Below are 57445 nucleotides of genomic sequence, written 5' to 3' on the forward strand. Positions count from 1 at the left end.
CTACCGACTCCGCATGCTCCTCATCGGCGGAGGACTCACCCCATGACCCACGCTCAACTCCGAAGAGCCGGGAATCCCCACGCACACCTCAGCCCGCGCAGACGCCTCCACCGTGCCCTCCTCAGCGATCTCGAAGCGGCTCCACAGCGCAGGGTCCTCCCGGGGGTGCAGACCCACACGGACCGCCCTGCCGGAATCGGCCAGGGCACCGGCCACCCCCATCAACAACTCGGCCCCGGGGGCCGCCTCACCGGTCTCGTCGGGGTGGGTGACCGAGGTGGCGACGACAACGCTGCCGGGTTCCGACCTGTGAGCAGGAAGGTCGTCCAGCGCCGGGTTGCCGACGACCGCGACGTGGGAACGGGGAACCCCGAAATGGGCAGCAAAGACGCCGGCCTCATCCCCGGAACCTGCGGTCATGGCGACAAGGCGCGGACGCAGCTCGGCAGCTCCCGGTGCCTCCTCCGGAGTCAGGTAGGCGAGCGATGCAGCCACGACGGGGACATCGGACAGAGCACGGGCAACCCGTACAGGCCATTCCAAGGCCGAGTTGACCACCAACACGTCAGCACCCCAAGCAGCTGCCTCCGCGACAGTGACCACAGGGGTGGCGTCATCTTCCTCGAGGTGGCTGCGGTCCGGGACGACCATCGCGATCGTCCGACCGGCAACGGACGCCTCATCCAGAAGGTGCTCGATGTGGTAGGTCCCCCAGGGTTCAGAGGTGGCCACCAGGACGCGGACCGGGCGAGCGGCAGCCGCTGCGGCAACAGGCTGGATGGCGGCCCCGAGAGCGGCGCCACCGGTTGCGAGGAGGAAGTGTCGTCGGTGCATGCCGGCAACGTACGGAGCCAGCGTGAACACCCGGTTGCCCACGGACGAACCTCCGATGCGCTCGCCCCCCCCGATCACTCGTCCGCTTTGCCGCACCCACCACGACGCACGCATGGCCCGCCCCCTACCCTGCCCCCATGGAGACCCTCACCAAGACCGCCAACTCCCTGCTCCGCGGCACCGAGGACGTCGCCCTGTCCCCCATCAAGGGCATCTGGGTGGGCGGCAAGATCACTGCCGACGCCTCCGGTGTCTCGTTCGCCCCCAACGGCGTGAACAAGGCGATCCACCCGGTCGACACCACCTGGCACCTGGACTACGACCAGATCCGCGCCGTGCGCGTGCGGTTCGGCGTGGTCACCAAGATCGTGGAGCTGCACGCCGACGACGTGGTGGCCTCCTTCCGCTCCTACGGCGCGCGGAAGCTGGGCCAGGAGATCGCCGCCCGCGCCGGGGTCCCGCTGGAGGGCTGAGCCGGACCGCCCGGCCCGCCTACCCCTCGGTCGGCGCGCCCGCCGCGCCGCCCAGCCACCGCTCCAGCAGCGCCTCCCCGAGCCCGTCCGGCACCGGCCCCCACGCACCGAACACCTGGGCACTGACCAGGCCCACCAAGCCGGCCCACCACGTCATCGCTGCGGCCACCTCGTCCGCCGAGGCGTCGACCCCCAGCTCCGCCACGGCTTCCCGCGCGAACGGCACCAGGACATCGTCCCTACCGGTGGGCACGTCGCCCAGCCCGCCGGCAGCCACCAACTCGAGTACCCGCGCCATCACGCGCGTCCCGGGCCCGCCAGTGCGATCCGGCGACGCCGCGAAGCCCGGCACCGGCGTGCCGTAGAGCAGTCCCCACTCGGCCGGGTGCGCCACACCCCACGCCCGCACGGACCGGGCCAGGGTCCCCAACCGCGCCGCCGCGCCCGCCACCCCGGGACCGTCACCCGGCACCTCGGACAGCGCGTCGTCCACGGCATCGGCCAGGCCGTCGAACGCGTCCACCAGCAGCCGCGTGAGCAGCTCGTCGCGGCTGTCCACGTAGCGGTACACCGCCGAGCTCACCACCCCCACCTCGCGCGCCACCTCCCGCAGCGAGAGCGCCGCCGCGCCCCGCTCACGCAGCTGGGTGCGCCCGGCGGCCAGGATCGCCGCCTCCATTTGGGCCCGGGTGCGTCTGGTCATACGCGCAGTCTGGCAGCCGCTTTAGAGAGCAGTGCTCTTGCGCGCGCACCCCACCCGCCTCTACGCTGCGAGAGCAGTGCTCTCTACCGTCCACCCACGCCCCGGAGCCCCCCCGTGCACGTCCTACTCACCGGTGCCGGCCAGATCGGCCAAGCCCTCGTCCCCCACCTGCTCGCCCGAGGCGACCCCGTCACCGTCCTGCGCGCCAGCGGCCCCGACCTGCCCGGCACCACCACGGTGCGCGGCGACGCGGGCGACCGCGCCCTGCTGGCACGGCTCACCGCATCGACCCCGCCCGATGCGGTGGTGCACACGGTGCACGCGGCCTACGACCACCGCGTCTGGCGCGCCGAGCTGCCACCCCGCGAGCAGGCGGTGATGGATGTGGCCGCGGGCCTGGGCATCCCGGTGGTGTTCCCCGAGTCCGTCTACGCCTGGGGCGATGCCGCCCGCGACCTCACCGAGGGCACTCCCCTCGCGCCGACCACACCCCTGGGCCAGGTGCGCGCCGAGCTGCTCGCCGCTCGCGCGGCGCACCCGGCGCGGACGCTCAGCATCGTGGCCGCCGACCTCATCGGCCCCACCGCCACCACCAGCGGCTCGGTGGCCACGGCTCTGGTGGTGCGCCCGGCGGCGGCCGGCCGGCGCGTGTGGTTCCCCGGCGACCCCGACGCACCTCACGCGCTGACCCACCTGCCGGACCTGGCCCGCGCCCTGCGCCACGCCGCCGCCCACGCCGAACACCTCGCCCCCGGCGGCGATGCCGTGATCCACGCCCCCACCCCGCCCTCGCGCAGCATGGCCGCCCTGGCCGATGCGGCGGCAACGGCCACCGGCGCCGGCCGGGCCCGGGTGACGCGGCTGCCCACGTGGCCGCTGGCCGTGGCGGGCCTGGCCGACGCGACCATGCGCGAGCTGCACCGCATGCGCTACCTCTGGACGCAGCCGTCCCACCTGCGGCCCGGGACGCTCACTACAGAGGAAGGACTGGCGGCGAGCGCGTGGGAGGACGTGGTGGCGGGGGGCGGTGACGCCCGGCCGGGGTAGCCACTGATGCCTCTGCGCCTGGACGGCCGCCCCGCTTGCCACCCCACCCCGCCGGCCACGCTGGAACCCATGAGCCAGCACCCCCCAGAGCCCGCTCCGGCGGCGGCATGTTCCCGTTCCCCCACCGCTCGTGGCAGACCAAGGGCGGCTCCCGCGTGGTGGTCGGCGGCTGCTGCCTGCCCATCCCGCCCGGCTTCTGCGCCCTCGTGGCCGCCGGCGGCGCGATGTCCCACCACGTCATCACCAGCGGTACCGGCCCGGCCTGACGCGCCACGAGGGAGGTTGTCGGCCCCGTCGCCTACGGTGGCCGGTAAGACCGCCACCGCCGTCAGGAGAACCGGGCATGACCAGCCAGCACGGCGTGACCGACGCCGCCGTCATCGAGTACTTCGCACGGGTCCTGCAGCGAGGCCAACTCGATGAGGTGACCTTCGGCGACGACAGGTTCGTGGCCGTTCCCCGAGCCGACCTGCGTTTGGGCTGCCTGCCGCAGGAAAAGACCGACAAGCTGTTCTCCCGCAAGAAGACCAAGGCCCCGATCCCCGTGGTCGTCTCGCTCCTGTCGCTGCAGATCGGAGGCGGCAAGCACTCCGGCCTCGTGCTCCTGGCCGCCTCCCTCCGCCCCGACGGCACCCTCGACCCCGTGGTGGAGACGGGTAGCTCACCGTGGATCCCCGCCGAACGGCTGAACTCACCCCAGGTGACGGGCCGCGAGGTGATGCTGGGGGACCAGGAGGCCTTCTGGTCGGCCTTCCACGGGCCGTTGAGTGCCGAGGTCTCGCAGGTGGAGACCTTTGGCGATGCCGTGGACCTCGCCGATGCGTTGACCAAGGAGGTCACGGGCCTCGCGCCCCAGGAGTTCGCCACCCGCCGCTCCACCAGCCGGACGATGCTGGAGGCAGACACCTGCTACGTCATGGAGTTCGAGCGCATCAACGCCGCCCGTTCCCTGTTGGAGCTCTACGACCACATGCAGCGCACCGGGGAGCGCGGCCTGGCCTCCCGCCTCGTCCTGGGCGCCCCGGACAAGCACCACGAACGCGACATCCACGTGGGGGACGGCCTCCTCACGCGCGCACTCGCGGCCTGCGGATCCATGAGTGACGGGTTCCCCCTCACCCCCTCGCAACGACGCGCCGTCCACGGCTTTCTCACCGACGGCGACGGCGACGTCACAGCCGTCAGCGGACCACCCGGCACGGGCAAGACCACCATGCTGCAGGCCGTGGTGGCCTCGACCCTCACCCAACGAGCAATCGACGGGGAGCCGCCGCCCCTCATCGTGGGCACGTCCACCAACAACCAGGCCGTCACCAACATCATCGACGCCTTCGCCTCGGTGACCAAGGAGGAGCCCGGCCCGCTCGACCACCGGTGGCTGCCCCAGGCCCAGGACGGTGCAGCCGGTGACACCCCGATGACGTCACTGGCCGTCTACTGTCCGTCCAAGGCCAAGTGGAACGAGGCAGCCCGCAAGTACCTGGTAGAGGACGACCGCCGCGCCGGTGTCTACGCCGACCACAGCGATGAGGCGTACCTCGAGGCTGCACGCGATCGATTCGTGACCAAGGCGTTCGCGTACTTCGGCAGCGCCTCCGACGTTGCCGGGCTGCGGACGCTCCTCCACGAGGCGCTCTGCGAGGTGGACGAGACGCGCCGGCGGCTCCTGGCCACCATAGCCACCGAGGGCCCCGGCACCCGTTACGCCGACCTCTGCCAACGCGTCCTGACGAACCCGCTGCTGTCCGGCCTCGAGCACCTCACCGAGCTACCCATGTGCCGGGACCTGGAGTCCCTCGACGCGGAACTCGATCGAACCCTGCGGTACGCCGCCTTCTGGCTGGCCGTGCACTACTACGAGGCGTACTGGTTGGAGGCGGAGTTCCTGTCCTCGGACGAGCGGTGGAAGAACACCCGGCGCACCATGGACACCTACTGGTCCCAGGCACCGGCGCTCACCCCGTGCTTCGTGATGACGGCCTACCAGGTGCCCAAGTACTTCGCGCTCTATGCCAAGACGGGTGAACCGCGACCGTTCGACATCGGGCGCATCGACCTGCTGATCGTGGACGAGGCCGGGCAGGTGGACACCCCCGTGGGCCTCCCACCCTTCGCACTGGCCAAGCGCGCCCTGGTGGTGGGTGACACCAAGCAGTTGGCACCCGTGTGGTCCCTGGACGACGTGACCGACCAAGAGGTGGCCGGCAGCACCGGCGTCTCGGCCGAGGACTGGGACCGCCTGCTGAAGCCACGTGGCCTGACCTGTTCCCAACCATCCAGCCTCATGGCAGCCGCGAGCAACGCCTCACGGTGGGTGTACGGCGAGGTCTCCGCACCGCAGCCGGGCCTGTTCCTCGCCGAGCACTTCCGGTGCCACCCACGGATCATCGGGTTGTGCAACGAGCTGCTCTACGACGGGTTGCTCAACCCACGGCGCAAGGAGGAGCAGTCGCCCTTGCACGGGGTGGCCGAGCCCTTCCAGTTCCGGGAGGTGCCTGACTCAAGCGACAAGCGGGAGGGGACGAGCCGCAAGAACGTGGCCGAGGCTGGAGCCATCGCTCGCTGGGTGGTGGACAACTTCGACGCCTTGCACGAGGTCTACATCGACCGCCAGGAGGACCCCAACAAGCGGCCCAAGCCGGAGGAGATCATCGGCGTGGTGACGCCGTTCAGCGCCCAGGCGCGCGCCGTGAGAACTGCTCTGCGCCAGGCGACACAGTCGCTGCCGGTCGGATCACACATCCCGTCCGGCCTGCCAGAGGCTCTGACCGTGGGCACGGCCCACCGGCTGCAGGGGGCCGAGCGGCCGGTGATCCTCTTCTCTGCGGTCTACGGGCAGAGCGAGGGGACGGCCAGCTTCATCGACGGCAACCCTGAGCTGCTCAACGTCGCCGTGTCCCGCGCCAAGGACCTGCTGGTCGTCTTCGGCGCCGAACGGCGGTGGAACAACGGTCCGGCCTTCAGCCTGATCTCCCAGTACGCCACGCGGACCACGCTCGACATCGGGGAAGAGCCCGAGCCCCCGGCGGAGCCGCAGCCGCTGGTTCCCACCCCGGCACCGACGCCGACCTACACCGTGGCCCAGCCTGCCGACCTGCCGATCCGCGAAAAGGTCTCTGAGCCGGTGACCACCTCCACGGGCGGCTCCACCCGGATGACCTTTGCCACCCTGCGGGAGGCCAACCCCGCGCCAGAGCCCGGTTCAACGTCCCCGACAGCACCTGGGGGCGAGGCCGAGGACCGGGGCGAGGCGCTTCCCGTGTCAGGCCTGCTCAAGCAGTGGGCGTCCTCCGGCCACCTCCTTCCGGAAGACAGCGGCCTCACAGCGGCAGCCTTCAACCTGCGGCTGCACACGGCGGGCATCCTCGCCGGCGAGCCGGGGGCCTGGACCGTCACGGCGGCCGGGGAGATGGTCGGTGTCACCACCGAGCCGCGGACCGGGAGAGACGGCTCGCCCTACGACGTCATCCTGTACGGACCCCAAGCCCAGGAGGGGCTGCTGCGGCTGTACCGGGCAGGACGGATCTGACGACCGCTGGCGCAAAGTGCAGACCTGCACATCCCAGCCTGGGGCTGCTACTTTTTGCGCAGGAAAAGTAGCACGCCTGAGTCGAGGTCGCTCCCATGACACTTTTCAACCCCACACCCGCCGAGAAGGCCGTGACCCAGGCGATCGCAGAGCTCCGGGCTGGGCGTCCGGCCTCGGAGAGCCGCCACCTTGATCTGAAGTCGGCCACCACCCGTCACGGCGCCCCCGTGCCCGACCCAGCGCGTGATCCTGCGCTGGTACGCCAGCTGGCCCCAGAGGTCGCCTGCATGGCCAACACACCCGGCGGAGGGGCCCTGGTCCTCGGAGTCGGGGACGACAACACCCTTGAGGGCACGACGGCCCACGCCGAGTGGCTCCGCCGCGAGATCTACACCCAGCTGCAGAGTCGAGTCACCTGTGACGTGCGCGAGGTCTTCGTCCACGAGCACCGTCTCCTGGTGCTCCTGGTCCCGGAGGCGGTGGAACCCGTCAAAGTCAAGGGACGAATCCAGTGGCGCATCGACGACGGGTGCCACGAGGTGGACGCCAGCACATGGCGTGCGCGCATGGACCACGCGCGACGAGTGGACTGGTCCGCGCGATCGAGCCAGCTGCCCACGTCTCGTGTTCGCCCCAGCGGAATGGCAGCGGTTCGCACCTTCCTGGAGGACACGCGCGAGACCGCCGCCAGAGACCTGGCTCAGCTGCCCGACGAGGACCTCCTCCGCCGCCTCAACGCCGTGGACGTGGACGGATTCCTCACGAACGCCGCAGCCCTCCTGTTCGTGGGCTGGGGCCCGGAGCACAACATGCTCGACTACATCCGCCGGGACCACGCGGGTGGAGACAGCCGCGAGCGCCTCCACCGCACGGGCCTGTCCCTCGCGGAAGAGCTCCAGGAGGTCCTCCGCACCTGCCGCTCGTTCAATCCCCTGAGGCACACGGGTGACGGCCCCGCTGTCGGCCAGGTGCGCGAGATCCCCGAGCGGCCCCTCCGTGAGGCCATCATCAACGGTGTCGCCCATCGCGACTGGGCCATCCAGCAACCCACCACGATCGAGCACGTCGGAGCCACGCTCCAGGTGACCAGTCCGGGTGGATTCATGCCCGGCATCACACCCGACAACGTCATCCACCAGCCGTCGACCTCCCGCAACACAGCACTCACCGAACTTCTGGCCGCCATCCGAGTGGCAGAGAGGGAGGGCATCGGCATCGACCGCATGTACCAGGACATGCTGTCCCACGGCCACCCCGAACCCAGCCTCCAGGAGCTCGCCACGGGCGCGGTGCGCACGCGGCTTGTCGCGAACGTCAGTGACCAGGGGTGGTTGGAGTGGCTCCACCTGATGGACCAGTCATGGGCGGTCCTGGATCTCGACACCCTGATGACCCTCCGGCAACTCGTGACGCGAGGGTGGACTGATCACCTGCGACTCGCCCCCTACGTGCAACGGCCTCCAGGGGAGACGATCCCGCTGTTGCAGCGCGTCGCCGAGCTCACCATGGGCGGCGATGCCGTGACCACGATGCTGAGCAGCACCCCCGCGGGTGGGACGCCGGCAATGACGCTGAGCAAGGGGGCACTCCGCGCCTTGGCGCACGCGGACAGCCGAAGTGCCTACCCCGTCGAACGATCGACGCGCCCCACGCTGGCACTCGACTTCGCCCGGAGCCGTGGCCGGATCAGCAGCTCCGAGTTGGGCGAGATGACCGGGATCGCCAGCCAGACTGCTGGGCGGGTCCTCCGTGACCTCGAGGAACAGGGTGAACTCCTGCCGAGCCGGGCCAACCGCCGAGGTGCGGGCTTCCACTACCTGCCCGCTCCACCTCGCGAGGACTCCCACGCCTGACTCCGCCACCTACCATGCCCCCCCATGGAGACCCTCACCAAGACCGCCAACTCCCTGCTCCGCGGCACCGAGGACGTCGCCCTGTCCCCCATCAAGGGCATCTGGGTGGGCGGCAAGATCACCGCCGACGCCTCCGGTGTCTCGTTCGCCCCCAACGGCGTGAACAAGGCGATCCACCCGGTCGACACCACCTGGCACCTGGACTACGACCAGATCCGCGCCGTGCGCGTGCGGTTCGGCGTGGTCACCAAGATCGTGGAGCTGCACGCCGACGACGTGGTGGCCTCCTTCCGCTCCTACGGCGCGCGGAAGCTGGGCCAGGAGATCGCCGCCCGCGCCGGGGTGCCGCTGGAGGGCTGACTCAGCCGCGCCCCTCCCGTTGTCCACAGGGTGCGCCGGCACGCCAGCGGGGCTCCTGCCACCCCTGCCACGCTGCCGGGCATGAACCGCACCGTCGCGCTCACCGTCATCGCCGCCACCACGGCCCTGCTCTCCGCGGGCTGCTCCGCCGCGGACTCCGCTGAGCCGTCCGCGCCGGCGGAGGAGTCCACCAGCCAGAGTCCCTCGCCCCAGGAAGCCCGCCCCATGGAGGGCGAGGTCGTCTGGGCGTCCCCGGAGCTGGTGGTCACCCGGGTCGCAGGACCGAAGGACGCCGAGCTGACCGGTTACTCCCCGGACGGGGAACGCCTGTGGAGCCGCAGCCGGTTCGAGCGCATCGGCAGCGGCGTGTGGTTCTGGGAGGCCGATGGGGTGCTCGCCGTCCGTGACGCCTACCTGGACGACGGGACCCGCACCACCCTCGCCCTGCTGGACCCCCGCACCGGCGAGGTGGTGGCCGCCGACAGCGCGGAGGGAGACACCGGTGACCTGCCGAGCGCCGAGGAGCGCCTGACGAAGCGCACCCGGGACTGGGCCACCACCCAGGACGCCGTCAGGGCAGCCCACGGCGGGCCCCGCGTGTTCGTGGACGCCGACACGCTCTCGCACCCCGTGGCCGTGGTCCACGCGCTCGACTGGGTGAAGGCCACCAACATGCAGACCGGCGAGGAGACCGCCATCGCGTGCGAGGACGGCTCCACCGTGCTGCCCACTGCGGTCACCTGGCTCCGGGCGGACGGCGCCTACGCGCAGCTGGACGAGCGCATCGTGCTGGACACGCGGTCCATGGAGGTCTCCTGCTTCGGCGCAGAGGAGGACGAGGACCTCCTGGTGGAGGACGTCTCTGCCGAGGGGCACGTGCTCCAGCGCGACGACGTGGACGTGCTCCAGCGGGGCGGGAAGCTCTCCGTGGTGACCCTGCAGGGCGGTGTCGTGTGGACCGCCCCCGAGGCCCTCGGCACGGTCATCGGGGCCAGGTTCGTGGACGAGGACACCCTCGCGGTGAGCGAGCGCGAGGGACAGAACGTGACCACGCACGTGGTGGAGCTGGAGGGCTGACCTACCCCCGCGGCACGGCCACGGCCACCCACACCGCCGCCCCCACGGCCAGCGCCACCACCACGCCCACGAGACCGCCCCACCCGGCGCCGCCCCAGGCGAACCCGCCAGCGTACCCCACCACGGAGCTGCCCGCGTAGTACGCAAGCGTGTACAGCGACGTGCTCTGCGCCCGCCCCTGCGTGGCCAGCACGCCGGTCCACCCCGAGGCCACCGAGTGCGCGGCGAAGAACCCGGTGGTGAACACCACCAGGCCGGCCACCACCAGCGGCAGCCACGGGGTCAACGTCACCAGCGCGCCGGCCACCGTCAGCCCCACCGAGCCCAGCAGCACCGGCAGCCGGCCGTGGCGCCCCGCCATCGAGCCGGCGACGGGCGCCGAGAAGGTGCCCGAGAGGTAGGCCAGGAACAGCAGGCTCACCGCCCCCACCGAGAGGTGCCACGGCGGTCCCTCCAGCCGGAAACCCAGGTAGTTGTACATGGCCACGAAGCCGCCCATGAGCAGGAAGGCCGTCGCGTAGAGGGCCAGCAGCGCGGGGCGGCGCAGGTGGGCGGCGCAGGTGCGCGCCACCGATGCCGGGGACGACGTCTGCCGTTGGAAACCCCGCGGCGCCGGCGGCAGCAGGAACGACGCGGTGGTGGCCACGGCGGCCAGCACTGCCACGGCACCGATGCCGGCGCGCCACCCCATCGCGTCACCCACCGGTGCGGCCACCAGGCGTCCCAGCAGCCCACCGATGCTCGTGCCCGCCACGTACGTGCCGGCGGCCACGGCCGTGACACGGGCGTCCACCTCCTCGCCCAGATAGGCCACGGCCAGCGCCGCCACCCCGCCCAGCGCGGCCCCCTCGGCCACGCGGAGGGCCAGCATCAGCTCGAACCAGGGGCACCACGGCACCGCCAGGCCCAGCACGGTGCCGGCCACCAGCGCGATGCGGATGGCGCGCAGACGGCCGATGCGGTCGGCCACGAGCGACCACGGCAGCACCGCGAGCGCCAGGCCGAGCGTGGCCGCGGAGACGGTGAGCGCGGCCTGCGAGGCGGGCACGCCCAGGTCGGCAGCCAGCAGCGGGAGCACGCCCTGGGGCGAGTACAGCTGCGCGAAGCACGCGATGCCCGCGGCGAACAGGGCGGCCTGGATGCGGCGGTAGCCCGGGGTCCCCTTGGCGTGGCCCGACCAGCGGTCGGCGGCGGAGGCGGTGGGGGTGGGCACGGCATCGAGGGTAGGCGGGGCGGGTGGCAGGCCGAGGGGGCGCCCCGGGCACCGTCTTCGACCACTTCTCGCCGTCGTACTTCGTGTACTGGGCCAGGAAGAGCGACTCCTCGCCCTGGGTGGGCACGTCGCGGGCCGTGGTCTGCAGCTCCAGGGTCAGTGCGGCATCGGTCACGGTGACCCCCTGACCGGTGGGCTCGTGCGACCAGTACTCGCGCGCGTCGATGGTGCCGATGCGCACGGCCAGCTGGTGGCCCTTCGCGAGCGTCCACTCGACGTCCCGCAGGTCCACGGCGTGCCGGCCACCGTCCGCGGCCAGGCCACGGCCACGGCCTGGGCGAGGCGGGTGGGTGTTCATCCACATGTTCTACATAGGGGTTGTCTTTGTTGAGATGTGTGTACTAGTATTGCTGGTGACGGAGGGGACGACCGACGACACCGGGAGGGGGTGCGAGATGGCCGCCGTCACGCACGATGCAGCGCCACCGGCACCACCGCCCCCGGCGGGTCCGGTCAGCACCGGCCCGCCGGATGGCGCAACTCCGGGGAGCGGGGCACTGGGCCGGGCCCACGACGCGGTAGCACGCGCTCACGAGGCGGCGGACGCGCTGATCCGGGCCGTGGCCTCGCTCGGCGAGGCGGCCTCCACGCTCGGCCCCCAAGAGCTCGAGTGGCTGGTGGAGCAGACGCAGGCCCTGGCCAACCGGCACGACCGCGTGCGCTCCCGCGCGCTCGACGTGGTGCGACGGACCCGGGAGGCGGGTCGCGCCGGCCACGACGACGACGCGCAGTTCACCGCCGGACGCACCCGCACGGACCGACGGTCGGCCTCCGAGGACGAGCGACTCGCCCGCGCCCTGGGCAACCACGCGCCCGCCGAGCCCGAGGACGTCGACACGGGTGAGCCGAACGGGCCGGGCAGCGCGGGCAGCGGCGACCGTGGCGAAGGGGCCGGACGGCGCCAGTCCCCCACTGCCGACGCCTGGGACGCGGGCCGCATCACGCGCCAGCAGGCGCGCATCATCACCAGCGCGCTGGAGGACCTGCCCGAGGACGTGACGCCCGAGGAGCGGCTCCGGATCGAGACGAGGCTGGTGCGCAAGGCGCAACGGATGTCACCGGGCCAACTGCGGCGTGAGGCCCGGCGCTGCCTGCAGGAGCTGGACCGAACCGCTGCCGAGGTGGACGCCCACCACGACGCGGTGGTGCGCTCGGAGGAGGAGGCCGCCTGGGAGGCCGCGAGCTTCTGGATGGTCGACCGCGGGGACGGCACGAGCTACGGCCAGTTCGTGCTGCCCACGCTGCAGGCGCGCATGCTCGGCAAGGCCCTGCAGGCCGCCACCGCGCCGCGACGACTGGCCCACCAGCAGCGCCAGCAGTCAGCGACCCGGGGCGCGGCGGACGACGCGGGCACGGGGCCGCTCGAGGGCGAGCCCGGACTCCCCGAGCCGGCCGGCGACGAGCTCACGGGCACAGCCTGGAGGGACCAGCAGATCGACTGGTCCCACGAGCGGGGCAAGGCGTTCGCCGAGCTGATCGACCACCTGCCGACCGACCACCTGGGGTCGAAGATCAACGCGATCCTGCTGGTGACCACCGACCTCGAGACCCTGCGAGGCGAGACCGACCGGACCGGCATCACCGACACCGGAGACGACGTCTCGGCCGGGCAGGTGCGGCGGCTCGCGAGCAATGCCGGGATCATCCCGGTGGTCATGGGCGGCGAGTCGCTGCCTCTCGACCTGGGGCGCCAGTCGCGCTCCTTCACCGACGGCCAGCGGGCAGCGTTGGCCACGCGGTACCGCGAGTGCGCCGCGGAGGACTGCGATCGACCGTTCTCCTGGTGCGAGATCCATCATGACCAGCCGTGGGCACCAGTGCGGGGGCCGGGCGGCGAGGTACTCGACCCCGGCGGCGGGGCGACCGACCTGACCAACGGGATCCCGCTGTGCGGGCGACACCACCGACGACTCAGTGACCCGACCGTGCGCCACGTGGTGCACCGGGCACCCGACGGCACTGCCGTGGTGGGGTTCCGACCATGAGGGCTCCCATTCGCCCGCACCACACGCCCACTGGGGCCGTGGGGCCGTGGGGCCGTGGGGCCGTGGGGCCGTGGGGCCGTGGGGCCGTGGGGCCGTGGGCACAGCCTGCCCGACCGGCCCCGCTGCGTACTCTGGGCCGATGATCGAGCCGCCGGAGTTCCAGGGCGATGCGCCTCGCCAGACGCCCGCCCAGCGCCGCCAGAAGCGGGTGGCTGGCGCCAGCATCGCGGGGCTGGTGGTGTTCCTGCTCGCATTCTGGGTGCTGGGGCACACCTGGCCGTCCCCCACCAGCCCGGAGGGATGGGGGTCCTTCCTCGTGTGCGTCGGCCTGGGGGCCATGGCCTTTGGCGCCGGACTCGCCCTGCGGGACCCCGACGAGGTGCGCCGCGAGGACGACGACCCGGAGCGCGGCATCGTCTGACCTGCCCACGGCCCGACCTGTCCGCACGTCATCGCGGCGGCTGGCCCTGTCGCTGCTGGTGCACCGCGGCGCCGCGGCGGCCACGCTGCCCGGCATCATGGCCGCCCTGGCCGACGCCGGGGTCACCGTGCACGGCGACGAGGCGGTGCGCGGCTACGCCGAGGCGGCCGGCGCCACGTGAGTGCCGGTCACCGACGACCGGGCCGCGGCACGGCGCTTCACCGCCGAGGTGGACGCGGCCGCCGTGCTGGTGAACGCCTCCACCCGGTTCACCGACGGCGGCGAGTTCGGGTTCGGGGCGGAGATCGGCATCTCCACGCAGAAGCTGCACGCACGCGGGCCGATGGCGCTGCCGGAGCTGACCACCACCAAGTGGGTCGTGGAGGGCGACGGCCAGGTGCGCTGAGCCGGCGCGCCCCGGGTCGGCGCACACGCCATCGGGCCGGGCGCGTTCCCGTCCGCCGCGTCGCGTCGCGGTCTTCGGGAACGCACCCGGCCCGTGGTGCCGGTGCCGGCCTCAGGCCAGCGAGGCCCGCGGGGCGCCGATGCCCGGGTCGATCTTCGGCACGTCCCCGGCGCCGGGCCGGATGTCGATGTCGAAGATCTCCGTGGGCAGGTAGACCGTGGCGCACGCGTTGGGGATGTCCACCACGCCCGAGAAGCGGCCCTCGATCGGCGCGGCACCCAGCAGCAGGTAGGCCTGCTCCTTGGACCAGCCGAAGGTGCTCAGGTAGTCGATGGCGTGCAGGCAGGCCCGCTGGTAGGCCAGGTGCGAGTCGAGGTACCGCTGCTCGCCGTCCAGCGTCACCGAGGTGCCCGAGAAGCTGAGCCACTGGCTGTAGCGCGGCTCCACGTTGCCCGGCATGAAGATCGCGTTCTCGGTGACCCCGTACTTCTCCATGCCGCCGGGGATGACGTCCACGTGGAAGTCGATGAAGCCACCCATCTCGATGCCGCCGCAGAAGGTGATCTCGCCGTCGCCCTGGCTGAAGTGCAGGTCGCCCACGGAGAAGTTCGCGCCGTCCACGAACACCGGGTAGAACACGCGCGTGCCCTTGGACAGGTTCTTGATGTCCTGGTTTCCGCCGTTCTCACGCGGCGGGGCGGTGCGGGCGGCCTCGCCGGCCACGCGGTCGTAGTCTCCCTGCGGAACACCACCGAGGATGGCGTCCTTCGGCTGCGGCGGCAGGGCCAGCGGCGGCACGCGCTCGGGGTCGGTGGCGATCAGCGCGGCCTCGCGGGTGTTCCACTTCCCCAGCAGCTCCGCGGAGGGCGCGGTGCCCATGAGACCCGGGTGGATGATGCCGGTGAAGCTCACGCCCGGCACGTGGCGGGACGTGGCGGTCTGGCCGGTGAAGTCCCACACGGCCTTGTACGCGTCCGGGAACTCGTCGGTAAGGAAGGAGCCACCGTTCTTCTTGGCGAAGATGCCGGTGTAGCCCCAGCCCTGGCCGGCCAGCGGGCCCTCCTCCTGCGGGATCGGGCCCACGTCGAGGATGTCGACCACCAGCAGGTCACCGGGCTTGGCGCCCTCCACCCGGAACGGGCCGGAGAGGGTGTGCACCTTGTCCAGCGGCGCGTCGCGGATGTCCTCGGCGGAGTCGTCGTTCTTCATGAACCCGTCGAACCACTCGCGGCAGTCCACGCGGAACGTGTCGCCCGGCTTGACGGTGGCCACCGGCGGGATCTCGGGGTGCCACCGGTTGTGGCCCAGCTTCTCCTGCTCGGTGAAGGACTTGGCGGAGTCCAGCGGGAAGATGTTCTTCGGCATCACGTGCTCCTTCCGGGGGCCGCCCCGGACCTCCCGGAGCGGTGGCGTGGGGGTGCTCAGGGGCGAGGCAGCTTGGCGTGCCGCGGGTCGCGGCTCACCGGGGTGGCGCGGCGGTTTCCCGCGCCGGGCACGGCATCGACCACCTGGGGGGCGTGCGCGGTGGCCTCGGTGGACTCGATGAGGCGCGCCCGCGGGTCGTTGCCGCGGCCGATGCGGGGCGAGGAGATGAGCCGGCGCGCGGCGGCCCCGCAGGTGGGGCAGGCGATGGGCTCGTCGGCGCGGGCGAGCGGCACCTGCACCTCGCCCTCGTGGGCGGCCTCGCAACGGACGGCGTACAACGGCACCTCGGCCTCCTGACGATGGGGCGTGGCTCGGTCGGGCGGGACCCGGGGCCGCCGGGTGGACGGCCGTGCCCCGAACCTATGCGCCCCGACGCATCCCAGCAAGGGGTGGGGCGAGGTCGGTCCGGGTGAGGGCGTGCGGGCCCGGCGTGGCAGCACCGGGACGCGGTTCCGGGTCAGGACCCCGCCCCAGGTCAGGACCCCCGCCAACCCGGCCAGCCCCCCCCGCGCGGCGGCTCAGTCCACGCGGGGGTAGCTGCCCACCAGGTGGAAGAACACCGCGTCGTCCCGCAGGTCGGCGAGCGCCGCGGCCACCGGCTCCTCATCCGAGTGCCCGTCCACCTCCAGGTAGAACACGTACTGCCACAGCGCACCCCGCATCGGGCGCGACTCCAGCCGCGTCATCGACACCCCGTGCCGGGCCAGCGGCTCCAGCATCGCCATGAGGGCACCGTCCCGGTCGGTGCGCGGCGGGGCCACCACCAGGCTCGTGCGGTCCCGGCCGCTCGGCGGCGGCGAGCTGTGCCCCAGCACCAGGAAGCGCGTCGTGTTCTCCGGGTCGTCCTCCACCCCGGAGCGCAGCACGTCGAGCCCGTACAGCTCCGCCGCCCCCTCGGGCCCCAGCGCCGCCACGCCGGTGACGCCCTGCGCGGCCAGCTCGGCCACCAGGCGCGCCGCCTCGGCGTTGCTGCTCACCGGCATCCGCTCCACGCCGGGCAGGTGGCGGGTCAGGTACTCCTGGCACTGCGCGAGCGCCTGGGCGTGCGCGTACACCCGGCGCACCCCCTCCACCGGGCCGCGGCCCATCAGGTGGTGCACGATCCGCAGGCTCACCTCCCCCACGGCCTGCAGCGGGCTGCGCGAGAGCAGGTCCAGCGCCCGCCCCACGGCACCCTCGGTGGAGTTCTCCACCGGCACCACGGCGTAGTCGGCCTGCCGTGCCTCCACCTCGCGCAGCACCTCCTCGAGGCTGGCCGCCGCCACCGTGTGCGCCGCACCGCCGAAGTGCCGCACCGCCGCCTGCTCGGTGAACGTGCCCGCCGGCCCCAGGTAGGCCACGGTCAGCGGCCGCTCCAGCGCCAGGCACTCGCTCATCACCTCGCGGAACACGCGGCGCACCGCGTCGTCCGGCAGCGGGCCGGGATTGCGCTCCACCAGGCGGCGCAGCACCTGGGCCTCCCGCTCGGGCCGGTAGGCCGCGCCGGTGCCCTTGAGCGTGCCGATGGCGCGGGCCTGCGCCGCCCGCTCGTTCACCAGGCGCAGCACCTCGCGGTCGATGCGGTCGATCTCGGCCCGGTGCGGGGCCAGGCGGGCGGCCAGCTCGTCGTCGTCGGCGGCCGGGCCGGTGGGCTCGTCGGGCCCGCCGGCGCGCAGGCTCTTGGCAGCCTGCAGCAGCTCGCGGCTCTCGGCCAGGAACGCCTCGGAGTGGCCCGCGAAGTACTCACGGACGGCCTCGAACTCGGCCAGGAAGCCCTCCCGGTCGCCGGCGCGGAGGCGTTCCACCACCTCGCCGAGGGTGGTGTGGAAGTGCTGCAGCAGCTCGAGGTTCGCCTCGCTGGCGGTGATGATGTCGTGGTACAGCCCGGCGTCCTGGGCGAAGAGGCGCGCCACCATCATCAGCTCGGTGCGGTAGATGGGGCTGCTCAGGGCCAGCAGCGTCTCCAGGTCGGCCCCCTCGCGGCGCAGGTCCGCGCCGTACGCGAAGGTCACGGTGTGCCGCAGCGCCTGGATGACGCCCATGAGCCGGTCGTGCTCGGCGGCGTCCACGGTCTCCACGCGGCACCCCCAGCCGGCGATGCGGTCCAGCAGCCAGGCCACGTCGCCGCGGCCCGGGGAGTGCACCACCACCTCGCCGGCGGGTGAGGCGACGTCCGGCCCGAACATGGGGTGCAGGCCCGCCACCGGCCCGGGGTGGGTGTCCAGCATCGCGGCCACGGCGGGGGCCTTCACGGACGTGAGGTCGGCCAGCACCGCGTCGGGGCGCAGCGGGGGCAGCGCCGCGACGACCTCCGGGGTGACCCGGATGGGCACCGCCACGAGCACGAGGTCGGCGGCGGCCAGCGCGGCGGCGTCCGCGGCGGGGTCACCGGTGTGGGAGGCCGCGGGCAGGCCGTCGGACCCGGGGCGGGAGGGCGCCGCGGGGTCGATGACGTGCACCAGGTCGCCCTCGCCGCGGAACCACTCCACGAAGCGGGAGCCCAGCGCACCGGCCCCTCCCACGACGACGATGCGACGGACGGTCTGCGACGGCTCCATGCGCCAGAAGTCTAGGAGGGACGCGGCGTCACCCCCTCGCGCGCATGGGGCGCCCCGCCTCAGGGCGACTCACGTGGGGCCGCCCCGCCTCAGGCCGGCTCGTCCTCCAGCGCCACGTCCAGCCACCGGGCGGAATGGGTCAGCGCCCCGGAGCTCAGCACGTCCGCGCCGGCCTCGGCGAGCGCCCGCGCCGCACCACCGGGCGCCACGCCGCCGGAGACCTCCACCACCGGCCGCAGCCCGGCACCGCGGAGCAGCGCCACGGCATCGCGCACCCGGGCGGGGCCCATGTTGTCCAGGAGCACCACGTCCACCACGGGGCGCCGCCCGGCCTCGGCGCGGGCCCGGTCGAACGCGGCCAGTTCCCCGAGCTGCTCGAGGGTGTCCACCTCCACCTCGACGCGCACCATGTGGCCCGGCGCCTCCGGACCCTCGGCGAGCCGCTCCAGCACCGCCGTCACACCGCCGGCCAGGGCGACGTGGTTGTCCTTCACCATCACCGCATCGTGCAGGCCGAGACGGTGGTTGGCCCCACCGCCGTGGCGCACCGCACGCTTCTGGGCGGCGCGCAGGCCGGGCACGGTCTTGCGTGTGTCCACCACCCGGGCGCCGGTGCCGGCCACCTCGTCCACGAGGCGGGCGGTGGCCGTGGCCACCCCGCTGAGCAGGCCGAGGAAGTTCAGCGCCACGCGCTCCCCGGTGACGATGCCGCGCGTGGGCCCGGTGACACGCGCCAGTGGGGTGCCGGCGGGCACACGGTCGCCGTCGGCGGCCAGCGGCTCGACCACGAGGCGGGGATCGACCTGCTCGAAGGCGGCGGCCACGAAGTCCAGCCCGGAGACGACGCCGGCCTCGCGGGCCACCACGACCGCCGCGCCGGTGGCGTCGTCCGGGACGGTGGCGCGGGCGGTGACGTCTCCGCCGGTGCCGAGGTCCTCGGCGAGGGCGGCGGCCACGAGGGCGTCGACGTCGGCCGGGCGCGGGGCGCGAACGGTCACAGCGGGTGTCGAGAGTGTGGACGATGGCGTGGCGTGCGTGGTCATGCGACGGCTCCTGCGCGGTGGGTGGGCTGGCTGGACCCGGTGGGCTGGTCTGTGCTGGCGGGCTGGACCGTGCGGGTGGGCCGGCCCTGCTCCTCGACCCACCGGTGGCCGCCCACCGACCGCTCGCGCCGCAGGGCGGAACGCAGCACGAGGCGGGCCACCAGGGCATCGGGCCCGGGGCGGCCCTCGAGCGCGGTCAGGGCGCGGTGCACCTCGTCGCGACGGCGGGCCACGCCGGCGGCGGTGGAGAGCAGCTCGCCCACCAGCGGGTCGCGGGCGGGACCGTCCCCGAGGAGACGCTCGGTCGCCAGGGCGGCCTCTGCCGCATCGGCGGTGATGGTGCGCTCGGCCCCCACGGGCGAGCGCCACCCATCGTGCCAGGTGCCAGCCAGATCAGCCGACTGCGCGGCGCTCTCAGCCGGCTCCCCCGCGGCCGAGAGCACGTCCGCTGCGGCCGCGCGTGCGGTCACCACCCCCTCGAGCAGCGAGTTGGAGGCCAACCGATTGGCGCCGTGCAGCCCGGTGCAGGCCACCTCGCCGACGGCCCAGAGCCCCGGCACGGTCGTGCGGCCGCGGGCGTCGCTGAGCACCCCGCCCACCGTGTAGTGGGCGGCCGGGCAGACCGGCAGCGGGTCCCGACGCGGGTCCAGGCCGACCGCGGCGGCGGTGGCGGCCAGGGCGGTGAACTCCTCCAGCCCGCGCACACCGCGGCAGTCCAGCTCCACCCGCCGGCCGGCCAGGCGCTGCGCGTGCACGGCGGCGGCCACGACGTCGCGCGGGGCCACCTCGCCCACGAAGCGCTGGCCGTCGGCCCGCAGCACGGCGCCGTCGCCGCGCAGGGCCTCGGTGAGCAGCGGCAGGCGCCCGGCCGGGGGGCGGCCCGCGGCGGTTTCGGACCGGCCCACCGGGGTGTCAGTCAGGTCGAGCGCGGTGGGGTGGAACTGCACGAACTCCAGGTCGCCCAGCACGGCCCCGGCGCGGGCGGCCAGCACGATGCCGGCGCCGGCGTTGGTGGCGGGGTTGGTGCTGTCACGGAAGAGCCCGGCGAACCCGCCGGTGGCCAGCACGACGGCGGCCGCGGCCAGGTCGCGCTCGCCGGTGGCCGTGCGCACGCGCACGTCGGTGACGCGGTCCTCGCCGGTCAGCAGCCCGGTGGCCTCGCCGGCCAGGTGCGTGACGTGCCCGGCGGCAGCCACCGCATCGGCCAGGGCGGCGGCGATGACGGCGCCCGACCGGTCGCCCGCGTGCACCACCCGGTGCCGGCCGTGCCCGCCCTCGCGGCCCAGCGCCCACGGCGCGGGGTCGGCGGCGGGCTCACGACCCTCAACCTCCTCGCCCGCGGCACGGTCCCAGGCCACGCCGAGGTCGGCCAGCAGCGCCACCACCTCGGGCCCGGCGCCCACGATGCGGTCCACGGTCGCCGCGTCGCACAGCCCGGCCCCGGCGGCCAGGGTGTCCGCAGCGTGGTCGGCCGGCCGGTCGCCCGCTCCCACGGCCGCGGCGAGCCCGCCCTGCGCCAGCTCGGTGGAACCGCCCCGCCCGGGCGCCTCCGGACTCACCAGCACGCACGGCCACGGCGCGACGGACAGCGCGGCCACCATCCCGGCCACGCCGGCGCCGAGCACCACCACGGGGCGCGCGTCCCCCATCGGGCCCGGGTCCCCGGAGGCGGCCCCCGTCGCGCCCGCGCCCCTCGCGTGCGTCACGAGAGCTCCAGCATCCGCTCGACCGCCCGGCGCGCCGCCGCGGCCGTGGACTCCTCGAGCACCACCTCGGGCCCGCCGGTCTCCAGCGCGGCCCGGATGCCCGCGAGCGTGGAGCGCCGCATGTGCGGGCACAGGTTGCACGGCTGCACGTACTCGGTCTCCGGCTGGGCGGCGCGGATGTTGTCCGCCATCGAGCACTCGGTGATGAGCGCCACCTGGGCGGGCCGCTGCGTGCGCACGTAGTCGAGCATGTGCGCGGTGGACCCCGCCACGTCGGCGGCGGCGACCACGTCCGGGTGGCACTCCGGGTGCGCCACCACGGTGATGCCGGGGCGCTCGGCGCGGATCTGCTCCACGTCGGCCACGGAGAACCGCTCGTGCACCTCGCAGCGCGCCGGGTGGGTGATGACCTCCACCCCGGTGGCCTCGGCGACGTTGCGGGCCAGGTACTCGTCGGGCACGCAGATGATCTTCTCGGCCCCCAGGTGGCGCACGATCCGCTCCACGTTGCCGCTGGTGCAGCACACGTCGCTCACGGCCTTCACCGCCGCGGAGGAGTTGACGTAGGTGACCACGGGCACGCCGGGGTGGGCGGCGCGCAGGGCCAGCACGTCCTCGGGGGTGATGCCGTCGGCCAGCGAGCAGCCGGCCCCCGCATCGGGCACGAGCACGGTCTTGCCGGGGTTGAGCAGCTTGGCGGTCTCGGCCATGAACGGCACGCCCGCCAGCACGATGGTGGAGGCCTCCACCTCCTGCGCCATGCGGGCCAGCGCCAGGGAGTCGCCCACCAGGTCGGCGACGCCGTGGAAGATCTCGGGGGTCTGGTAGTTGTGCGCCAGCACCACGGCGTCGCGGGTGCGCTTGAGCTCCTTGATGGCCACCACGTCCTGCGCGAAGGTCGCCCACTCGGCCTCGGGCACCACGTGGCGCACGCGGTCGTACTCCTCGCGCGTGGCCTCGATGGCGGCCGCGACGTCGAGCAGCTCGGCCTCCGTGGCGCGGTGGCGCACCCGCGGGGTGGCCAGGTGGGTGGTGGTGGCGGTCATGTCGGCCCCTTGTGTTCAGAGTGAGTACATTCTCAGAGCGAGCACAAGGGTAGGTCATGCGGAGGGGTGCTCGTGACCCGCGCCACAGGGTGGTGCCGGCGGGGGCCGCACGCGCACCCGGCGCACGCGACACCTCACACAGCGCGCCCCGGTGCACGCGAAACCTCACGCGGCGCGCGAAACGTGCCCGCCGCTCGGGAAACGCCGCGTGCGGGCAGCACCTTTCCCGTGCGTGGTGAGGTGTCGCGTGCGCAGAGCCCCCACCTCACGCGAGGGGAGGCCACCCGACGCTCCGCGCCGTGACGCCCACTGCCCGCCGGGCGCCGGCCGCTCAGCGCACCTTCGGCCGCGGCAGCTTGGTGCCCCCGTGGCGACGCTCGGCGTGCACGGACCGCCGGAACCGGTACAGCTGCGCCGGGCGACCCCCGGTGTCGCGGCTGGTGCGCCCCGTCGGCTCCACCAGCTCGGCCTGCTGCAGCACCAGCCGGCGGAAGTTCGGCTTGTGCACCTCCTGCCCGGCCAGCGCCTCCACCGTGGCCTGCAGCTGCCCCAGGGTGAACTCCTCGGCCATCAGCTCGAAGATCAGCGGCCGGTACTGCAGCGTGGAGCGCAGCCGCGCCAACCCCGTGGCCAGGATGCGCCGGTGGTCGTGCACCATCACCGCCCCGGTGGCCGCCACGGCATCGTCACGCGGGCCCGCCCCGGCACCCGCCGACTCGCGCACCAGCCCGGCCTCCCACAGCAGCTCGTAGCGCTGCAACGCCAGCTCCGGCGCCCACGGCTGCCCGTCCAGCCCGAAGGTGTGCGCCACCCGCGCCACGGCGTCCTCGTCCCCCTCGGCCCAGGTGCGCAGTGCCCGCTCCACCGCCGGCGCCAGCCCCGCGACACCGCGCCGGTCCTCCCAGGGCAGCAGGTCGTACACCTCCAGCCACCGCGGTGAGGGGGTGCTCCGCGTCAGGCCGAGGTAGCTGATCGCCACCGTGCGCCCCTGCCCCGCCGGCTCCCGGTCGGCAAAGGTGTACAGCTGCTCCACGTAGCCCAGCTCCACCCCGCCCTGCTCGGCCACCCACGCGCGCACCCCCGCCTGCAGCGAGCGGTGTGCCGGCTCCAGCGGCCCGTGGGGCAGGGCGTCGGGCTCGGTGGCCCCCAGCACCACGGGCGTGTCGTCACGCACCCCGATGACGACGGCGACGAGCTCGGCGGCGACGAGGGAGGACACGCCGCCATTCCAGCACGCGGCCCCGCCGGGCAGGCGCCGCGCCCCCCGCCACCACCCGGGCGGGCAGCGCCTCCCTGCGTACCCTCGACCCCGTGAGCACAGACACCACCCCCGCACGCACCGCCACCCCGGAGCGCCGCCCCGGCACCGGCGTCGGCCACGGCCCCGTCCCCGCCCTCGTGGGCCTGGCCGCCCTCGTCGTCCTGGGCGTCGGCATCCGCTCCCAGGCCAGCCTGCTCGGGCCCATGTTCCTGGCCCTCACGCTGGTCATCACGGCCTACCCGATGGTGACCTGGCTGCGCCGCCACAAGGTGCCCGGGTGGCTGGCCACCCTGGCCTCGCTGGTGACCATCTACGCGGTGCTCGTGGCCATCGCGTGGTCGATGGTGTGGTCGGTGCTGCGCCTGGTGGAGGTCATGCCGGAGTACCTCGAGCAGGGGCAGGACCTCTACCGCCAGACCATCCAGCAGCTCGCCACCTTCGGGGTGGACGAGGCGCAGCTCAAGGAGATGACCTCCAAGATCGAGCCGGGCCAGGTGGCCGGCGTGGTGCAGGGCGTGGCCGGGCAGCTCTCCAGTGGGCTCTCGCTGCTGACGTTGCTCGCCATCGGCCTGATCTTCCTCGTGCTCGACACCGGCTCCATGCCCGACCGCATGCGCGTCATCGCCCGCGAGCGCCCCGAGGCGGCCGAGGCCCTGGGGGACTTCGCCCGGCGGGTGCGCTCCTACTGGGTGGTGACCACGGTGTTCGGTCTTCTCGTGGCCCTGGTGGACGTGGGCTTCCTGTGGCTGATGGGCATCCCGCTGGCCATCACCTGGGGCGTGTTCAGCTTCGTCACCAACTACATCCCCAACGTGGGCTTCGTGCTGGGCCTCATCCCGCCCGCGCTCATCGCCCTGCTGGAGAAGGGCCCGATGGCCGCAGTGATCGTGGCCGTGGGCTACTGGGTCATCAACTTCGTGTTCCAGACCATCATCCAGCCGCGCGTCACCGGCGACATGGTGGGCCTCAACGCCACGGTCATCTTCGTCTCGCTGATCCTGTGGGCCTACCTGCTGGGCCCGCTGGGAGCGCTGGTGGCGGTGCCGGCCACCATCCTGGTCAAGGCCGCGCTCATCGACCACGTGCCGGGCAACCGGTGGATGGCGGCACTGGTGGGCGAGAACCCGCGCCCGGAGGAGCAGGACGAGGACACCCCGGACTCCCGCGACACCGACCACCTGCACGACCACGAGGGCGAGCCCGTCACCTCCACGCAGGGCCGGTCGGGGCTCGAGGGGGAGCGCACGCCCGAGGGGGCCGCGGCGGGCTCCGCGCGCAGTGCTGCTCCGGCCGCGGACGGGGCGCACCGCGTCGAGGACGAGCGCGGCTGAGGCCACACCCGCGCGAGCCACGCACGAGGCGGGCCGCACAGCACGGGCCGCACACAACGCAAGGGGCCGGAGTTCCGAAGAACTCCGGCCCCTTGCCGGCTCGTCAGACGCCCTCTGCGTGTCCCATCAAATTCGCCGTCAGAGCTGTCTGCCACGGGGAGATCCCGGCCCCTGTGGCATGTCACCCATCCTGAGGGGCGATCCGCCGGATCTCCCAGCCCTGCCGAACTTCTGGGGAAAACCTTTACCCGGCACGTCGTGCGCGGGCACTCGGCGGGGCCGGCTGGGCCGCCGGTCGCGTGCTCGGAACCTCTCGCCGCGCGGGAACTCCCGAGCACGCGAGCGCCGCCCCCGCACCGTCGGCCCCACCACGCAGGCGCACCCGTCGGCCCCACCACCTTGCCTACGCTGGCCGCATGAGCGACACGCCCGCCGCCTCGCCCACCGCGCACCTCGTCACGCTGCCGCCCGGCATCGCCCTGGAGCCCAGCGGATCGGGAGCCGGCGAGCTCGTGGCCCGCACCGCCGCCTGCACCCTACGCCTCGACCTCCAGGGCGCCCACCTGCTCTCGTTCACCCCCGCCGGCGGCCGCGACCTGCTGTGGACCAGCCCCGACGCCGTCCGCGCACCCGGCCAGGCGATCCGCGGCGGGGTGCCGGTCTGCGCACCATGGTTCGCCACGGGCCCCGACGGCCACCACACCCCCAAGCACGGCCCGGCCCGCACCCAGCCGTGGCAGCCCACCTCGGTCGACGTGGCCCCCGACGGCACCGTCCGCCTGGGCCTGACCACCACCGCCGATGGCGTGGACCTGCACCTGGACGTCACGGCCGGGGCCGCCCTGCGGATGGCACTCACCCTCGCCCTGCCCGACGGCGCCGCACCGCGCACCGTGGAGGCCGCGCTGCACACCTACCTGGCCGTGAGCGCCGTGGCCGACTGCACGCTCGCCGGTCTGGACGGCGCCGGCGTGGTGGACACGCTCACCGGCGGGGTCACCACGCAGTCCGGCGACCTGCGCACCGAGGGCGCCATCGACCGCATCCACCGCACCGCCGGGCCGGTGCACCTCACCGACGCCCACCGCACCGTGGCCGTCACCACGCAGGGCGCCCGCGACACGGTGGTGTGGAGCCCCGGCGCGGAGGGGGCCCGCACCATGACCGACGTGCCGGACGCCGGATGGGACGGGTTCCTCTGCGTGGAGGCGGCGTGCATCGGCGATCGCGGCGACGGCACCGACCACGCGGTGCACCTGCAGCCCGGGGCCTCGCACGTGCTGACAGCCACCTACGCGGTGGAGCCACGCGACGGCGCGGACGGTGTCGGCGCGGCCACCCACGAGACCGGCCACGGGGCCGCCCGATGACGGGGCGTCGCCTCACGCGGGTGCCGCTGCGCGCCCCGGACGCCGACGTCGTGGTGGTGGGCTCCGGCGTGGCGGGGCTGGCCGCCGCGGCCCGGTTGACCACAGCGGGCCGCCTGGTGCGGGTGCTGGAGGCGGGCCCGGTGGCCGGGGGCCGGGTGGGTTCGGCGCTGCACGACGGCTTCGCGGTGGACGAGGGCCTGCACCTGCTCGACGCCGCGGCGGCGTGGCCGACCGACCTGGTGGACCCGGCCGCGCTCGACCTGCGCCCGCTCGACCCCACCGAGGGCCTCGTGGACGGGCAGGACGCCCCGGTGCGCCTGGGCGATGACGCGGTGCCCGCCACCGGCCCGCTCGCCGCCGGGATCTCCCGCCCCGCGGCCCCGGCCCTGCCCGCGCACGGCCTGGTGGCCCTCACGGTGCAGCTCACGGCGCACCTGGACTCCCCCGTGGTGACCGGCGCCCACGTGGAGGTGGTGCGGTGGCACGGCGGGTCCTGGCAGGTGGTCGGCGACCACGGCACGTGGACCACCGGTCAGGTCGTGCTCGCGGTGCCGCCCGAGGAGGCCACGCACCTGCTGCACGGCACCCGCATCGAGCACGAGCTGGCGCACCCGGAGTGGCTCGGGACGACCACGTGGTGGCTGGCGCCCGAGGCCGCGCCGAGCCCCTCGCGCTCCCTGCGGGTGGACGCCCGTCGCGCGCCCGGCCCGGTGGCGGCCACCGTGGTGGTGACCAACGTGGCGCCGGGGTACTCCGAGGACGGGCGCGCCCTGGTGGCGGCGACGGTGCCGCACCGCGGGGGACGCCCCGTGGCCGGCGAGGCGGCCGTGCGCGCGCACCTCTCGGAGCTGTGGGGGACGGCGGCGTTCGACTGGCCCGTGGTCGCCCGCCAGGACCACCCGCGCGCCGTGCCCGTGCCCGTGCCCACGCCCGATGCGGCCGGCCCCCTCGCGCTCGAGCTCGCCCCCGGCCTCGTGCTGGCCGGCGACCACCTCGCCCCGGGAGTCACCGGCGCCCTGGCCTCTGGGGACGCGGCGGCGCGGGTCCTGCTGGCGTGACCCCCGTCGCGTGACCGGCGTCGCGTGACCGGCGTCACGCCGACCCGGCCCGTGTAGCACCATGGGCGCGTCCCGCCGCCCCGCCCCACGAGCACCAGGAGCGCCCATGACCCAGCTCGAGCCCGCCTACCTCTACGACGCCGTGCGCACGCCCTTCGCCAAGCTCGGCGGCGCCCTGGCCACGGTGCGCCCGGACGACCTGGCCGCCACCGTGGTCCGCGCGATGGTGGAGCGCTCCCCGCAGCTGGACCCGGCCCGCATCGACGAGGTGGTCTTCGGCGCCGCCAACCAGGCCGGGGAGGACAACCGCAACGTGGCGCGCATGGCCACCCTGCTGGCCGGGCTGCCGGTGAGCGTGCCGGGCTCCACCGTCAACCGCCTGTGCGGCTCCTCCCTGGACGCCGCGATGGTGGCCAGCCGCACCGTCGAGACCGGGGACGCCGACCTGGTGCTGGTGGGCGGCGTGGAGTCCATGAGCCGAGCCCCGTGGGTGGTGGCCAAGCCGGAGCGCGCATTCCCCGCCGGCAACGCCGAGATGGCCTCCACCACCCTGGGCTGGCGCCTGGTGAACCCCGCCATGCCGGCCGAGTGGACCGCCAGCCTGGGCGAGTGCAACGAGCAGGTGGCCGACGAGCTGGGCACCACCCGTGAGCAGATGGACGCCTTTGCCGCCCGCTCCCACCAGCTGGCCGCCGCGGCGTGGGAGGACGGCTTCTACGCCGACTGGACGTGCGCGGTGCCCGGCGTCGACGCGGCGGACCTGCCCCGCGACGAGACGGTGCGCCCGGGCTCGTCGGTGGAGTCGCTGGCCGGGCTCAAGCCGTCCTTCCGCCGCGACGGGCGCATCACCGCCGGCAACGCCTCCCCGCTCACCGACGGGGCGGCCGCGGTGCTGCTCGGCTCGGCCGGGGCGGCCGAGGGGCTGGGCCGCGAGCCGATGGCGCGCATCGCCGGGCGCGGGGCGCACGCGCTGGAGCCGCAGCGCTTCGGCCTGGCACCGGTGGAGGCGGCGAACAAGGCCCTGGCGAGGGCCGGCATCGGCTGGGGCGAGGTGGGGCTGGTGGAGCTCAACGAGGCCTTCGCCGTGCAGTCGCTGGCGTGCGTGGACGCGTGGGGCATCGACCCCGGCATCGTCAACACGCGCGGTGGTGCCATCGCCATCGGGCACCCGCTGGGAGCCTCGGGGGCGCGCATCCTGGGCACCCTGGCCGCCGCGATGCGGGCCGACGGCGTGCGCTGGGGCGTGGCCGCCATCTGCATCGGAGTGGGCCAGGCGCTGGCGGTGGTGCTGGAGAACGAGGGCGCCTGAGCCGCCGGGCGGGGTGCGCACCGGGCCGGCGGGGTGCGCACCGGGCGGGCCACACCCGAAACCCTCCCCCGCACGCGAAAGGTGTCGCCCGCACGGGACGTTTCCCGTGCGGGCGACACCCTTTCCGCGCGCCAGACGGTTTCCCGTGCGCCGAGCGCCAGGCGGTTTCCCGTGCGCCGAGCGCCGGGCCGCCTCGTGCGAACGCCCCCGGCCAGGGCGGCGTGCGCAGGCCCTCAGGCGCCGGCGCCAGCCACCTTCCCCGCGGCGCTCCCCCGCAGGGCCCTCTTCCGCAGCGCGCTCTTCCGCGCAGCCTTCTTCCGCGAGCCGCCGAGCAGCTGCCGCACGGCCCACTGCGCGCCGGTGGCCACCGAGCCCACCGGGTCGCGGCGCAGCTGCCCCCACGCCCCGTTGGGCAGCGCGTAGCGGAAGATCTTGCCCCACGCGCTGGCCAGCTGCACCGGCAGCGGCCCGGAGACGTAGGCGAACCCGTACCGGTCGAACACGTCGCGCATCTCCACCGAGATCTCGGCGTACCGGTTGCTCGGCAGGTCCGGGAAGCAGTGGTGCTCGATCTGGTGGCTGAGGTTGCCGGTCATGATGTGCATGAGCGGCGAACCCGAGATGTTGGCCGAACCCAGCATCTGGCGCAGGTACCACTCGCCGCGGGTCTCCCCCACGGTGGACGCGCGGCTGAAGGTCTGCACGCCCTCGGGGAAGTGACCGCACAGGATCACCGCGTTGCTCCACAGGTTGCGGGTGAGGTTGGCGGTCCACGTGGCGGCCAGCGTCGACTTCCAGTTCGGTCCGCTCAGCGCCGGGGTGACCACGTAGTCCTTGGCCACCTGCTGGGCCACCTTCTTGCCCACGCCCAGCAGGCCGGGCACGGCGGGCTTCCAGGCCGCGAGCGGCTTGCCGGCATAGCGGCCGAGCTCCAGGTCGTACAGCGCGATGGAGTACTCGAAGGTCACCGCGTTGACCGCGTTGAACAGCGGCTGCCACACCATCCACGGCTTCCACGGCTGGTCGGGGTCCACGCGGGCGATGCCGAAGCCCAGGTCGTTGTCGCGCCCGATGACGTTGGTGTACGTGTGGTGCAGGTCGTTGTGGGAGTGCTTCCAGCCCTCGGCGGTGGAGGGGTGGTCCCACTCCCAGGTGCTGGAGTGGATCCGCGGGTCGCGCATCCAGTCCCACTGCCCGTGGAGGATGTTGTGGCCGATCTCCATGTTCTCCAGGATCTTGGCCACGGCCAGGGCGCCGGTGCCCAGCACGAAGCCCACCTTGGTGCGGCTGCCCACCATGAGCACGAGACGACCGCCCATGTCGAGCGCGCGCTGGGTGGCGATGACGCGGCGGATGTACGCGGCGTCGGCCGACCCGCGGGAGTCCATGACCCGCTGGCGGATGGCGTCCAGCTCGCGCCCCATCTCCTCGATCTGCTCGATCGTGAGGTGCGCGGCCGGGTCGTCGCCGCCGGAGCGCTTGGGCTTCCAGTGGCGCTCGGGGGACTCGGTGGCGGTGATGCGGTTGACCCCGCGGCGGGTGTCGCGGCGGGCCCGGGCGAACGCCTTGTTGACGCGCATGGAGTCGCTGAACGCGGCGGGCGCCAGGCGGGATCCCCCCAGGCCGGGGCGGGCGGATGCGGGGCGGGTGCGTCGTGCGGGGGTGGTCGTCATGCCGGTACCTCCAGGTGGCAGTCGCCTGCGGCGGTCGTGACGCAGGTCTGGACGAGTGCGGGGTCCTCGGGGGTGGCGAGGGTGAGCGAGCCGTCGCGCAGGTCGCGCACGGCCCCCTCGGTGAGGTTCAGGACGCAGGAGTGGCAGATGCCCATGCGGCAACCGCTGGGCAGCAACAGGCCGGCCTCCTCGCCCGCATCGAGCAGGGTGGTGGAGCCGTCGGTCTCCACCTCGGTCTTGGAGCCACCCGTGGCGAAGGTGGCCAGGCCGCCCTCGCCGGGGGTGATCTCCACGGTGCGGAAGCGCTCGGTGAGCAGCTGGTGGCGCAGGCCGGCGTCCTCCCAGAACTGCTCGCAGTCGTCGAGCATCCCGGCCGGGCCGCAGGCCCACACGGTGCGCTCGCGCCAGTCGGGCACCTCGGTGTCCAGCTCGTCCAGGCCGAAGCGCCCCTCGGTGGCCGTGTGGCGGGTGATGAGGCGCAGCCCGAAGCGGTCGGCGATGGCGGGCAGCTCCTCGGCGAACAGCCGCTCGGCAGGCGTGCGGGCGGACTGCACCACCACCACGTCCGGCGCGTCGGGACCGTGCCACTTGTGCCCGCGCAGCAGCCCCATGATCGGCGTGATGCCGGAGCCCGCTCCCAGGAAGAGGATCTTGCCGGGGCGCGGGTCGTCGAGCGTGAACTCGCCGTCGGCGGCATCGAGGTGGAGCAGGTCGCCGACCTTCGTGTTGCGCACCAGGTGGGTGCTCACGAGGCCGTCGGGCACCTGGGTGACCGTGATCTGCAGCAGCCCGGCGTCACCGGGGGTGCCGGCAGGTGCCGGCTTGCTGGTGAGGCTGTAGGTGCGCCAGTGCCGCACGCCGTCCACGTCCACGCCGATGCGGACGTACTGGCCGGGGCGGTGGGCCTTCCACAGCACGCCGGGGCGCAGCCAGAGGCTCACGGTGCGCGCGGTGTCGTGGTGGACGCGCTCCACGCGGGCCACCAAGGAGACGCGGGACTGCAGCGGGGCCACCATGTCGACGTAGTCGTGCGGCACCACCGGGGTGGTCACCACAGCGGCGGCCTCGATGAGGCGGTCCACCCAGGCAGGGCGGGGGGTGACCCGACGGGTCGAGGAACTCATGCCGTCCATCCTGTCTGGCACCGGTGAACGATTCACCCCCGCTCGGCGTGGAGAACCACGCCCGGATTTGTCCCTCGTGAACAAAGCGCGCACGATGTCCCCGTGGACGCCTCCCCCGAGCCCCTCACCGCGGGCACCGCCGCATCCTTCTGGACCCCCGAGCTGGTGGCCGCCCTGCGCGATGCTGTGGAGGTCGCCTCCCAGCAGAGCGTCACCGCCATCGTGCAGGACGTCCCGGCGTACCGCGACGAGTTCCGGCACGGACGCTCCGCGGTGCTCAAGGAGGCGGTGTCCATGGCGCTGCACGGCTTCCTGGACCTCATCGAGACGCCGGGACCGGGCGACGCGGCCCCCACCGGACCCACCTCGGCCACCGTCCTGGGCGCCCGTTCGCTGGGCCGCCGGGAGGCCCGCGCCGGGCGCACCGTGGAGGCGGTGCTGGCCGCCTACCGCGTGGGGGCGCGCGTGTGCTGGGTGACCTTCAGCGACGTGGCCCTGGAGCACGGCCTGGCCGCCCGGGAGCTGCAGACCTTCGCGGCCCTGACCTTCACCTACATCGACGACCTCTCCGCGGCCACGGTGGCCGGGCACACCCAGGAGCGGGCGCGCTCCGACCAGCGGCGCAGCCAGGCCCGCACCAACCTGGGGCTGCTCGTGGTGCGCGGGGCCCGCACGGCCGAGGTGGACGCCGCGGCCCGCGCGGCCGGCCTCACCTCGCCGCGGACGGTGAGCCTCATGGTGTGCCGCAGCGAGGACACCGGCGCGCTGACCTCCCGGCTGCCGCTGCGCACGCTGGTGCTCGACCAGGTGGGGCTGGGCCCGGAGGGCTCCGGCTGGAGCACGCTGCTGCTGCCCGACCCCACCGACGACGAGCTGGACCGCGCCCGCCGCACCCTGCGCCGGGCCGGGGTGCACTGCCTGGTGACACCCCCGGTGGGCCGGGCCGCCGCCCCGGAGACCTGGCGCCTGGCCAGCCGGTGGGTGTCCGTGCCGCCGGACCCGATGGGGGTGCCCGAGGGGCCGCTGGACCTGCAGGACGTGCTGCCGCACATGGTGGTGCACGGCGACGCGGCGGCCGCCCGCGAGCTGGCCGCGGCCGCCCTGGAGCCGCTGGCCGACCTGCCGGAGTCCACCCGGGAGCGCCTCGTGGAGACCCTGCGGCTGTGGATGCTGCTGCGCGGCCAGCGGGCGCTGGTGGCCGAGCGCCTGGGCGTGCACCCGCAGACGGTGCGCTACCGCATGAACCAGCTGCGCGACCTGTTCGGCAGCACCCTGGACGACCCGCGCGGCGCCGAGCAGGTGCTGCTGGCCACGCTCGTGGCCCCGGGGCTCACCGCATCGGACTGACGCGCCGCGCTCAGATGCGGTCCACGTGCGGGCGCAGACGCTCCACGTCCACGGTGGTCACGGCAGGTCGCTTCGGCCTCCGCCCGTCCCCGGAGGAGCGGCCGGTGAGGCGCCGCTGGATCCACGGGCGCAGGTGCAGGCCCGCCCACTCGCGGTTGGCCTGGAGCGTCTCCCACCGGGTCAGCGGCTCCAGCGGCGGCAGCGGCTCGTCCCAGGCGCGCTCGGCGGCGCCCTCCACCTCGAGCCCCAGCGTCCACGCAGCCTGCTGCGCCACCCGGCGATGCCCCTCGGTGGAGAGGTGGATGCGGTCCGGCGCCCACATGCGCGCGTCGCGCAGGGAGCGCAGGGTCCAGATGTCGGCCACGAAGCAGTCGTACCGCTGCGCGATGCCCCACACGTTGGCCGTGAACTCGGCGAAGCGCGGGGACGCCCGGCGCAGCACGGGGGTACGGCTGATGTCCGGCGCGGTGACCAGCAGCACGTCGGCCCCCGTCTCCCGGATGCGGGCCACGGCATCCTCCAGCTGGTCCACCACGGCGTCGCGGTCCACGCGGGGGCGCAGGTAGTCGTTGCCGCCGGCGTTGAGGCTCACCAGGTCCGGGGTCAGCGTCAGGCCCTCGTCGAGCTGCTCGCCGGTGACCTGCCCGATGAGGCGCCCCCGGATGGCCAGGTTGGCGTACCCGAAGGGTGCCGGCGCGGGCTTGCCCTCGGCGTCGGTGAGGGCGGCATTGCGCAGCGCGAGGCGGGCGGCCAGCCGGTCCGCCCAGCCATGGTGGGCCTCCGGGTCGTCGTCGGTGGGGTCCACCAGGCCCTCGGTGAACGAGTCACCCAGCGCGACGTAACGCTGCCAGATGCGGCCCTCGAGCGGTGCTGCGGTGGTCATGCGTTCCCTCCGTGGTGGTCCGGGTCAGCCTGCACCGTAACGTTTCTGGGCACGCGCCCGGGCCTTGGCTGCCTCCTCCTCGCGGTCCTTCGGCGGCGCCGAGGTGGTCAGTCCGTCCAGCAGGCGCTGGGTGGCTGCCGTGATCTCCTCCACCGCCTGGTCGAAGGCCTCGGTGTTGGCCTGCGACGGGGTGCGCGTGCCAGCGATCTTGCGGACGTACTGCAGGGCGGCGGCCTCGACCTCCTCGGCGGTGGCCGGGGGCTCGAAGTTGTGCAGGGTCCGGATGTTGCGGCACATGCCCCCATCCTCCCACCCGCGCAGCCACTACCGAGGCGAGAGTGACCGCTTGCCCAGATGGCCACTCGGACCGCCCGGGTCTGCATCCAGATCTCATCCGGCCAGTGCGCGCCGACTGCGGGCAGCCCCTACCCCCAACCCGATAATCACTCCACCCCAATAGGTTTCGACTTAACACCCTTAATGGGGACGCCCCAGTGGACACCGAGGACCACGCGAGGTAGCGTGACCCTTCTCACACTCAAACCAAGGGGGATCATGGACCGCATTGAACTGGACATCTTCTCGGGGCTGCCAAACCCAGTCTGGGATCTCAATACCACAGAGACGGCCAGCCTCATCCGCCAGATCAAGAACGACCAGACGGAAGTGCGCCCACTCAGCGAGTCTTCAGATCGACTCGGATACAAGGGCTTCATCATCCACATGGACTCCCAAGAGTCTTATCGTAGCGGCCTGGGGCCAACCCAGTTGCGTTCCGCCTGGGCGAGGGCCACGCCAACCCCGACACCCTGCAAGAGCTGCTTCTCCGCGGAGCCCAAGGAGCAGAGATCAACGCACTGGCTGTGGATGCCGCAGCACTTGCCATCGAAGGGAGTGCTGAGCCCGCAACGAGCACCACCGACCCCGACACCCCGGACGCCGGCAGTGAGACTTTGGCGGGCTGCGGGTACCACCTCACAAGCTCTGTCGACTTCAAGTTCTGGGGAGGAGTCCACACCTCGAAGAACAACTGCTACAACTATGCCGCGAACTGGCGAACAGGAACGTTTGCCCACCCTGGGCGAGCTTCGGGGAAGCACTTCCGGTTCACAGATTTCTGGGGAAGAACCCGAACCCTTTCCCAACAGAAGCAGGCACTGCGCGAGTCCATGATGGCTGATGGATGGAAGACCACATGCAGTTCCCGATCGCTCTATGTCGCCGCAGCCATCTGGCCCGGAGTTGACTACCATTTCTGGCGCCGCACTGCCCCTCATAAGTGGATCAGCGTCAGCAAACCCTGGTCACACAAGCGCGGAGGATACTACCCCCAGAACACCGACTCCGGGGGGAATCACATCAGCTCCCCGTACCACTCCAAACGATGGGACTACACCCTCTGGTGCGGAACCATGTACTCCCCCACGACCGTCTTCGTCAAGTGAACCAAGGAGATTCCATGCCCTCGGCCACCATGAGTCGTAGACTCTTCCTCCTTGGCCTCGCGCCGGGATTGGCTCTTGCGTCGCACACTGCGCATGCCACCAGCACCCCCATCGCAAAGCTCGCCACAAGCAGTGGATCCACGCCCGCCACGCTGGACGATTTCCTGCTAGATCTTGCACTCCGCGCCGATGACCGGTCGCCTCTCCCCAAGGAGGGCCCCCAGTGACCCGTATACAGCGTCTCGTTCCGATGTCTGCCGCCCTGCTCCTGACCCTGGCCGGGTGCGGAGAGGAACCGCAGACGGGTGCCACGACCTCCCCCTTCCGAGCGACGGCCGACGTGTTCTCCGGCCGGCCGAACCCCGAGTGGGACGCCTCCGACGAGGCCCGCCGCGCCGCCGCCACGTGCCTGGACCAGCTCGCGCAGGCCGATGAGGCCGCCGCCGCACCGCCCAGCCCGGGCGGGCTCGGCTTTGGCGGCGTCACCTTCGAGCCGGCCCCCGCATCGGGCGGCACCGCGCTGACCCGCATCGTGGACCACACCGCCTTCGGAACCCGGGACGGGCGGCCGGTCACCGCGGAGTGCACCGACCTGGGCGAGGCCACCTGGGAGCAGTTCGCGGAACTCGAGCCGGTAGCCGTCAAGGACCTCCGGAGCAACGCCAACGCGTCCTAACCCTGCCCCCACAGACACGCCGCGCGCCCGTCAGCAGGTGCTGGCGGGCGGCGCGTGAGCAGCGTGGGTGGGCGCGTGGCCCTACCGCGGTATCGGGTCAGAGGGCCTTGCGCAGGTCCTTGTTCAGCTGGCTGATGACGTCCAGCGGGATGCCCTTGGGGCAGACCGCCGCGCACTCACCGATGTTGGTGCAGCCGCCGAAGCCCTCCTCGTCGTGCTGGTTCACCATGTTGACCACGCGCGAGTCACGCTCCGGCTGACCCTGCGGCAGCAGGCCCAGGTGGGTCACCTTGGCGCCCAGGAAGAGCATGCCGGCCGCGTTCGGGCAGGCCGCCGCACAGGCACCACAGCCGATGCAGGTGGCGGCGTCGAACGCGCGGTCGGCGTCCTCCTTGCGCACCGGGTGGGTGTTGGCGTCCACCGCGGCACCGGTGTTCACGGAGATGTAGCCACCGGAGCCGATGATGCGGTCGTAGGCGCTGCGGTCGACCACGAGGTCCTGCACCACCGGGAACGCGTCCGCACGGAACGGCTCCAGGGTGAGGGTCTCGCCGTCCTTGAAGGAGCGCATGTGCAGCTGGCACAGGGTGGTGCGCTCCGGGCCGTGGGCGATGCCGTTGACCATGAAGCCGCACGCACCGCAGATGCCCTCGCGGCAGTCGGACTCGAAGGCCACCGGCTGCTCACCGGCCTCCGTGAGCTCCTCGTTGAGGACGTCCAGCATCTCCAGGAAGGACATGTCCTCGGTGATGCCGTCCACCTGGTAGGTGGCGAACTGGCCCTTGTCGCCGGCGCCGGCCTGGCGCCAGATCTTGAGAGTGATCTTCACTTGTAGCTCCGCTGCTTCATCTCGATGGCGTTGTACACGAGGTCCTCCTTGTGCAGCACCGGACGCTCACCGGCACCGGTGAACTCCCAGGCCGCCACGTAGGCGAACTCGTCGTCGTGGCGCAGGGCCTCGCCGTCCTCGGTCTGGGACTCCGCCCGGAAGTGGCCACCGGCCGACTCGCGACGGTGCAGGGCGTCGATGCACATGAGCTCACCCAGCTCCAGGAAGTCGGCCACACGGCCGGCCTTCTCCAGCGACTGGTTGAGGGTGGCGGCCGCGCCGGGCACCTTGACGTTGGTCCAGAACTCCTCGCGGAGGGCCCGGATCTTCTCGATGGCGGTGCGCAGACCGGCGTCGGTGCGCTCCATGCCGCAGTACTCCCACATGATGGAGCCCAGCTCGCGGTGGATGGAGTCCACCGTGCGGGTGCCGTTGATGGAGAGCAGCTGCTGCACGCGGGCGTCCACGGCCTCGCGCGCGGCCACGGCCTCGGGGTGGTCCGCGCTGATGTTGGACTGCCCCTCCTTGGCCAGGTAGTCGTTGATGACGTTCGGCAGCACGAAGTAGCCGTCGGCCAGACCCTGCATCAGCGCCGAGGCGCCCAGGCGGTTGCCGCCGTGGTCGGAGAAGTTCGCCTCACCGGCCACGAACAGGCCCGGGATGGTGGACTGCAGGTCGTAGTCCACCCACAGGCCGCCCATCGTGTAGTGCACGGCCGGGTAGATGCGCATCGGCACCTCGTACGGGTTCTCACCCGTGATGCGCTCGTACATGTCGAAGAGGTTGCCGTACTTGGCGGCCACCGCGTCCTTGCCCATGCGCTCGATGGCCGACGCGAAGTCCAGGTACACGCCGCGGCGCACCTGACGCTCCTGGCCGTCCTGGTCCACCTCGGCCACGGCCGGGCCCACGCCGCGGCCCTCGTCACACATGTTCTTGGCCTGGCGCGAGGCGATGTCGCGGGGCACCAGGTTTCCGAACGCCGGGTAGATGCGCTCCAGGTAGTAGTCGCGCGCCTCCTCCGGGATCTCGCGGGGGTCCTTGTCGCAGTCGGCGGCGTCCTTGGGGACCCAGATGCGGCCGTCGTTGCGCAGGGACTCCGACATCAGCGTCAGCTTGGACTGCTTGTCGCCGTGCTGCGGGATGCAGGTGGGGTGGATCTGCGTGAAGCAGGGGTTGCCGAAGTAGGCGCCCTTGCGGTGCGCACGCCACGCGGCGGTGACGTTGGACCCCATCGCGTTGGTGGAGAGGAAGAAGACGTTGCCGTAGCCGCCGGTGGCCAGCACCACCGCGTCGGCCATGTGCGTCTCGATCTCACCGGTGCGCAGGTTGCGGGCGATGATGCCGCGCGCCTTGCCCTCCACGACGACCAGCTCGAGCATCTCGTGGGCGTTGAACATCTCCACGGTGCCGGCGCCGATCTGGCGCTCCAGCGCCTGGTAGGCGCCGATGAGCAGCTGCTGGCCAGTCTGGCCGCGGGCGTAGAAGGTGCGCTGCACCTGCACGCCACCGAACGAGCGGTTGTCGAGCAGACCGCCGTACTCGCGGGCGAAGGGCACACCCTGCGCCACGCACTGGTCGATGATGTTCGCGGACACCTCAGCCAGGCGGTACACGTTGGTCTCGCGGGAGCGGTAGTCGCCACCCTTCACCGTGTCGTAGAACAGGCGGTAGACCGAGTCGTTGTCGTTCTTGTAGTTCTTGGCGGCGTTGATGCCACCCTGCGCGGCGATCGAGTGCGCACGGCGCGGCGAGTCCTGGTAGCAGAAGGACTTCACGTTGTAGCCGGCCTCACCGAGGGTGGCGCCCGCGGCGGCGCCGGCCAGGCCGGTGCCCACGATGATGACGTTGATCTTGCGGCGGTTGGCCGGGTTCACCAGCGCGGTCTCGAACTGGCGGCGCTGCCACATCGTCTCGATGGGGCCACCGGGGGCCTTCGTGTCGGCGATCGGGTCACCGAGCACCCACGGGTCGTTGGTGTGCTCACCGGACTTGTTCACCGGGCGGGTGTCCGCCGGGGCGTCGCCCTGGGCGGTGCCGCGCTGGGCGTCGCCGTCGGCGTCGAAGGCGTCGTCCTTCTTGCGCTTCCAGGGGGCGTTGTCACCGAAGAGTGTTGCCATGAGTCTGCTCCTCCTGGGGCGGTCAGTTGACGAGGTCGAGGAACACCGCGAACGGCGGCACCAGGAAGCCGACCACCACGAGGGCGGCGAGCACGGCGCCGATGGTGCGCAGCATCGGGATGTTCTTGGTCTTGGTCAGGCCGAGCGTCTGCATCGCGGAGAAGAACCCGTGGAATATGTGCATGCCCAGGGCGGCCATCGCCAGCACGTAGATGAGCAGCACCCACCAGATCTCGAAGGACTCCACGTAGTTGGCGGCGGGGCTGGCCAGCTCGCCCTGCGGGTGGATGGTCTTGGTGGTGAAGTGCAGGATGTGGAAGACCACGAACAGCAGCAGCGCGATGCCACCCCAGCGCATGGTGCGCGAGGCGAGGCTCGAGGTGAGCGACTTCTTCATCGCGTAGCCGACGCTGCGGCCCTTCTTGGCGCGGCCCCACAGCTTGACCGCCAGCACGACGTGCGCCAGCACCGCGGCCAGCAGGACGAGACGCACGATCCACAGCGCACCCTCGTAGGGCAGGATCGGCTCACCCATGGTGCGCAGGTGGTGCGCGTAGGTGTCGAACGCCTCGTGGGACTGGAGGATCTTCAGGTTGCCGAGCATGTGCCCGAGCACGAAGAGGATGAACAGGAGGCCGGAGACCGCCATGAGGATCTTGTTCCAGATCGTCGTGGTGGTGGCCGACCGCTTCGTCGGAGCCGCGTTGTCAAGTGCCACGGGGCGGATTCTACTGAGAGGCTGGGAGCGGGCTGGGTGAGGCTTGCCTACCCCGTGGGTCGCGCCCGCGCGCGGGCCGGGCGCCGCCCCCATCGGCCCCGCGGTGGACGCACCTAGGATGCCAGCCATGCCCTCCACGCCCGGTGACGTCGCGACCCCGTCGCCCTCGGCGCCTGATCTCGAGCAGCAGCTCCGCGAGGACCTCCTCGGTCCCCTCGCCCGGCGCGGCGCGACCGCGCGGCGCATCGCCCGGTGGGCCTGGGTCGGCCCGCTGCTGTGCATGCTGCTGGGCGGGTGGATGCGGTGGTGGCACCTGGACGAGCCGCACCAGCTGGTCTTCGACGAGACCTACTACGTCAAGCAGGCGTGGTCGCTCGCCGAGTGGGGTTACGAGCGGGACAAGCCCGACGGCATGGAGGAGCCCGACCAGTTCTTCACCACAGGCAACTGGCAGACGGTCTACGACGACAAGGCCGACTTCGTGGTGCACCCGCCGGTGGGCAAGTGGGTGATCGCCGCCGGCGAGGTGGTCTTCGGCATCGAGTCGTCCTTCGGCTGGCGCGTCTCGGTGTGGGTGCTGGGCAGCCTGTCCATCCTCGTCATCGGCCGGGTGGCGTGGGAGATGTTCGGCTCGGCCACGCTCGCCACGCTCGCCTCCTTCCTGGCGATGCTGGAGGGCCACCACTTCGTGCACAGCCGCACCGGCCTGCTCGACGTGGTGCTCATGTTCTTCGTGCTCGTGGGCTTCTGGTTCCTGCTGCTGGACCGCAACGCCTCGCGGCGCCTGCTGGCCCGGAGGGTGGCGGCGCTGCACGGCGGGGACGCCTGGCGGTGGAATCTCCGCCGGCCCGCGGTGGGCATGACCTACGGCCCGTGGCTGGGGCTGCGCCCGTGGCGATGGGCGGCCGGCATCAGCCTGGGGCTGGCCGCGGGCGTCAAGTTGTCCGGGCTGTACCCGCTCATGGCCTTCGGGCTGCTCACCGTGCTGTGGGACTGCACGGCCCGGCAGCGGGCGGGCGTCTCCCGGCCGTGGAGCGCCGGGGCAGTGCTCCGGGACGGGCCACAGGCGTTCGTCACCTACTGCGGGGCGGCCCTGGCGGCCTACCTCGCCTCGTGGGTGGGCTGGTTCCGCAGCACCGACGGGTACATGCGCCAGTGGGCCACCGAGCACCCCGGTGAGGGGGTCACCTGGCTGCCCGGCCCGCTGCGCGCGTTGTGGGAGTACCACGCCAAGATGTACGAGTTCCACGTCGGGCTGACCAGCGACCACACGTACCGCTCCAGCCCGTGGAGCTGGCCGCTGCAGCTGCGTCCCACCTCGTTCTTCTACGAGACCAAGACGCTCGGCGAGGCCGGGTGCGAGGTGGAGAAGTGCTCCAAGGCCATCAACTCGGTGGGCTCGGTGAGCATCTGGTGGGTGGCCACCGCCGCGGTGTTCGTGCTGCTGTTCTGGTGGGTCGCGCAGCGCGACTGGCGGGCCGGCGCCATCGCCGTGGGGGTGCTCTCGGGGTGGCTGCCCTGGCTGCCGGTGCAGCACCGCACGATCTACCAGTTCTACTCGATCGCTTTCGAGCCGTTCATGGTGCTGGCCGTGGTCTTCGTCATCGGGCTGGCGCTGCGGCACGTGTGGGGCAAGTACGCGGTGGGGGCCTACCTGGCCCTGGTGGTGCTGAACTTCTGGTACTTCTGGCCCATCTGGACCGCCCAGGTGATCCCGTACTCCGCGTGGCGAGCCCGCATGTGGTTCGCCAGCTGGATCTGACGCGGGGGCCGGCCGGGGCAGCATCGCCTGCGCCAGCCGCCCGCGGCATCGCTCTGCCGCACCCTGCCGCACGGCCGCACGCCCGCGGCATCGCACCGCCGCACGCGAAACCACGCGCCGCACGGGAAGGGTGGTCGCCGCACGCGACGATTCCCGTGCGGCGACCACCGTTCCCGTGCGCGGTGACCTTTCCGGTGCGGCTGGCCCACGAAGACCCCCACCCGCGACACGCCCATCCTTCGACACGCCGACCCATCGACACGCCGACGGTCGGGAGGTTCATCGGTAGGCGCATCGGAGGATCGCGGACGCCGCCGGTGTTGATGGGTGCGCGTCCGGCGGGCCGCGGTCGGCCACACGGGGCGGTCCTCGCCGGCGCGGGCAGCCCGCATCCGCACAGCGCCCACCCCCGCGCGATGGGGCCCGTCAGGCGGGGCGGGAGAACTGCCCCACGAGCTCCGGGGAGACCGCGCGCATCATCGCCACCGCGTCGGGCAGCGGCAGGTTGGGCACGCGGTAGGACTCGTCGCCGCCGGCCACCGTGGCCACCGCCGTGCACAGCCCCAGGCGCCGCTGGAAGAAGGACTGCTCCACCGTCCAGCTGAGCACGCCCTCGCACTCCAGGGCCAGGTGCCGCCGCAGGAGTGCGCCCTGCCGCACCAGCAGGTGCCGGTCGGTCACCGCGTGCCCCAGCGAGCGCCAGGCCGGCCACACCGGGGCCAGGTTGAGCACCGCCATGAGCGCGGTCCACCCCAGCAGCCAGGTCCACGCCGAGGCACCCGTCCAGCCGAGCGGGTCGCCCACGGCGAAGTGCCGCAGCACCGCGATGCCGCCGAGCACCGGCACCAGACCGACCCAGAAGGTGGTCACGAGCGCCCCGACGGCCATGCGCCGCAGCGCCTTCGGCCCGTGGGAGACCAGCGGCCGCTCGAACAGGTCGGCCGGCACCGTCTTGGGCTCGCCGCTGCCGAGCACGTCGGCCGCCAGCGCCCGGGCCTCGGAGCGCGGCACGGTGGGCAGCAGGTCCACGGAGCCGTCCTCGGCACCGGTCACCACCGCCTCGGCCGAGGCGCCGCGCTGCCAGCGCTGCTGCCACGGCTCGGTGACCACGACGCCGCGCACCTTGCGCTCCTCGAGCGTGGCCGAGCGGGTGGTGGTCAGGCCGCGGGTGACCTGCAGGGTGCCCTGCGCGGTGCGGGTGACGCGCAGCCCCCACCAGCCCAGCAGGTAGGCCACCGTCGAGGTGAGCAGCGAGAGCACCACACCGGCCACCACCAGCAGCACGACGGTGTGCACCAGGCCGAGGCTCTCCACGGCGTGCACCACCTCGCCACCGATGCGTCGCCCCACCGCGGAGTCGGCGATGTCGTCGAAGAACTGGCCGCCGAAACCGACGACCGCCGCGGCCACGAACAGGCCACTCGCCCCCAGCGGGCCGAAGCGCAGCCACCGGGGGTCCCACGTGGCGAGCACCTGCTCGGGCATGTCGTCCGCGACCGGCTGCACGGCCTCCTCGACGCCGCTCTCCACCCCGGCGCCGGGGGCGCTGACGCCACGCTCGGCCTCGGAGGGGTCGAGCGCGTCCACCCCCTGGGCGGCCTGCACGCGGCGGGTGCGGCGCAGCAGGTTCTCGCGCAGCGCCTGGGCGTCGGCGGTGCGCAGGCCCTCGAGCTCCACCTGGTCGTCGTCCACACCGGTGCCGATCTTCATGGTGCGCAGGTCGAGCAGCCGCATGAGCAGGTTGCCCTCGACGTCGATGGTGCGCACCCGCTCCAGGCGGGCCGTCTTGGTGCGTCGGTTGAGCCACCCCTGGCGCACCTGCACGGTCTCGCCGTCCACCCGGTAGGCGAGCGTGAACCACTGCACCAGCGTGACCACCACGGCCAGGACGGCACCGCCGACGGCCGAGAACACCTGGAAGCCGGGGTCCCCGCTGCGGGTGAACAGCAGCACGAGCAGCACCGGCAGCAGGGAGCCGACCAGCTTGACCGGGTGCACGAGCAGCATGCGCAGGTCCTGGCGGCGCCACTCCCCCTCGGCGGGCACCGGCTCGGGCGCCGGCGGCATCGGGGCGGGCTGGGGCACCGGCGGCACCGGCCCCGGCGCCGGCGCCGGCGCCGGCGCGGGGGCGTCGTCCGGGGCGCCCCACCCCATCGGCGTGCTCACGTGCCGTCACCCCGCACGGCGCTCGCGGCGCGCGTCAGCTGCTCGAGGAGCACCTGGGCCCGCTCGTCGTCCAGCGCCTCGATGGTGACGTCCCCGGCTGAGGACGCGGTCGTGATCTTCACGTCGGTGAGGCCAAAGTGGCGCATGATCGGGCCGCGCGAGACGTCCACGGTCTGGATGCGGGCCAGCGGCACCATGCGGCGCTCGATGTCGATCCACCCGGTGCGGGTGTACACCGCGTCCGGCGTGGCCTCCCACCGCGCCCAGCGGTAGCGGAGGCCGGGGGCCACCACGAGCGACACCAGGCCGACGAGCACGAAGAGACCAGCCACCGCCCAGGCCCACCAGGGCGGGGCGTGCTCGGCCAGGAACCACCACCCGCCCAGCACGCCGGCGGAGATGACCAGGGTGACCACCAGGCCCACCACCTCGCCCACGCGCCAGTAGGCGGGGGCGCGCTCGGAGACCCGGTGGCGGGGCTCGTCGAGGACGGCGACGTCGGGGCGACCTGCCGCGACGACGAGGGACTCGGCGGGGTGGGGAGAAGTCACCGGCACATTCTCCGGGACGACTCCGTCGGGGCCGGTCCCTCCGCGGACGGACCCGGCGCACCCGTCAGCAGCAGTCCCAGGACATGCCCACGCGCCGCAGGTCTCCCCGGGCCAGGTCCTCGACCGGGACGAAGAAGCCCATCACGCCCGCATCGCCGACGGTGACCCCCGCACTGTCGCTGTCCAGCTGGAAGAGCAGGACGCGCTCCGGCCCCTGATCCTGGTCGCGCGGGTCGGACTGGGTGAAGTACGGGTAGCCGCCCAGCTGCGTGCCGCCGGAGGCCACCCCGGCCGCCATCAGTGCCTCGACCGCTTCCCCGTAGGGGGTGTCCCCGAGGGCCGTGGACAGGGCCGGGGGACGTCGGCCGTCCCGAGACCCGGCAGCTGCTCCTCTGGCTCCCGGCAGGTGAAGGTCATGCGGAGGGGGAGGCGCGCCTGGTCCAGGGGGGCGTCTCGCCCCCGTGGTCCGTGGACCGCACGTACCCGTCCGGGACCGAACGCGTGGGCCACGCCACGCCGGCCGGGAGATAGGGCGAGCCACCGAGCTTGCTCTCCCACCGGCGCGGCAGGGACAGGTACTCCTCGATGACGTCCAGGCCCCGATGCTGCCCGGCCCGGTCAGGCCGCTCCTTCCTCCCCCCGACGGAGCCCCCACCCCGGGGCAACTATGGTCGCCGTCACACACCGACCACTGGGAAAGAGCATGCAGCACACACGATCCAGAACCGTCCTGATGGCCATGACAGCGGGCTCCCTCTTCGCCATGTTCTTCGGCGCGGGGAACCTCGTGTTCCCACCGATGCTGGGGGCGCAGGCCGGAGACGGGTTCGCACCCGCCCTCCTGGGCTTCATGCTCTCGGCCGTGGCCCTGCCGATCCTGGCGGTGACGGCCGTGGCCGTCACCGGCGGCGACATCCTGCACCTCACCTCCCGGGGAGGCCGCGTGTTCGGCGTGCTGTTCCCGGTGCTGGTGTACCTGTCCATCGGCGCCAGCTACGCGCTGCCGCGCACCGGCGCGGTGAGCTACGCCGCGAGCGTCCCGCCGCTCACCGGCACCGACTCGTGGACCGCCAAGGCCGTCTTCGCCGTGGTGTTCTTCGGCCTCACCTACCTGCTGGCCCTCAACCCCGACGGCATCATCGACACCATCGGCCGCTACCTCACCCCAGCCCTGCTGGGGCTCATGGTGCTGCTGGTGACCCTCTCGCTGGTGCGCATGGAGCGCCAGCCCGCCGCGGCCTCCGCCGACTACGCCGACCAGCCGTTCGTCTCCGGCTTCCTGCAGGGCTACCTGACGATGGACTCCCTGGCCGCCCTGGCACTGGGCATCGTCGTCATCACCACCCTCACCCACGCCGGCATCGAGCCGGGCCGCCGCCTGCTGCGCAGTGTCTCGGTGGCCGGTCTGCTCGCCGGCCTGATGCTGGGCGCGGTCTACCTGGGCCTGGCCCTCATCGGGCAGCGCCTGCCGGACGGGCAGGGGTACACCGACGGGGCGAGCATGCTCTCCGAGGCCGCCCACCAGACCATGGGCCCGACCGGCACGGTGGTGTTCGCGCTCATCGTGATCCTGGCCTGCCTCACCACCTCGGTGGGCCTGCTGGGCGCCACCTCGTCGTTCTTCGCCCGCCTTGTGCCGGCCGTCTCCTACCGCACGTGGGCGATCGTCTTCAGCCTCGTCTCGCTGGCGATCTCCACGCTGGGCCTGGAGCAGGTGATCGAGGTGGCGGCACCCATCATCGGCTTCCTGTACCCGCCGGCGATGGCGCTGATCCTGCTGGTGCTCGTGGAGGCCGCCCTGCGGCTCCGCCTGCACCTGGCCTACGTGCTCGCGCTGGCGGTGGCCCTGGTGTGGTCGGCCGTCATGACGCTCGTCGGGCTGGGATGGGGCGCCTCGGCCCTCGAGCCGCTCATCAGCTGGTCGCCGGGCCACGCCCAGCAGCTCGGGTGGGTGCTGCCCACCCTGGTGGCGGCCGTGGTGGGCGCGGTGCTCGACCGGGTGCGCGGGGTCCCGGAGCGTGCCGCCCGCCCGGACACGGCGCGAACCGAGCCGGCCACCGCCTGAGCGCGGCACCCGCATCGGGGCAGGGTCCGGTTGGCCCGGGGTGACGACGCCCACAGCGTGCGACACCCCGGGCGATGTGGACCCACCCCCCGGAGCAGCACTTGCGGGCCACGGCCCGCGCACGACGAAGGCCCCCTCCGTGCGGAGGGGGCCTTCGTGTCACCGGTGGAGCTAAGGGGATTCGAACCCCTGACCTTCTCATTGCGAACGAGACGCGCTACCAACTGCGCCATAGCCCCGTGTGCGACCGCCGACTATAGCAACTGTCCGGACGGTGGGCCAACGCGGCCAACGCGGCCAACGCGCGGCCAACGCGCGGCCGGCTGCGGGCCAGCGACCCGCCCCGCTCAGCGGCGGGCCGCAGTGCGGCGCTGGGACCGCGGCGCCGCGGTGACCTTGACACCCTTGGGCAGCGGGCGACGCGAGGGCGCGTGCGTGGGCCGGCCGGGGCGGGCCGGACGCTGCGCACGAGTCGGGGCCGAGGACCGACCACGGCGGGCCGCCACGGAGCGCGAGCGCCCGGAGGCCGACCGGCCACCGGCGGGCACCTCCCGGGCCCCGCGGCGCACACCGGTGATGCGCAGCCCGGTGCCGCGCAGCTGCATCTCGGCGCACTTGCGCGACCAGGCCACGGTGGCGGCGAACCCGAGCACGAACAGGGCCACCCAGAACCAGCTCAGCGCTCCCACCAGCGCACCGGCGAGGGAGACCAGCAGGCCCAGGGCGGTGGCCAGCAGCAGGCCGGCGCGCACGGAGGCGTCGGCAAGCTGGTCGCGCACCGAACCGAGGGTGAAGAGGTCGGCGCCGCGAGCCGCGCGGGCGCGGCGCTCGGCCTCCCGAGCGTGGGCGCGCGCCACGTCGGCCTCGTCGCGGCGCGGCTTGACGGTGACCGTCGGCTGCAGCTGCGCGGTCGGCGAGACGTGCTGCGCTGGAGGGTGGTCCAGGTCGCGCGAGCGGGGGTCGGGCATCCGCACCGACTGCTCCAGGGCCTCCATCGCGTCCAGGAAGGCGTCCATGGACTTCACCGTCTTCACGTGGTCACGTCGCTTCCACCACCACTGAGCACCGAAACCCACCCAGACGAGGACGACGAGCACGAGGACGAGGAGGCTGGGCGGCATGGCCGCAGTCTAGAAACACAACGGTGTGATTCACAGGGGCAACACACGTCCTCGACCCCAACGGAGAGTGAACATCCGGTCACGGTTCGCGCACCACCCCGGACGGTCCCCACTCCGGGGCCGTCACGGCGAAGACGCGGTGGTCGCGCCACGCCCCGTCGATGAACACCGCGGCCCGCCGCAGCCCCTCCTCGCGCAGGCCGAGGGCCCCCACCATCGCCAGGGAGGTGGCGTTGTCCACGGCCACCGCCACCTCCACACGGTGCAGGCCCACCGGCCCGAGCGCGTGGTCCAGAGCAAGCCGCAGCGCGGTGCGCCCCACACCCCGACCGGTCACCGCACTGTCCACCCAGTACCCCGCCGAGGCCGACCGGTGCCCACCCCACCGGATGTCGTCGAGCACCATCTCGCCGGCGAGCTCGCCGCGGTACTCGACGCCCCAGTGCAGCGCCGCCCCGGAGAGCGCCTCCGGGCGGGCGCGACGCACCATCCGGTGGAAGGCCGCCCGCACCGGCGGCACCGCCCCCAGCCCGGGGGCGTCCGGGTCGTCGGCCGTGCCCGGGGTGAGGTGCCCGAGGTTGGCGCGCCGCAGCCGCAGGTAGGCCGGCCAGTCGCCCCGCACCAGGGGGCGGAGCCGCACCACCTCGCCGGCCGGAGTGAGCCCCTCGGGGCACACGGGCCAGGCGACGGTGCGGGCCACGGTCGTACGGAGGCGGGCGCTCAGGCGTCGGTGGTCGGGACGTCCAGACCCTGCACGTACTCGCGCAGCCAGGCGTCGAACTCCTCGCCGAACTCGCCGTGCCGGCGGCCCAGACGCACCACGGCCTTGAGGTAGTCCAGGCGGTCGCCGGTGTCGTACCGGTCGCCGCGGAAGACCACGCCCCACACCCCGGCGCCCTCACCGGTGGCGGTGGCGCGCTCCTGCAGGGCGTCGGTCAGCTGGATCTCGTTGCCACGACCCGGGGGCAGGTCCTCCAGCACGTCGAAGATGCTCGGGTCCAGCACGTAGCGGCCGATGATGGCCAGGTTGCTCGGCGCGTCGGCCGGGTCCGGCTTCTCCACCAGCCCGGTCACCTTCACCACGCCGTCGGCGTCGGGCTCGCCCTCGATGGCCGCGCAGCCGTACAGGTTGACCTGGTCGGCCGGCACCTCCATCAGGGCCACGACGCAGCCGCCGCGCTCCTGCTGCACCTCCATCATCTGCTCCAGGAGGTGGTCCCCGGCGCCGATGAGGTCGTCGCCCAGCAGCACCGCGAACGGCTCGTCGCCCACGTGCGGGCGGCCGCAGAGCACGGCATGGCCCAGGCCCTTGGGCTCACCCTGGCGCACGAAGTGGGGGCTGCCCATCTCGTTGGACTTCTGCACCCGGCGCAGGCGCAGGTCGTCGCCCTTCTTCTCCAGGGCCTTCTCGAGCTCCCAGTGGCGGTCGAAGTGGTCCTCCAGCGCGCCCTTGTTGCGGCCGGTCACCATCACCACGTTGCCCACGCCGGCGCGCACGGCCTCCTCCACCACGTACTGGATGGCGGGCTTGTCCACCACCGGCAGCATCTCCTTGGGGATGGCCTTGGTGGCGGGCAGGAAGCGGGTCCCCAGACCCGCCACGGGGATCACGGCCTTGCGGACCGGGCGTCGCGTCGTCATGGGCCCACAGTAGGCGACCCGGCCGGGCCCCGCCCGTCCCACCGGGGGACGGAGCCGTCTCGGGGCGGGTCCGCCGCGGGGTCGGCGGGATACTGCCTGCATGGCCACCGACCTGCCCCTGGAGCTGCCCGCCGACAAGAAGGAGGCACGCCGCGTGGTGCGGGCCGCACGCCGCGAGTGGGCCGCGTGCGAACGGCACGCCGCGGACGGCGCCGCCCTGGCGCGCCACGGCATCGAGCTGGTGCGGGGCGAGGGGGCGCGGACGGTGACGCTGTTCACCGCCTGGCGTACCGAGCCGCCCACCGCCGCCCTGACCCGTGCCCTGCTGGACGAGGGGGTGCGCGTGCTCGTGCCGCTGACGCTGCCCGACCTCTCGCTGGACTGGGCGGAGGTGCGGGGCCTTCCCGCGGGTGACGTGGTGGCGGACGACGCGGTGGGGCTCGGTCCCGCGATGGGGCTCGACGGCATCGCGGAGGCCGACCTGGTGCTCACCCCGGGGCTGGCCGTGGACCGAGCGGGGATGCGCCTGGGCCAGGGCGGCGGCTGCTACGACCGCACCCTGCCGCGGCGTCGCGAGGGGGTGCGGGTGGTGACCCTGCTGCACGACGTCGAGCTGGTGGACCGCGTGCCGCACGAGGCGCACGACCTGCCGGTGGACGGGGTGCTGCGGCCGGCCGGGACCACCTGGTTCGGCGGCGGGCGGGGCGCGGAGACGCCGTAAAATCCGCCCCATGCCCACCTACTCCTACGCGTGCACGGCGTGCGACAACGCCTTCGACGTGAACCAGAAGATGACCGACGACGCCCTCACCACCTGCCCGCAGTGCGAGGGGAAGCTGCGCAAGGTGTACGGCACCGTCGGCGTGACCTTCAAGGGCGGCGGCTTCTACCGCACCGACAGCCGTGGCCCCTCCGGTGGCGGGGACTCCGGCGGGTCCGGCGACTGACCGACGACCCATTGGCTGTGGAGGGGGAACACTCCCCCTCCCGGCATCCACAGGCGGCCCGGCTCCCCCACACACGCGGAGGAGCCGGGCCGCGACGCTCCTCCCGGACGACACCCGGAGGAGGACCCATGGACCTGCTGCGCCGCCTGCGCCGACGCGACCGCACTCCCGCCACGAGCGACCGCCCGGCGGCCCACCGCGTGCGCCGATGGCGGCGCGCGGGGGCCGTCGCCTGCGCGGCCCTGGCCGTGGGCACGGGGGTGCAGGCCGTGGCACCACCCCCGCCGGAGACCGCCCGTGCAGTGGTGGCGGCCGGCGACGTGGCCCCCGGCACCCCCTTGGCCGAGGAGCACCTCGAGGAGGTGGAGCTGCCGCAGGACGCGGTCACCTGGTCGCCGGTCGGGGCGGACGCACTGGTGGGACGCACAGTGGCCGTGCCGCTGGCGGCCGGCGACCCGGTGACCGAACGGGCGCTGCTGCCCGACGGGCGCCAGGTGCCGGCCGGGCAGGAGCTGGTCTTCCTCCCGGTGCTCGACCCGCCGGTGCTGCAGGCCGCCGGCAGCGGGTCCACGGTGCGGCTCATCGAGCGGGAGACCGGCCGGACCGTGGCGAGACGGGCCACCGTGCGCGGCAGCGTGGCACCCGACCCCGAGTCACCCGATGCGGTGGGTGGGCTGTGGGTGGCGCTCACGCCCGAGGAGTCCGACGCGGTGGCCGGCGCGGGCGGTGCGGCCACGGGCCTGGACACGCCGGTGGCGGTGGTGCTGGTGGCACCCGCTGGAAAGGGGGCCGGGGCCCTGGGGCCGGACGATCCGGAAAAAAGTGACGACTCACGCACCAAAGTGGCGGGGTGAGGGGCCCTGCCCCGGATAGTCTGCGGGCCTGGACCCCCGCACCCGGTGGTTCACCCCCCCCCCCCACAGATTCAGGAGCACCACCATGCAGGGTTTCAAGGACTTCATCATGCGCGGCAACGTCATCGAGCTGGCCGTCGCGGTCGTCATCGGCTCGGCCTTCGCCGCCGTGGTCAACAAGGTCGTCGAGAACCTCATCAACCCGATCCTCGCCGCCGTCGGTGGCGTGAACGCCGACGGTCTGGGCTTCCGCCTGCGCTCGTCCAACCCGGCCACCTTCATGGACTTCGGCGCCATCATCACCGCGCTGATCACCTTCCTGATCACCGCCGCCGTCGTGTACTTCGTGTTCGTGCTGCCGATGAACAAGTTCAACGAGCGTCGCGGCCTGGAGGTCCCCGAGACCGACTCCGAGGTGCTCGCCGAGATCCGCGACCTGCTCAAGGCCAACCGCGGGCTGTGAGCCCCCGGCCGGTGACCCGGCCCCGGCGCCGAGCGCCCGCTGACGACGACGCCGCCGCACCCGACAGGTGCGGCGGCGTCGTGCTGTGCCGGGGAGGGGGCGCGCCGTGCGGGCGTCAGCCCCAGTGGGGCGGGCGGTCCTCCAGCCACCGGCTGTCGGCCGCCGAGAAGGGACGCTCGCTCACCACGCGCCGGGCCCCGGGTGTGGCGGGGCCGGGAGCGCCCCCGGACACACCACGGGCGGGTCCTGCCGCCGCAGGGCCGGCGCCGGCGGGCTCGTCCTCCGCACCGTCCCGGGTGCGAGGCGTCGAGTCCTCCCAGTCCACCGCCCCCACCGCCGTGGAGGGGGCGACCACCCGGCGGTGGGCGCGCCGGGTCATGCGCGACCCGACTGCTGCGCGGCAGCGCGCAGCACGCCGTTGCGCACCCGCATCGCCTCACGGCCCAGGTCACGGTGCAGGTCCAGGCTCGAGACCTGCTCCACGAGCCAGCCGGCCCGGCGCAGCTGCTCGGGCCAGACGCGCACGTGGGCGTCCACCTCGACGTCGCGGCGGGTCACCGGCTCGTCGAACAGGATGGTGGTGATCTCCGGACGGCGAGGACCCGGGGCGACGTGCAGCACCCAGCCCAGCAGGGCGTGGTGCACCGGGCGCACCACGAGGCCCTCGGCCCGCAGGCGGCGCACGAAGCGCGCGTGCAAAGGCGGCAGATCCGCATCGGCCACGGCCCTGCCACCCACCGGCGGGGCGTCGAACCAGCGGGTCAGCAGACCACCGGCGGTGTCCGGGACGGAACGGGCGGCGCGCAGCTCGTCCTCCGACGAGCGGGTGACCACGAGGTCCAGGGCACGACGCGCCCGGCGCAGCACCGGCAGCACCAGCCGGTCGGTGCCCGGGGCGGCCACGACCTCGCCCAGCAGCTCGCCGTGCCCGTCGGCCAGCACCACCACCACGTCGGCCGTGGTGCGGACGGCGCGACGCCACGGCAGCACGGTGACGTTGCCGCGCACGGCCGCCGTGTAGTGGTCGCCCTCCAGGTGCCGGTCGAGGCGCTGGCGCCACCAGGTGGCCTCGGCATCGGTGGGCGGGGTCACCAGCACCGACTGCGTGCCCGAGGGCTGCGCGAGGGCGCCACGGACGAGCTCCCAGACGGCCTGCGGCACGGACTCCTGCTCCACCACGTGGCGGGTGCGCACCGTCGACCGCAGCCCCGGCACCGCGGCCAGCGGCGTGCGGCCCGGAACCGGGGGCTCCAGGTCGGCCGAGAGGGGACGCCAGGCGGTGGCCAGCGCCAGCTGCGGCACGCGCCGTGCCAGGACGACCCAGGCGGACTCGCCCACGGCCGGGGCGGTCGGCTCGCCCGGGGTGCTCGGCTGCGGCTCGCGCGGGCGCGAGACCTCCGGGTCACCGAAGCCCACCAAGGTGCGGGCACGGCCCAGCGCGGCGGCCACGCGCGCCGGCGTGGTGCCCGTGAGGTCGTCCACGACCACCAGGTCCAGCCGCGCCGAGGCGGGCAGCGCGTCGGCCACCACCCACGGCGAGGCCACCACCACGGGGGTGAGCGCCCGCATCACGTCCGGGGCGCGGCGCCACCACTCGGCCAGGCCCCACGGGCCGTCACGGCGTGCGGCCTCCAGCAGGGCGGCCGCACGGCGGGAGCGACCCAGCGCGACCCGGGCCGTGTGCACCCCCTGCGCCACGGCCTCCCGCGCGGCGGTGTGCGAGGCGGTGACGGCCTCCTCGAGCGCGGCCACGCCGGCCAGGGCGGACTCGCGGTCGTGCGTGGTGAGCTCCGGGGTGGCGCGCTCCATCATCGCCAGCACGGCGCGGATCCACACGTGCTCCACCTCGGTGGCCACCCGCTCGGTGGGCACCGCACGGCGCGAGAACTCCCGCAACACCGGCTCCAGGCCCCGGCCGGCCAGCTCACGCCAGCGAGGCGAGACATCGGCCAGCACCGCGGCGCCCTCGGGGTGGGCGACGAGCCGCTGCATCCGCTGCTGCAGCGCGTCCAGGTCCGCCGCGGGGAGCTCCGCCCCCTCCTCGCCGGAGAGGTGCGTGCCGAACCAGACCACGTCGTCGTAGACCGACTCGAAGCGCTCGGAGGCCGCCGTCAGCTCAGCGCCCAGCGGCTCCACGGGGGCGTCCGCGCGGCGGCCCGGCCACCCCGCCAGCCGGTGCCCGGTGCTCACCGCCTGGGCCACGGCCGCGGCCACGCCCTCCTGCGGGTCGGCACCGTGCTCCTGCAGCAGCTCGCGCACGTGGGCGCGGGTCCGGCGGGCCTGCAGCCCACCGAGCGGACGCGGCGCGCGACCACCGTGGGCGGCGGACCAGGCGTCGAGGTCCTCCTCGAACACGGCGGGCCCGAAGCGCTGCACGGTGAGCCGCACGGAGCGGGCCAGGCGCAGCAGGCGCAGCCCCTCCTCCAGCGAGCCGACCGGCGGCACCCCGAGGCTCTCAGCCACGGCGGCGAGGTCGTCGCGCACCTGCTGCAGGCGACCCTCGGCCAGGCCACGGGCCACCGCGGCCAGGCGCTGCGCCTCCGCCTCGTCGTCGGCGTGCACGCCGAACCAGGCGTTCTCCCGCGCCCGCACCGACCACGCGCCCCGGCGGGCCAGGTCCGTGAGGTCGGCCTGCACACCCGGCAGGTCGGCCACGCTGATGCGCTGCACCACCTCGTCGTCCAGCGGCACCACCACCGAGGGCGGCGTCGGCGTCCCCGCCAGGGCGGCCAGGCGCTGGTGCAGGTCGTGGACGCTCACGCCCCACGGCTGGCGCTTGTCGTGCACCGTGGCCGCGTGCCCCAGGTGCTGTGCCAGGGCCTCGTCGAGCGACGTCCGCGAGGGGTCCGCCGTGGACACCGGGGCCGGGTCGCCGCCCTCCACCAGGCGCTCCAGCGCGGCGGTGAGGGCGGCGTGCTGGGTGACCTCCTCGTCACGCGTGCGGGCCACCCCCCAGGCCACGGGCACCTCGGACTCGGCCCAGTTGTCGATGACGGCGGCCACCTGGCGGCGCACCGACGCGTCCGCCGCGGCCACCAGCACCGTGCGGCCGTGCGCCACGGCATCGGCCACGAGGGCCGAGCGCAGGCTGGTGCGGCCCGTGCCCGGGCGGGCCTCCACGAGGACGTCCTGCTCGGCGGCCACCAGGTCGAGCACCTGCAGCTGCACGGCATCGAGCGGGCACACCACGTTGCGGGTCACCCCGGCCACGCGGGGCAGGTGCGGGGCCACCGGGTTGGTGTCACGGCCGCCGGTGGCCGCCGCCAGCTGGGTGACCAGGCGCGAGGGCGCGGCGGTGACCTCCGCCAGGTCGGCGATGCCGGCGTCCTTGGCGTGCGTGAGCGTGGCCAGGCGCTGCCCCGAGCGGACCGTGAAGCCGGGCACGGCGCGGCAGAGCATCTCCAGGTGGCGCAGCAGCGGGTCGTCGGTGCGGGCGTGGAGGCGGTCGACCATCTCGGCGAGTACCACCGGGTCGAGGTCCACGCCGTGGGAGACGCGCAGGAAGCGCAGTAGGGCCGGGTTCACCTCGGGGATGCCGGTGAGGGCGAACTCCACCTCGCTGCGCGCCGGGTCCACCACGGTGACCCGGGCCGGGCGAAGCACCACCGCGGCGGCCGGGGCGAGCGTTCCCGGGACGTCCCAGGTGGCGGTGCCGGAGGTGACGAAGCAGGTGGTCAGGCCCCAGTCGTCCTCCATCTCCTGCGCGCGCTCGGCGATGGCGAGGGCCGTGGCGAGGGCGCGGGCGCGCGGCCCGGGGGCGCGGACGAGGTCGCTGAGGAGCACCGGCTGGCCGGAGAGCAGCTTGGCCACGCCACCGGGGTGGGCGGCCACCAGGTCCAGGGACAGGCCCGGCCGCGGACCCCAGATGAGGCTGTTGCGCCCACCCGAGTCGGCGAGGGCGGACGACCACGCGGCGGACGTCGCGCGACCGACGGGGGTGGGGGACTGGGGCTCGGTGCTCACAGGGGCAGGGTAGTTGCCCGCGGACCCGTAGACTGTGCGACCGCGCGACGCGCCCGCCCTCGTAGCTCAGGGGAAGAGCACTTCTCTCCTAAAGAAGGTGTCGCAGGTTCGAATCCTGCCGGGGGCACACGCACAGGACCCCGCTCCGACGGCCAGATCCGGCCGGGGAGCGGGGTCCTGCGCGTGGGGCGTGCGATCTCCGCGCGATCCGTGTGCCCCTGTCGTGCCCCAGGTGGCGTCAGTCGACCTCGGCCGCGAGCTTCTCCAGCGAGTCCTCGAGGGCCTCCTGCGGCACCAGCGGGAAGCCGACCTTCTGCAGCAGCGCCTCGTCGGTGACCTCGGACCAGTCGTAGGAGACGGTGACGAGGGTGGAGTCCGGGCCCTGGGCCTCGAGGGTCCACACCCACTCCCAGCCGGGCGGCTCGGTGCCGGCCGGGGCGGTCTTCCAGGCCAGCGACTGGTTCTTGTTGTACCCGGTCACGTGGTTGTCGGTCTGGTACTCGCCGCCCATGTGGTCGCCCTCCATGTTCATGGTGAACACCTGGCCGACCTCGGTGATGCGGTCGCCGTGGCCGACCGAGCGGACGAAGCCCGAGCCGTCGAGCTTCACGTGGTTCTCCGGCAGGGAGAGCACGTCGAAGACCTCGGCGGTGGAGGCCGGGATCTCGCGCTGGGCACTGATGCGGGTGGGCTTGTCGTTCATGAGCACCTCCTGGGTGTCCGGTCCGGGCGCGTCCGGTGGAGCGGCGCCCGGCCCCGCCGGCGGCGGGATTCGCCCTCCACGCTAGTCCGTGACCCGACCGGTCGCAGCCGCGGCGGCCCGCAGGTCGTCGGTGTGCACCACGTGGGCGCCGGGGACCGCGTCGTAGCGGCCGGGCGTGCAGGTGAGCACGATGACCTGCGCGTCCTCCCCCGCCCTCCCGAGGGCACGACCCATGCTCCGTAGACGGTCCGGGTCGGTCCACCCCAGGGCGTCGTCGAGCACCACCGGGACGCCCTCACCGGGGTCCACCACACGGGCCACGGCCAGGCGGCTGAGAACCGCCAGCTGCTCCCGGGCGCCGGTGGAGAGGTCCGCCAGCGGGACCGGCACCCCGTCCACGGTGCGGGAGGTGATGGCGAGGTTCGGCGAGACGTCCACGGAGAAGCCGTCGCCGTGGACCACGGCGCCGAGCTCCTCGAGGGCCTCCCGGAAGGGCCGTACGTACGCTGCCTGGGCCTCGGCCCGACGGGCACGCAGGGTCTCCAGCAGCAGGCGCAGCGCGTCCGCCCGGGCCTGCACGCGGGCAAGGTCGGCCGCGAGGTGCTCCCGCTCCGCGCCGGCCCGGGCCAGGGCGTCCGCGCGGCCCTCCTTGCCGGCCTGCTTCACCATGCCCTCGGCCTGCTGGTGCTCGTCACGTGCCCGGCGGTGCCGCTCCTCGGCCCGCTCGGCGGCTACCCGGGCCGACTCCACGTCCTCCGGCGACACCGACCCGGCCGCCGCCAGCGCCGCACGCCGCTCGGTGACCCGCTCCTCGGCCGACTCCAGCGCCTCCGCGGCCACCCTGACCGCAGCGGCCACCGCGTCGTCGTCGGCCACGCCGCGGGCCGCCGCGAGCCGATCGGCCACCCGGGCCGCAGCAGCGGTCGCGGCCTCGAGCTGCACCTCGGCACGCTCCGCCGCCGCCCGGCGGGTGGTCACAGCCTCCCGGGCCGCAGCCTCCCGGGCCCGCAGGGACTCCGCCGCGTGCCGGGCCGTCTCGTGGCCCTCCCGGGCCGCAGCCAGGGCCTCACGGGCGGCTGCGGGGTCCACCGGCTCCTCCGCGGCCTGCTCCACCTGGTGCGCGGCGTCGGCGGCCTCCGACCGCCACTCCTCCACCGTGCGTCCCTCGAGGGCGTCCGCCAGCTGGGCGTCCACGTCGTCGCGCTCGGCCCGCACCCGCTGCACCTCGAGGTGGCGACGGTGCGCCTCGGCCACGTCGCGCACCTCCACGGCGGCGAGCGCCTCCGCGAGCGTGCGCCGGGCGGACTCGACCTCGTCCTCTCCGGCCCCCTCGGGCGGCAGCACGTGCACCTGCACCCCGGAGACCTCCACCACGGTGGGCTGGGTGACCGGCTCCTCCCAGGGCCACTCGTCGGCCGGCAGCGCCCGGCCGCCCACGCTCACGGGGACGGCGGTGTCGCCCGCCACCCGGAGGCGGGGGCTGGCGGCGTCACGGCGCGCCGTGGCCAGGTGCAGCTGTTCCTGGGCCCCGGTGATGCGTTCCAGTGCGGCGTCGTCCACCACCTGCCCGGCGAGCGTCTCGGCGATCGTCTGCTGCCGGGCCCGCAGGGCGTCGAGCCGTTCCACGGTGCGCTGCAGGGAGGTCAGACCGGCCGCTGCCCGGGCCAGACCCTCGGCCGCCTCGGCGGCACGGACCCCGGACCGCGCCTCGTCCTCGGCGGCCTCGGCCTCCTCCCGCTCACCGACGACCTCGGCGAGCGCCTCGTCGGCCTCCGCACGAGGACCGGACGCCGCCTCCTGGGCCTCCTGCGCGGCCGTCACGTCCGCCGTGGCCCGCTCGGCCTCGGCCACCAGCTCCTCGCGGGCCCCGGCATCGGCCACGGCACGCTCGTGCTCCCGTCCCGCCCGGCGCAGGGCCTCCTCGGCCTCGGCCACGGCACATCGCTCGGACTCGGTGTCGGCCCACCGCTTCTCCAGCTCGTCGCGGGTGCGCTGGGCAACCCGTCGCCGCTCGTCGGCGGCCTCCACCCGCTGGGCCAGGTCGGCGGCCCGCTGCACCTCGGACTCGATGGCGTCGACGGCGGCCTGCGCGGCCTCCTCCGCCGCCACCGCCTCGGCGTGCGCGTCCTGCAAACGCTTGAGCTCGCCGCGCGGCTGTCCCTTGGCCGTCCAGCACTCCCCGGCGTCGGCCTCCACACGCTCCAGCAGCGTGGCGGCCTCGCCCTGCTCGTCGGCCGCCTCACCACCGGACGCGGCGTCGAGCGCCGCGGCCAGGCGCTGCGAGCCGTCCAGGCCGGTGACCTCCAGCGGCCCCTCCTGGAGCAGCTGCAGCGCGCGGCGCAGCGTC

General features: G+C 73.7%; 47 protein-coding genes, 2 tRNA genes and 1 pseudogene (1 of these 50 cut by a window edge). 23 read left to right on the forward strand and 27 right to left on the reverse strand.

Translation table 11 applies throughout. The features are described from left to right. Positions 1-876, reverse strand: a complete 876-nt coding sequence (locus tag ACFFHC_RS03445; RefSeq protein WP_379803108.1) for a hypothetical protein — start codon at positions 874-876, stop codon at positions 1-3. A 95-nt stretch (positions 877-971) separates the two neighbouring features. Between ACFFHC_RS03445 and ACFFHC_RS03450 the strand changes: the two genes are divergently transcribed. Further along, the gene (locus tag ACFFHC_RS03450; protein ID WP_379803111.1) at positions 972-1307 is read left to right on the forward strand and encodes a hypothetical protein; all 336 of its coding nucleotides are present in this window, start codon (positions 972-974) and stop codon (positions 1305-1307) included. A gap of 19 nt (positions 1308-1326) precedes the next feature. On the opposite strand, the gene ACFFHC_RS03455 is transcribed toward ACFFHC_RS03450, so the two are convergent. Next, positions 1327-2010 (reverse strand): TetR/AcrR family transcriptional regulator, encoded by a 684-nt coding sequence (locus ACFFHC_RS03455; protein WP_379803115.1) that lies wholly within the window; start codon positions 2008-2010, stop codon positions 1327-1329. 114 nt (positions 2011-2124) lie between these two features. Here ACFFHC_RS03455 and ACFFHC_RS03460 point away from each other — a divergent pair, with 114 nt between their 5' ends. The 6 genes from ACFFHC_RS03460 to ACFFHC_RS03485 all read left to right on the forward strand — a co-directional run bounded on the left by ACFFHC_RS03460 (position 2125) and on the right by ACFFHC_RS03485 (position 9876). Next, a complete protein-coding gene (locus tag ACFFHC_RS03460; RefSeq protein WP_379803118.1) occupies positions 2125-3057 on the forward strand; it encodes an NAD-dependent epimerase/dehydratase family protein in 933 nt (310 codons plus the stop codon). 107 nt (positions 3058-3164) lie between these two features. Beyond that, positions 3165-3323 (forward strand): hypothetical protein, encoded by a 159-nt coding sequence (locus ACFFHC_RS03465; RefSeq protein WP_168168525.1) that lies wholly within the window; start codon positions 3165-3167, stop codon positions 3321-3323. A gap of 77 nt (positions 3324-3400) precedes the next feature. Next, positions 3401-6586, forward strand: coding sequence for a DEAD/DEAH box helicase (locus tag ACFFHC_RS03470; protein WP_070706056.1), 3186 nt, complete (start codon positions 3401-3403; stop codon positions 6584-6586). A 95-nt stretch (positions 6587-6681) separates the two neighbouring features. Continuing rightward, entirely contained in the window at positions 6682-8439 is a 1758-nt protein-coding gene (locus ACFFHC_RS03475; RefSeq protein ID WP_070706054.1) for an RNA/DNA-binding domain-containing protein, read from the forward strand. Between the two features lie 24 nt (positions 8440-8463). Continuing rightward, on the forward strand, positions 8464-8799 hold the full coding sequence (locus tag ACFFHC_RS03480; protein ID WP_379803111.1) for a hypothetical protein: 336 nt from the start codon (positions 8464-8466) through the stop codon (positions 8797-8799). An 81-nt stretch (positions 8800-8880) separates the two neighbouring features. Next, a complete protein-coding gene (locus tag ACFFHC_RS03485; RefSeq protein ID WP_379803124.1) occupies positions 8881-9876 on the forward strand; it encodes a hypothetical protein in 996 nt (331 codons plus the stop codon). Position 9877: 1 nt separating this feature from the next. Here ACFFHC_RS03485 and ACFFHC_RS03490 read toward each other — a convergent pair whose 3' ends face one another. After that, the gene (locus ACFFHC_RS03490) at positions 9878-11089 is read right to left on the reverse strand and encodes an MFS transporter (protein WP_379803127.1); all 1212 of its coding nucleotides are present in this window, start codon (positions 11087-11089) and stop codon (positions 9878-9880) included. A gap of 620 nt (positions 11090-11709) precedes the next feature. Here ACFFHC_RS03490 and ACFFHC_RS03495 point away from each other — a divergent pair. From ACFFHC_RS03495 to ACFFHC_RS03505, 3 genes and pseudogenes are all read left to right on the forward strand, one after another. Continuing rightward, complete coding sequence (locus tag ACFFHC_RS03495; RefSeq protein ID WP_238138195.1) at positions 11710-13134, forward strand: HNH endonuclease signature motif containing protein; 1425 nt, start codon at positions 11710-11712, stop codon at positions 13132-13134. A gap of 139 nt (positions 13135-13273) precedes the next feature. Then, positions 13274-13555 carry a hypothetical protein gene (locus ACFFHC_RS03500; RefSeq protein WP_141495007.1) on the forward strand — a complete coding sequence of 94 codons (282 nt, stop codon included), beginning with the start codon at positions 13274-13276 and terminating at the stop codon, positions 13553-13555. Between the two features lie 10 nt (positions 13556-13565). Continuing rightward, a pseudogene (locus ACFFHC_RS03505) lies at positions 13566-13961 on the forward strand (glutamate-5-semialdehyde dehydrogenase); the annotation flags it as partial. A gap of 111 nt (positions 13962-14072) precedes the next feature. Here ACFFHC_RS03505 and fmdA read toward each other — a convergent pair. The 7 genes from fmdA to ACFFHC_RS03540 form a co-directional block, all read right to left on the reverse strand. Beyond that, entirely contained in the window at positions 14073-15326 is a 1254-nt protein-coding gene (gene fmdA / locus ACFFHC_RS03510) for a formamidase (protein WP_070703677.1), read from the reverse strand. Between the two features lie 56 nt (positions 15327-15382). Beyond that, positions 15383-15670 (reverse strand): FmdB family zinc ribbon protein, encoded by a 288-nt coding sequence (locus tag ACFFHC_RS03515; RefSeq protein ID WP_070703675.1) that lies wholly within the window; start codon positions 15668-15670, stop codon positions 15383-15385. Positions 15671-15904: 234 nt separating this feature from the next. Next, a complete protein-coding gene (tyrA, locus tag ACFFHC_RS03520) occupies positions 15905-17923 on the reverse strand; it encodes a bifunctional chorismate mutase/prephenate dehydrogenase (protein ID WP_379803133.1) in 2019 nt (672 codons plus the stop codon). 89 nt (positions 17924-18012) lie between these two features. Then, entirely contained in the window at positions 18013-18921 is a 909-nt protein-coding gene (nadC, locus tag ACFFHC_RS03525; RefSeq protein ID WP_379803136.1) for a carboxylating nicotinate-nucleotide diphosphorylase, read from the reverse strand. A 41-nt stretch (positions 18922-18962) separates the two neighbouring features. Beyond that, entirely contained in the window at positions 18963-20672 is a 1710-nt protein-coding gene (locus ACFFHC_RS03530) for an FAD-binding protein (protein ID WP_379803139.1), read from the reverse strand. After that, positions 20669-21718 (reverse strand): quinolinate synthase NadA, encoded by a 1050-nt coding sequence (nadA, locus tag ACFFHC_RS03535; protein WP_101849807.1) that lies wholly within the window; start codon positions 21716-21718, stop codon positions 20669-20671. The genes ACFFHC_RS03530 and nadA overlap by 4 nt, the downstream gene beginning before the upstream one ends. A gap of 331 nt (positions 21719-22049) precedes the next feature. After that, the gene (locus ACFFHC_RS03540; protein WP_070704535.1) at positions 22050-22937 is read right to left on the reverse strand and encodes an NUDIX hydrolase; all 888 of its coding nucleotides are present in this window, start codon (positions 22935-22937) and stop codon (positions 22050-22052) included. Between the two features lie 92 nt (positions 22938-23029). On the opposite strand from ACFFHC_RS03540, the gene ACFFHC_RS03545 reads away from it, so the two are divergent. From ACFFHC_RS03545 to ACFFHC_RS03560, 4 genes are all read left to right on the forward strand, one after another. Then, positions 23030-24310 (forward strand): AI-2E family transporter, encoded by a 1281-nt coding sequence (locus ACFFHC_RS03545; protein ID WP_379803144.1) that lies wholly within the window; start codon positions 23030-23032, stop codon positions 24308-24310. Positions 24311-24726: 416 nt separating this feature from the next. Continuing rightward, a complete protein-coding gene (locus tag ACFFHC_RS03550) occupies positions 24727-25680 on the forward strand; it encodes a D-hexose-6-phosphate mutarotase (RefSeq protein WP_101849805.1) in 954 nt (317 codons plus the stop codon). Beyond that, on the forward strand, positions 25677-26738 hold the full coding sequence (locus ACFFHC_RS03555) for an FAD-dependent oxidoreductase (RefSeq protein WP_180802253.1): 1062 nt from the start codon (positions 25677-25679) through the stop codon (positions 26736-26738). The genes ACFFHC_RS03550 and ACFFHC_RS03555 overlap by 4 nt, the downstream gene beginning before the upstream one ends. A gap of 106 nt (positions 26739-26844) precedes the next feature. After that, positions 26845-28047, forward strand: coding sequence for a thiolase family protein (locus ACFFHC_RS03560; protein WP_101849803.1), 1203 nt, complete (start codon positions 26845-26847; stop codon positions 28045-28047). A gap of 233 nt (positions 28048-28280) precedes the next feature. Here ACFFHC_RS03560 and ACFFHC_RS03565 read toward each other — a convergent pair whose 3' ends face one another. Beyond that, positions 28281-29720 carry a fatty acid desaturase family protein gene (locus ACFFHC_RS03565; RefSeq protein WP_379803149.1) on the reverse strand — a complete coding sequence of 480 codons (1440 nt, stop codon included), beginning with the start codon at positions 29718-29720 and terminating at the stop codon, positions 28281-28283. Then, positions 29717-30844, reverse strand: coding sequence for a ferredoxin reductase (locus ACFFHC_RS03570; protein WP_379803152.1), 1128 nt, complete (start codon positions 30842-30844; stop codon positions 29717-29719). Before ACFFHC_RS03570 ends, ACFFHC_RS03565 begins: the two co-directional genes overlap by 4 nt. Before the next feature lie 102 nt (positions 30845-30946). On the opposite strand from ACFFHC_RS03570, the gene ACFFHC_RS03575 reads away from it, so the two are divergent. Beyond that, positions 30947-32191 carry a helix-turn-helix domain-containing protein gene (locus ACFFHC_RS03575; RefSeq protein ID WP_141494540.1) on the forward strand — a complete coding sequence of 415 codons (1245 nt, stop codon included), beginning with the start codon at positions 30947-30949 and terminating at the stop codon, positions 32189-32191. A gap of 10 nt (positions 32192-32201) precedes the next feature. Here ACFFHC_RS03575 and ACFFHC_RS03580 read toward each other — a convergent pair whose 3' ends face one another. Together ACFFHC_RS03580 and ACFFHC_RS03585 are read right to left on the reverse strand one after the other, a co-directional pair. Then, positions 32202-33074, reverse strand: coding sequence for an SGNH/GDSL hydrolase family protein (locus ACFFHC_RS03580; RefSeq protein ID WP_141494541.1), 873 nt, complete (start codon positions 33072-33074; stop codon positions 32202-32204). 24 nt (positions 33075-33098) lie between these two features. Continuing rightward, positions 33099-33371 carry a DUF2277 domain-containing protein gene (locus tag ACFFHC_RS03585; protein ID WP_070703995.1) on the reverse strand — a complete coding sequence of 91 codons (273 nt, stop codon included), beginning with the start codon at positions 33369-33371 and terminating at the stop codon, positions 33099-33101. A gap of 1398 nt (positions 33372-34769) precedes the next feature. Between ACFFHC_RS03585 and ACFFHC_RS03590 the strand changes: the two genes are divergently transcribed. After that, positions 34770-35195, forward strand: a complete 426-nt coding sequence (locus tag ACFFHC_RS03590) for a hypothetical protein (protein WP_070703998.1) — start codon at positions 34770-34772, stop codon at positions 35193-35195. A 97-nt stretch (positions 35196-35292) separates the two neighbouring features. Here the strand turns inward: ACFFHC_RS03590 and ACFFHC_RS03595 are convergent, their stop codons facing one another. From ACFFHC_RS03595 to ACFFHC_RS03605, 3 genes are all read right to left on the reverse strand, one after another. Then, the gene (locus tag ACFFHC_RS03595) at positions 35293-36024 is read right to left on the reverse strand and encodes a succinate dehydrogenase/fumarate reductase iron-sulfur subunit (RefSeq protein WP_101849798.1); all 732 of its coding nucleotides are present in this window, start codon (positions 36022-36024) and stop codon (positions 35293-35295) included. Next, entirely contained in the window at positions 36021-37934 is a 1914-nt protein-coding gene (locus tag ACFFHC_RS03600) for a fumarate reductase/succinate dehydrogenase flavoprotein subunit (RefSeq protein ID WP_238138198.1), read from the reverse strand. The genes ACFFHC_RS03595 and ACFFHC_RS03600 overlap by 4 nt, the downstream gene beginning before the upstream one ends. Positions 37935-38166: 232 nt before the next feature. After that, the gene (locus ACFFHC_RS03605; protein ID WP_070704004.1) at positions 38167-38862 is read right to left on the reverse strand and encodes a succinate dehydrogenase cytochrome b subunit; all 696 of its coding nucleotides are present in this window, start codon (positions 38860-38862) and stop codon (positions 38167-38169) included. Positions 38863-38989: 127 nt separating this feature from the next. Here ACFFHC_RS03605 and ACFFHC_RS03610 point away from each other — a divergent pair, with 127 nt between their 5' ends. Then, positions 38990-40624, forward strand: a complete 1635-nt coding sequence (locus tag ACFFHC_RS03610; protein ID WP_070704007.1) for a dolichyl-phosphate-mannose--protein mannosyltransferase — start codon at positions 38990-38992, stop codon at positions 40622-40624. A 426-nt stretch (positions 40625-41050) separates the two neighbouring features. On the opposite strand, the gene ACFFHC_RS03615 is transcribed toward ACFFHC_RS03610, so the two are convergent. From ACFFHC_RS03615 to ACFFHC_RS03625, 3 genes are all read right to left on the reverse strand, one after another. Then, positions 41051-42790, reverse strand: a complete 1740-nt coding sequence (locus tag ACFFHC_RS03615) for a PH domain-containing protein (protein ID WP_379803163.1) — start codon at positions 42788-42790, stop codon at positions 41051-41053. Beyond that, positions 42787-43341 (reverse strand): PH domain-containing protein, encoded by a 555-nt coding sequence (locus tag ACFFHC_RS03620; protein ID WP_070703468.1) that lies wholly within the window; start codon positions 43339-43341, stop codon positions 42787-42789. Before ACFFHC_RS03620 ends, ACFFHC_RS03615 begins: the two co-directional genes overlap by 4 nt. A 64-nt stretch (positions 43342-43405) precedes the next feature. Further along, complete coding sequence (locus tag ACFFHC_RS03625; RefSeq protein ID WP_070703467.1) at positions 43406-43639, reverse strand: DUF1963 domain-containing protein; 234 nt, start codon at positions 43637-43639, stop codon at positions 43406-43408. 441 nt (positions 43640-44080) lie between these two features. Here ACFFHC_RS03625 and brnQ point away from each other — a divergent pair, with 441 nt between their 5' ends. After that, positions 44081-45406, forward strand: coding sequence for a branched-chain amino acid transport system II carrier protein (brnQ, locus tag ACFFHC_RS03630; RefSeq protein ID WP_202876735.1), 1326 nt, complete (start codon positions 44081-44083; stop codon positions 45404-45406). Positions 45407-45572: 166 nt separating this feature from the next. Here brnQ and ACFFHC_RS03635 read toward each other — a convergent pair. The 4 genes from ACFFHC_RS03635 to galU all read right to left on the reverse strand — a co-directional run bounded on the left by ACFFHC_RS03635 (position 45573) and on the right by galU (position 48168). Beyond that, positions 45573-45645 (reverse strand) — tRNA-Ala (locus ACFFHC_RS03635). 108 nt (positions 45646-45753) lie between these two features. Next, entirely contained in the window at positions 45754-46527 is a 774-nt protein-coding gene (locus ACFFHC_RS03640) for a hypothetical protein (RefSeq protein ID WP_101849792.1), read from the reverse strand. Positions 46528-46606: 79 nt separating this feature from the next. After that, on the reverse strand, positions 46607-47227 hold the full coding sequence (locus ACFFHC_RS03645; protein ID WP_180802252.1) for a GNAT family N-acetyltransferase: 621 nt from the start codon (positions 47225-47227) through the stop codon (positions 46607-46609). 20 nt (positions 47228-47247) lie between these two features. Continuing rightward, the gene (gene galU, locus ACFFHC_RS03650; protein WP_070703526.1) at positions 47248-48168 is read right to left on the reverse strand and encodes a UTP--glucose-1-phosphate uridylyltransferase GalU; all 921 of its coding nucleotides are present in this window, start codon (positions 48166-48168) and stop codon (positions 47248-47250) included. A 100-nt stretch (positions 48169-48268) separates the two neighbouring features. Here galU and ACFFHC_RS03655 point away from each other — a divergent pair, with 100 nt between their 5' ends. The 4 genes from ACFFHC_RS03655 to mscL all read left to right on the forward strand — a co-directional run bounded on the left by ACFFHC_RS03655 (position 48269) and on the right by mscL (position 50432). Beyond that, the gene (locus ACFFHC_RS03655; RefSeq protein ID WP_083323412.1) at positions 48269-48889 is read left to right on the forward strand and encodes a 5-formyltetrahydrofolate cyclo-ligase; all 621 of its coding nucleotides are present in this window, start codon (positions 48269-48271) and stop codon (positions 48887-48889) included. 10 nt (positions 48890-48899) lie between these two features. Then, entirely contained in the window at positions 48900-49115 is a 216-nt protein-coding gene (locus ACFFHC_RS03660; RefSeq protein ID WP_070703525.1) for an FmdB family zinc ribbon protein, read from the forward strand. 128 nt (positions 49116-49243) lie between these two features. After that, the gene (locus tag ACFFHC_RS03665; protein WP_101849790.1) at positions 49244-49969 is read left to right on the forward strand and encodes an SAF domain-containing protein; all 726 of its coding nucleotides are present in this window, start codon (positions 49244-49246) and stop codon (positions 49967-49969) included. Between the two features lie 85 nt (positions 49970-50054). Continuing rightward, the gene (gene mscL, locus ACFFHC_RS03670; RefSeq protein WP_070705448.1) at positions 50055-50432 is read left to right on the forward strand and encodes a large conductance mechanosensitive channel protein MscL; all 378 of its coding nucleotides are present in this window, start codon (positions 50055-50057) and stop codon (positions 50430-50432) included. A 375-nt stretch (positions 50433-50807) separates the two neighbouring features. On the opposite strand, the gene ACFFHC_RS03675 is transcribed toward mscL, so the two are convergent. Further along, positions 50808-54395: a DEAD/DEAH box helicase family protein gene (locus ACFFHC_RS03675; RefSeq protein WP_141494869.1), complete on the reverse strand. Its 3588-nt coding sequence runs from the start codon at positions 54393-54395 to the stop codon at positions 50808-50810. Positions 54396-54450: 55 nt separating this feature from the next. Between ACFFHC_RS03675 and ACFFHC_RS03680 the strand changes: the two genes are divergently transcribed. Continuing rightward, positions 54451-54522 (forward strand) — tRNA-Arg (locus ACFFHC_RS03680). A gap of 111 nt (positions 54523-54633) precedes the next feature. On the opposite strand, the gene ACFFHC_RS03685 is transcribed toward ACFFHC_RS03680, so the two are convergent. Further along, the gene (locus ACFFHC_RS03685) at positions 54634-55098 is read right to left on the reverse strand and encodes an SRPBCC family protein (RefSeq protein ID WP_101849787.1); all 465 of its coding nucleotides are present in this window, start codon (positions 55096-55098) and stop codon (positions 54634-54636) included. A gap of 81 nt (positions 55099-55179) precedes the next feature. After that, a protein-coding gene (locus tag ACFFHC_RS03690) for an AAA family ATPase (RefSeq protein ID WP_141494868.1) crosses the window boundary here: on the reverse strand, positions 55180-57445 show its 3' portion. Its footprint extends 380 nt past the window's final position; only the last 2266 of its 2646 coding nucleotides appear in the window; the start codon falls outside the window, past its right edge — the gene reads right to left on this strand; its stop codon occupies positions 55180-55182.

This window comes from Kytococcus schroeteri (assembly GCF_042433515.1).
Lineage (GTDB): Bacteria > Actinomycetota > Actinomycetes > Actinomycetales > Dermatophilaceae > Kytococcus > Kytococcus schroeteri.

Bases quoted from the DNA above. Each gene is read 5' to 3' on its own strand.
- ACFFHC_RS03560 (WP_101849803.1), top strand. From the start codon at position 26,845: ATGACCCAGCTCGAGCCCGCCTACCTCTACGACGCCGTGCGCACGCCC.
- galU (WP_070703526.1), bottom strand. From the start codon at position 48,168: ATGACGACGCGACGCCCGGTCCGCAAGGCCGTGATCCCCGTGGCGGGT.
- ACFFHC_RS03480 (WP_379803111.1), top strand. From the start codon at position 8,464: ATGGAGACCCTCACCAAGACCGCCAACTCCCTGCTCCGCGGCACCGAG.
- ACFFHC_RS03555 (WP_180802253.1), top strand. From the start codon at position 25,677: ATGACGGGGCGTCGCCTCACGCGGGTGCCGCTGCGCGCCCCGGACGCC.
- ACFFHC_RS03660 (WP_070703525.1), top strand. From the start codon at position 48,900: ATGCCCACCTACTCCTACGCGTGCACGGCGTGCGACAACGCCTTCGAC.
- ACFFHC_RS03550 (WP_101849805.1), top strand. From the start codon at position 24,727: ATGAGCGACACGCCCGCCGCCTCGCCCACCGCGCACCTCGTCACGCTG.
- ACFFHC_RS03475 (WP_070706054.1), top strand. From the start codon at position 6,682: ATGACACTTTTCAACCCCACACCCGCCGAGAAGGCCGTGACCCAGGCG.
- ACFFHC_RS03685 (WP_101849787.1), bottom strand. From the start codon at position 55,098: ATGAACGACAAGCCCACCCGCATCAGTGCCCAGCGCGAGATCCCGGCC.
- fmdA (WP_070703677.1), bottom strand. From the start codon at position 15,326: ATGCCGAAGAACATCTTCCCGCTGGACTCCGCCAAGTCCTTCACCGAG.
- mscL (WP_070705448.1), top strand. From the start codon at position 50,055: ATGCAGGGTTTCAAGGACTTCATCATGCGCGGCAACGTCATCGAGCTG.
- ACFFHC_RS03565 (WP_379803149.1), bottom strand. From the start codon at position 29,720: ATGACGACCACCCCCGCACGACGCACCCGCCCCGCATCCGCCCGCCCC.
- brnQ (WP_202876735.1), top strand. From the start codon at position 44,081: ATGACAGCGGGCTCCCTCTTCGCCATGTTCTTCGGCGCGGGGAACCTC.
- ACFFHC_RS03500 (WP_141495007.1), top strand. From the start codon at position 13,274: ATGATCGAGCCGCCGGAGTTCCAGGGCGATGCGCCTCGCCAGACGCCC.
- ACFFHC_RS03570 (WP_379803152.1), bottom strand. From the start codon at position 30,844: ATGAGTTCCTCGACCCGTCGGGTCACCCCCCGCCCTGCCTGGGTGGAC.
- ACFFHC_RS03610 (WP_070704007.1), top strand. From the start codon at position 38,990: ATGCCCTCCACGCCCGGTGACGTCGCGACCCCGTCGCCCTCGGCGCCT.
- ACFFHC_RS03640 (WP_101849792.1), bottom strand. From the start codon at position 46,527: ATGCCGCCCAGCCTCCTCGTCCTCGTGCTCGTCGTCCTCGTCTGGGTG.
- ACFFHC_RS03455 (WP_379803115.1), bottom strand. From the start codon at position 2,010: ATGACCAGACGCACCCGGGCCCAAATGGAGGCGGCGATCCTGGCCGCC.
- ACFFHC_RS03600 (WP_238138198.1), bottom strand. From the start codon at position 37,934: ATGTGGCAGCGCCGCCAGTTCGAGACCGCGCTGGTGAACCCGGCCAAC.
- ACFFHC_RS03665 (WP_101849790.1), top strand. From the start codon at position 49,244: ATGGACCTGCTGCGCCGCCTGCGCCGACGCGACCGCACTCCCGCCACG.
- ACFFHC_RS03450 (WP_379803111.1), top strand. From the start codon at position 972: ATGGAGACCCTCACCAAGACCGCCAACTCCCTGCTCCGCGGCACCGAG.
- tyrA (WP_379803133.1), bottom strand. From the start codon at position 17,923: ATGGAGCCGTCGCAGACCGTCCGTCGCATCGTCGTCGTGGGAGGGGCC.
- ACFFHC_RS03465 (WP_168168525.1), top strand. From the start codon at position 3,165: ATGTTCCCGTTCCCCCACCGCTCGTGGCAGACCAAGGGCGGCTCCCGC.
- ACFFHC_RS03470 (WP_070706056.1), top strand. From the start codon at position 3,401: ATGACCAGCCAGCACGGCGTGACCGACGCCGCCGTCATCGAGTACTTC.
- ACFFHC_RS03655 (WP_083323412.1), top strand. From the start codon at position 48,269: ATGGCCACCGACCTGCCCCTGGAGCTGCCCGCCGACAAGAAGGAGGCA.
- ACFFHC_RS03485 (WP_379803124.1), top strand. From the start codon at position 8,881: ATGAACCGCACCGTCGCGCTCACCGTCATCGCCGCCACCACGGCCCTG.
- ACFFHC_RS03590 (WP_070703998.1), top strand. From the start codon at position 34,770: ATGTCTGCCGCCCTGCTCCTGACCCTGGCCGGGTGCGGAGAGGAACCG.
- ACFFHC_RS03580 (WP_141494541.1), bottom strand. From the start codon at position 33,074: ATGACCACCGCAGCACCGCTCGAGGGCCGCATCTGGCAGCGTTACGTC.
- nadA (WP_101849807.1), bottom strand. From the start codon at position 21,718: ATGACCGCCACCACCACCCACCTGGCCACCCCGCGGGTGCGCCACCGC.
- ACFFHC_RS03585 (WP_070703995.1), bottom strand. From the start codon at position 33,371: ATGTGCCGCAACATCCGGACCCTGCACAACTTCGAGCCCCCGGCCACC.
- ACFFHC_RS03625 (WP_070703467.1), bottom strand. From the start codon at position 43,639: ATGGCGGCCGGGGTGGCCTCCGGCGGCACGCAGCTGGGCGGCTACCCG.